Below are 57,671 nucleotides of genomic sequence, written 5' to 3'. Positions count from 1 at the left end.
AAGATAGCTCCAGGTCCGTTCTATTTTCTTATAAATATAAATAATCTGTAAAATAAGATTTCCATTTCTGGCAATCTATATTATAATTATGGTAAATGATATTTTAGGAGGTATATTTTGGGAAAATTTAAAAAGTTAGGTATCATACTAACGTCTACTGCATTTTCGGTGGGTGTACTTTCACCAATGGCACAAGCTTCAGCAGATGTGAAAGAATCGCAAGAGAGAGTGGCGATCCAAGTTGCTTCAACAGAAACAAAGGTATCAAAAAGTGTGCTTATTAAGCAATTGAATACATTATTCCCTAACAAGTTCAAATTTGTAACAGAGAAAGATTTCTCAATGGGGGAAGTGCATTACTTTAATGATGACAAAACAATACGCTATGGATTAAGCTTCCACAAGACAATCGATGGCAAAGACGTTTATGGTGATTTTACTTTTAAAGGCGAAGATTTAGAATTAGAATATTTCCACTATCAGCCTGCTAATATAGCGGATGCATTGTATCCAGTGAAGTATTCAGAGACTGAGGCAAAGAAAATTGCCCAAGACTTCCTAAAGAAATTGCCGAATACTGCGAACTACAAGCTTCGTGAAGACAATTGGTATGGTGATTTTGGTTTTAGTTTTAGTAGACCTTTATCTGAACCAATTACGTATTCATTCACTTATTCGCCAACACATGATGGTGTACCACTAATTAATGAGAATCTCAATATTACAGTTCTAGCAAATGGTGAAGTTACAGATATGTATCGTAGTACTGAGTCAACTAGTAAGGCAACATTTGATAACTTAGATCAGAAAAAGAATGAATCAGATATACTTACACAGGTTCGAGAAAATTTATCAGTTGATTTACGTTATGTCATTGACACTAACTACCAAACAGGTGAATCTATTGCTAAGCTTGCGTATATGCCCCCATCAAGTTTCGCTGGTGTACATGCATTAAATGGGCAGTGGAAGACAATGAATGGTTTCACTTCCGAAGTACCAAAGGAAAAAGAAGTAGAAAAACTGGCATCCCAACCACTTGAACCTAGAAAGAAGAACGTTACAGTAGAAGAAGTTGAAGAGTTAGCTAAGTCTTTCTTAAAAGATGATTCAGGCAAATCGGAGCTGAAAATTGATTCGATTAATGAAAGAGAAAATGAAAATGGTGAGACAATTTATTCAGTAAATTATATGTATCATATAAAAACTGGTGGTTATGGTACATCATTTGAAGTAAACAAAGCAACAGGTGAGATTACAGAATACTGGGATATACGTAGAGATTTCATAGAGACAGATGTTAAAGTACAACCAATTGCAAAAGATGCTGCTTTAGCAAAAGCGATAGGCTACTTAAAAGAGTGGGCTCCGTCTTATATTCATAACTATTCGAAGCCACTAGAAGATGTAATATATGATAAAGATAGCGAACGCTATTACTTCTCCTTCCCGCGTGTTGTCAATGGCATTGCCGTAGTAGGGGATGCAATTTCTGTTGGTATTAGTGCAGATGGTAGATTAAGTTCTTTAAATATTAATAATCACAAGATTGATAACTGGCCGTCTGTAAACAAAGCTATTCCTGCTGATAAAGCAAAAGCAACGTTCAATGAAGGGTTAAAATTGGAGCTACAGTATGCGAAACAAGATGGCGAGGATAAGCACCACTATGATTTAGTATATTCTCCGGTTTATAATGGAAGTATATTCAATGGTATTGATGCAACAACTGGTAAGTGGCTTCATGCTGCTGATGATGCTAAAGGAAAACCAGCTATTTCTCATTCAAAAGCTGGAGAAGAATTAACTTATTTACTACAACAAAATGTATTGGAAGTTAAAGACCCAGCAAACTTTAATGCTGATACAGCTGTAAACAAGGGAGAAGCTTTGAAAATCTTAGTTAAATCATTATCATACGGACATTATGATTTTAGTCCTTATGGAAGAGGCGACGAGAAGCAATCCTTTAATAATATTGACAAAAAGCATCCATTATACGGAGTTGTTGAACAAGCTGTAAGAATGGGTATTATACAACCGGGTAATCAATTTGCATTAGATACAGAATTGACTCGTCAAGAGCTTGCAGAATGGTTAGTACGTGTATTGAATTTAGAAAATGCTGCTAAGCATAGTGACATTTTCAAATTAAACTATGCTGATGCAAGCTCAATTAAACCGGAATACGCAGGTTATATTGCTTTAGCAAGTGCGATGGGACTAATGGATGGTCAGCAAAATAAATTCAATGCTACTGGGAAAGTGACGTATGCAGATTTGGCAATATCTACAGTTCGTCTAGCAAAGGCTGTTTATGAGGAAAACAACGGCCGCCATTACTATTATTAATCAGTAATCGATATATGAAAGGGTATCTCCTAATTTTAGGGGATGCCCTTTTAACTTCTTTGAATGAAGCTAAAATAGCTCTATGTCCATTCTATTTTATGGTAAAAATAAACAATCCAAAATATCATTTCTATTCATGGTAATATATACTATAATAATGATAAATGATAATCTAGGAGGGATATTTTGGTAAAATTCAAAAAGTTAGGTATCATACTAACATCTACTGCATTTTCTGTTAGTGTACTTTCGCCAATGGCACAAGCTTCAGCAAATGTAAAAGAATCGCAAGAAAGAGTTGCGATACAAGTTGCTTCAACAGAAACAAAAGTAACGAAAAATATACTTATTAAGCAATTGAATACACTATTCCCAGGCAAGTTTAATTTTGTAACAGATAAAGATTTTTCAATGGGGCAAGGGCATTATTATAATGATGATAAAGCGATACGCTATGATTTAGGCTTCCATAAGAGAATTAATGGCAAAGACGTTTTTGGCAATTTTACTTTTAAAGGCGAAGATTTAGAATTAGAAAATTTCTACTACCAACCTGCCAATATAGCGGATGCATTGTACCCAGTGAAGTATTCAGAGGTGGAGGCAAAGAAAATTGCCCAAGACTTCCTAAAGAAATTGCCGAATACTACGAATTACAAGCTTCGTGAAGACAGTATTTTTGGTGATTTTGATTTAAGTTATAGTAGACCTTTAACTGAACCAATTAGGTATTCATTCACTTATTCACCAACACATAATGGTGTACTAATTAGTGATGAGTCTATCAATATTGTAGTTCTAGCGAATGGTGAAGTTACAAGTATGTATCGTGATACTGAGTTAACTAGTAAGGCTACATTTGATAACTTAGAACAGAAAAAGAATGAGTCAGATATACTTGCACAAGTTCGCGAAAATTTGTCAGTAGATTTACGTTATATGGCTGACTATAATTACCAAACAGGTGAAGCTAGTGCTAAGCTTGTGTATATGCCGTCAACAGGCTTCAATGGTGTACATGCAATAAATGGGCAGTGGCAAACAATGAATGGTTTCACTTCTCAAGTACCGAAGGAAAAAGGTGTAGAAAAACTGGCATCGCAACCACTGGAACCTAGAAAGAAGGACATTACAGTAGCAGAAGTTGAAGAGTTAGCTAAATCTCTCTTAAAAGTTGATTCAGACAAAGTAAAGCTACAAATTGATTCGGTTGATGAAAGAGAAAACGAAAATGGTGAAACAATTTACGAAGTGAATTATATGTATTATTTTGGAAATGAAGGCTCGGGCACATCATTTGAAGTGAACAAGGCAACAGGTGAGATTACAAACTACTGGGATATACGTAGAGATTTCATGGAGACAGATGATAAAGTAGAGCCAATTTCAAAAGATGCTGCATTAGCAAAAGCGATCGACTACTTAAAAGAGTGGGCTCCGTCCTATATTCATAACTATTCAAAACCAATAGAAGATACAGCATATGCCAAATACAGCAAACAGTATTACTTCTCCTTCCCACGTATTGTCAATGGCATTGCCGTAGTAGGGGATGAAATTTCTGTTGGTATTAGTGCAGATGGGAAATTAAATGCTTTACATGTTAATAATCGTAAAATCGATAATTGGCCGTCTGTAAACAAAGCTATTCCTGCTGATAAGGCAAAAGCAACGTTCAGTGAGGGGTTAAAATTAGAGCTCCAGTATGCAAAACAGGATGGTGAGGATAATCACCACTATGATTTAGTGTACTCTCCAGTTTATAATGGAAGCATGTTTAATGGTATTGATGCAACAACTGGTAAATGGCTTCAAAATGTTGATGTTGCCAAAGAAAAACCAGCTATTTCACATCCGAAAGCTGGGGGAGAATTAACTTATTTACTACACCAAAATGTATTAGAGGTTAAAGACCCAGCAAACTTTAATGCTGATGCAGCTGTAACCAAGGGAGAAGCTTTGAAAATTTTAGTTAAATCCTTATCATACGGATATGATTTCGGTCCGAATGGAAGAGACAATGATAAGCAATCCTTTAATAATATTGACAAAAAGCATCCATTATACGGAACCGTTGAACAAGCTGTAAAAATCGGTATTATACAACCGGCGGATCAATTTGCAGTAGATAAAGAATTGACTCGTCAAGAGCTTGCAGAATGGTTAGTACGTGTACTAAATTTAGAGAGTGCTGCTAAGCATAGTGACATTTACAAATTAAACTATACTGATGCAAGCTCTATTGACTCAGCGTACGCAGGTTATGTTGCTTTAGCGAGTGCAATGGGGCTAATGGATGGACAGCAAAATAAATTTAATGCTACTGGGAAAGTGACGTATGCAGATTTGGCTGTATCTACAGTTCGTCTAGCAAAGGCTGCTTATGAGGAAAACAGAGGTCGCGATTTCTATTATTAATCGATAATTTATACATGAAAGGGTATCTCCTATTTTAGGGGATGCTCTTTTTAACTTCTTTCAGCAGTTGTTTTATGTACCGAAAGTGAAACGGCAGTTACAAATATGACGAGGCATAATTGATGATTACAGTAAAACAAAAGGATTGCTGTTAATTATTTTATATGTTATTATTATCTCGAATTAAAGATAAATGAATTCGAAGTAAACGAGAAGAGGGAGTCGTATGAAGGAAAACAATCGTAATTTAAAAGCTTTTACGGTCTTGTTCCGGGCGTATCAAACGATTCAGGATGCAACAAAGAGAGATTTGCTTCAATATGATTTAAATCCAACCGAATTTTCAGTACTTGAGTTTTTATATCACCATGGTGAGCAACCAATTCAAGTGATTGGAAAGAAAATTTTAATTGCTAGCAGTAGTATTACGTACGTTATTGATAAGCTCGAACAAAAAGGTTTTGTGTATCGACATGCTTGCCCAAAGGATCGTCGTGTCACATATGTTTTATTAACAACTGAAGGACAAACGTTGATGGAAGAAATATTTCCAAAGCATGAACAAAAAATTAATGAGATTTTTGAAGTATTAGATCAACAGGAGATGGACACAATGATCCTGTCTCTAAAAAAGGTTGGTTTAAACGCAGTTGAAAAATAAAAAATTTTACATATTTATCTCGAAATCGAGATAAAAAGGAGGAATATAAAATGAATCATTTAAAAGGAATTCACCACGTTACTGCTATTACAAGTAGTGCGGAAGAGAATTATAAATTCTTTACTTATGTGTTAGGGATGCGATTAGTGAAAAAAACAGTTAATCAGGATGATATCCAAACATATCATTTATTCTTTGCAGATGATAAAGGTAGCGCTGGTACTGATATGACATTTTTTGATTTTCCAAACATTCCAAAAGGTGTGCATGGAACAAATGAAATTTCCAAAACTTCATTCCGTGTGCCTACCGATGCGGCATTGGACTATTGGGTAAAACGTTTTGATCGATTAAATGTTAAACATACAGGTATACAAGAGCAGTTTGGCAAGAAAACTTTATCATTCATTGATTTTGATGATCAACAATATCAACTTATTTCTGATGAAAACAATACAGGCGTTGCATCAGGCACTCCATGGCAAGATGGACCGATTCCTCTTGAATATGCAATTACAGGCCTAGGTCCAGTTTTTATAAGAGTTGCTAATTTTAAATATTTCAAAGAAATGCTAGAAAAAGTGATGCTCTTTACAGAAATTGCGGAAGAAGGGGATTTCCATCTATTTGAGGTGGGTGAAGGTGGAAACGGTGCACAAATTATTGTAGAACTTAATACAGTTTTACCAGTAGCTCGTCAAGGCTTCGGTACAGTACATCATGCTGCATTTCGCGTAGAGGATCGCGCTGTATTAAATGAATGGACTGAACGATTTGAAAGCTTTGGCTTCCATACTTCTGGTTATGTAAACCGTCACTTCTTTGAATCCCTTTATGCACGAGTTGCACCACAAATTTTATTTGAGCTAGCTACTGATGGCCCAGGATTTATGGGGGATGAGCCTTATGAAACTTTAGGTGAAAAATTGTCGTTACCACCGTTCTTAGAACCAAAGCGTGCACAAATTGAAGAGCTTGTTCGTCCTATTGACACTGTAAGAAGTACGATTACGTTCGATAAAGAATAGGAGTAATGCTTTTCATTCAATTCAGTAGAGAAACACAAGCCTCTACTGAATTGGATTACATACTCTTAACAATAATACGATTTCTAAAAAATGATTGGAGGTCAGTTGGATGGAATTTGCAAAGGTAATAGATAAGCGTCGTTCTGCGAATAATTTTATAGAGGGCATCAAGATGAGCGAAGAAGATATACGTCCCATTTTGGAGGATGTTAAGCTTGCTCCATCTGCCTTTAATTTACAGCATGCCAATTACATTGTTGTCTTAGATGAAGCAAAAAAAGAAAAAGTAAGAGAAGCAGCATACGGGCAATATAAAGTGCACTCAGCCTCAGCGGTTATACTTGTTTTAGGAGATAAAGAAGCCTATAAAAATACTGCTAACCTTAATCAAGGGATGGTAGACTTAGGCATTATTAATGCTTGTGAATTAGAAAATATCGTGAATGAAAACGCTAAATTTTATGAAGAACGTGGCGAGGAATTTATGAAGGAAGAAGCCATTCGTAACGCTTCACTTTCAGCTATGTTATTTATGCTAGCAGCCAAAAATCGTGGATGGGATACATGTCCAATGATCGGCTTTGATCAGCAACAAATGAGAGGCCTTTTCAATGTGCCAGAAACACAAGAAATTGCACTAATGATTACAATAGGTAAGGAAAAAGAAGATAGTCGCCGTTTACGTGGTTATCGTAAACCAGTTGAGGAATTTGCAACCTATTATTAGGTCGGTATAAAATAAAAGTGCTTTACAAAAAATAAATTTAATGCACATTTAGGAGGAAATATTGTGAAAGTAGTAGCAATCGTAGGTAGTATCCGTAATGAATCTTATAATTTGCAATTAGCGAAATTTATTCAAAAGCGTTATGCGGAGAAATTAGATCTTGAAGTATTAAGCTTAAAAGACCTACCAATGTATAACCAAGATATCGAAAATGAAGCACCGCAAACAGTATTAGATTTTAAAGCAAAAGTAAAAGAGGCAAATGCAGTTCTTTGGTTGACTCCAGAATATAATGGTACAGTGCCAGGTGTTATGGTTAACGCCATCGATTGGTTATCTCGCGTTGATAAAGTAATGATTGGCAAGCCATCATTCATGATGGGGGCATCAATGGGTAACTTAGGTACTGTTAAAGCACAATTACATTTACGAGATATTTTATTCTCACCTGGAGTAAATTCACCATTACTTAGTGGTAATGATGTTTATATTGGCGCAGTACACACTAAATTTGATACAGAAGGCAATTTAACAGATGAAGGTACTATCAAATTCCTAGATGTAGTTATTGATAACTTCTTAAACTGGGTGAAAAAATACGTTTAAAAATTAAAAAATGTCCCATAAGTATAACAATATACTTATGGGACATTTTTGGGTTTATTGGATTTAAGATAGAGGTTAATGGAGCGTAAGAGAAGCGGCTCATCGGAAGCCCCCAGGAAGCTTTGCTCTGCGTGACAGCGACAATGTTTTATCTGTGCGAAAGCGAAGCGACAGCAACAATGTTTTATCTGTGCGAAAGCGAAGCGACAGCAACAATGTTTTATCTGTGCGAAAGCGAAGCGACAGCAACAAATGTTTTCTGTAGCGAAAGCAAAGCGGCAGCTACAAATGTTTTATCTGTGCGAAAGCGAAGCGACAGCAACAAAGCGCCCAGCCGGAACGGAAATCAACCCCTCGTAATGGTGATAGGCTTTTATTTAATCGGAATTATTTTTAAAACCTTTTGGAGACGGTATGCAAAAATACCTGCAAATATAGCTAAAATAATATCCTTTGGCAAAGGAGGCATCATCCAAAACCACGCTACTTTATAAGTGAAAGCATCAGGAGCGCTAGCCCATAGCTTATAGGCAAAGTACATCCAATTTGTCCCTAGTAAGTAATTAATAGCTGTTGCAACTAATGCAGCGACTACATAGCTTTTCTTCGTTCCAATACGTTCTACAATAAGCCCCGCGACAAATGCAGCTAATATGAAAGAAACAATGAAACCAAAAGTAGGGCTTAAAATTTGTCCAAAGCCTCCGTTGAAACGAGCAAATACAGGTGCACCTGCTAAACCTATGCACATATAAACCGTACAAGCGAGTGCCCCTTTTCTACTTCCAAGAATAAGTCCTGCTAAAATAGCAAAAAATGTTTGCAATGTGATAGGTACGCCACCAACAACCATGAAAGGTACAATGGACGTGATATTAGCTCCTATCATCATCAATGTTGAAAATAGTCCAATGTATGCAAGATCGACTGTTCTTAATTTATGATGTGTGTGTTCCACAACTGTTGTCATTATTTCACCCCTAAAAGTAATGTTGATAACAATAGTGTAAAAAAATAAACATTTTGTGTCAACTACACAAAAATAAATAGTTAACACAAAATGTTTATCCTGTTTAATCTGATCACTGATTGTTAGTTATAGACTATCGATTAAAATATATGATAGAAACGTCATAATTAAAAACAGATGCTGATGGTATGATATCTTGTATGATGTGTCCTTTAAAAGGGAAGTCGATGCAAAGCCGACGCTGTCTCGAACTGTAACGAGGAGTATGATGATTTAGCCATCGTTCTGAAACACCTCCAAGGAAAGCACCCAGTCGGTATGGAGATCAACCTCTCGCTTTGCCAAAGATCCATACTAGGCTTCTAGCACGAATTAAAATAGAATAAATTAAGATACTGCTTTTAAGCCTGCCACACCAATGATAATGGCGATGATACTAATAATTCGAGTCAGGTTTTTAGATTCACCGAAGAATATAATATTCACGAGAACAGCCCCAACTGTACCAATCCCAACCCAAACGACATAGGCGATGCTTAACTGTAAATAGTTAAAGGATGCATATAAAAGTGCAAAGGACATTCCGAACCCGCCTACATATATTAATAAATTACGTATAGTTTTTTTCTGGCTATAAAAACGTAAGCCTACAACCCCGATAATTTCCGAAATTGCAGCTAATAAAACAAGTAACCAACCCATTATGCATTAGCACCTTTCTTTTCATCATAATCTTTTGAAGGGTTATCGGCTAAATTAAGACCAATAACACCAAGTACTAAAATAAACATGAAAATTCCTTTAATAGCATTAAACTCACCATCAAAAATAAAAATGTCCATTAACGTAGTACCAATTGTACCGACCCCTGCAAAAGTCGCATAAACTGTGCCTGTAGGTAGGTTTTCACAAGCCTTCGATAAGAAATGAAAATCCAACGCAATTAAGGACACAATAATAATCCAATGCCACCAAGCACTTGCAACATTAAAACCAAATATCCAAAACAATTCAAACAAACTAGTTAATCCAACATAAATCCAATCTTTTTGCATAATTAATTTCCTTTCATTCATCCATGATTATGACTGACATTCAGTCATTTTTGGTGTAAAAGAGAACGTCACTTAGGCGTGACGTAAACCGAGTGCATGATGTAAAAAGTCGAGGAGCTCAAGCTTTTGAAGTCTAATTGTTTCTTCTTCACTGTCATCATACAAATAAATTTGTTCAGCAGCAGATTCTACTAGACCGATGATCAGTTTAGAAGAACGTGTAGTGTTTAGAGATTCGCGTATCGTTCCTTCATATTGAGCCTCATCTAAGAAATTATTCATCCACTCGTAATAGGGAGCATATATATTTTCCCATTCTTTCATATGTTCAGTTTGTGTAATACCGGCATAGATAAGTGCAAATACATCTCGATATTCCTCTGTTAGTGAAAAAACAATATCTACTAATTTTTCAAGCTGCTTTGCAAAAGGCTCCTGTTTTGAAATACCATCGTTTATAGCAGCAATAATTTTCTCAACCATAACTTTTGCAATGGCTGGCATAACTGAAAGCCGTGATGGGAAATAAAGATAAAATGTCCCTTGCGCTATACCTGCAGCTTTTACGATATCTGAAACCTTTGTCTTTTCAATTCCTTTTTCACGAAAAACTTCAATTGCAGCTTGAATAATTTTCTCTTCTTTTGACATGGAATCCCTCGCTTTTAGCCTGCTTATTTATTATGTTACAAAATAGCTGAAATAAAGTCAATGAAAAATGACTGACAGTCAGTCATTTTGTTTTTGCGTATATATGTTTGTTATTTGGGGAACTTTATGCGTGAAAGGATTTGATGAAAATGGAAGAGATAAAGATTGCACAACTAGATCCGCAACAGCTTGAAAAAATTAATGACTTAGAAAAGAACATTGGAGTGACATTAGTGGCATATGATTCTTCGACAATGCCATCACAGGGCTCGGGTGCCTTTGAGTCAAATAATAGTACTCATAATCATCCATCATAATTAAGAATAAAATACCTTGCAGCAATGTGAGGTTTTTTTATCTAAAAATAGGGGGTTACAATGATGCAGGATTTCTATGGAGATTTACATATTCATATTGGACGTACCTCAAGTGGACGTGCAGTTAAAATTACTGGCAGCAAAACGTTAACATTAGCAAGAATTTTAGAGACTTCAAGCGCAAGAAAGGGACTAGAGATTATTGGGATTATTGATTGTCAGTCACCAGAAGTAATGGATGAAATGACAAAGATGATCGAACAGGGCGAACTGAAGGAGTTGGAACAGGGAGGGCTTCGTTTTCAAGAAACTACACTTATACCAGGTTCTGAAATTGAGATTTATGATCAGCATTGCCTAGGACCAATCCATGTGCTTGCCTATTTTCCAACACTTTCGCTTATGAGGGAATTTTCAAATTGGATGTCTAAACATATGAAAAATATCCATTTAAGCTCTCAGCGAATTTATTGTGATGGGCGAACATTGCAGCTAAAGGTTCATGAATTAGGTGGGCTTTTTATTCCTGCCCATGTTTTTACACCATTTAAAAGTCTCTTTGGTAAAGGTGTGTATCGTAGTTTAACAGAAGTTTTTGACCCTCAGCTTATAGATGCGATAGAGCTTGGTTTAAGTTCCGATACGGATATGGTGAGTAACATTAGAGAGCTGCAGGCGTATACATTTGTCAGCAATTCTGATGCACATTCACTTGGGAAAATTGCACGTGAGTATCAAAAATTGAGACTATCTAATGCAAATTTTACAGAATTAAAGATGGCGCTTCATGAGCAACAAGGTCGAGCTGTAACAGCTAATTATGGCTTAAATCCTTTGCTTGGTAAATATCATAAGACTGTCTGTGCAAAATGTGGTGAGCAGCTTAGCGATTTGGCAACAATTTGTACAAACTGTGAAAGCACGCAAATTATTAAAGGTGTTGTAACACGTATAAAGGAGCTTTCAGAGCAAGTTACAGATAAACGTGCACGACCACCATATATTCACCAAGTACCACTAGACTTTATTCCAGGATTAGGGCCGAAAATGATGGAAAGATTAGTACAAGCATTTGGTACAGAGATGAACATCTTGCATCGAGTTACGCTAGAGCAACTCGAACAAATCGTGCCTCACAAAATTGCCAAGATGATCGATTTAGCAAGAACGGGACAATTAGCAATCGAAGTAGGGGGTGGCGGCATTTATGGGAAGGTTCAGCTGGAATAGAAAAGGTTCATCACCATAGGCGCATTTCACTGATCCCCAAGGAGTCGCCCAGCCGGAACGAAGACATGGCGTAGATTTTAACAAACGTCATCATAACTTTTGGTGATGAACATTAAAAATAATTACGCTTTTTTAGCCCATTTCCATCTCCTGTATATTAAAATAGTAATTAGTAAAAATTGGAGGGATGGGTGTATGCAATTATCAAAGAAATTTCGATTTTTAGCGGCTAGCATTCTGGCATGTCAATTAGTAGTACCAATAGGTGTAAATGCAGAAGAACAAAAAGATTACATAGCGCCAAGTTGGGTAGTTCAAGCAGATTATGTAGCACTGGGCGATTCCTTAGCACACGGTATGAATGAGGTTGGTATGATTGGGTTAGGTTACACAGATTTTGTTGCACAAACTTTACAGCAAGATGGTTTCATCACTTCTTATAATAAGGGATTTGCTTATTCAGGCTATACAACGAAAGATGTATTAGAGGATCTACAAAATAATGTGGAAAAGCCAGTGGTAGGATTCGGTTATCAAAGTGAGAAGGTAAAGCTTCACACATCCATTAAAGAGGCTGAAATTATTACTTTAACCGCTGGCGCCAATGATTTAATACCTATTTTAAAAGAGTCACAGACAACTGGCATTAATGCAACAGAGATGTTAAAAGCGTCCCAAGTGGCAATAAAAAATATTGCTGCTATTTTAGAAGAATTGAAGAAACTTAATCCAAACGCTCAAGTATATGTAATGGGTTATTATAATTCATTTCCGTACTATAGTGAGGATTTACAGAACCAATTTAAAATGCTATTAAAAGTTATGAATGCAACGATAAAAACAACTGTTGAAAAAGCGGGTGCCGTTTTTGTACCGACATACGATATTGTAGCAAAAGATGTTCCAAGCTATTTACCAAACCCTGATAATATTCATTTAAGTGAAGCAGGCTATTTAGCAGTAGCGAACGAGGCGTTTTTACCAGCGATTAAAACAAGTACGTTATGGGATGTATCAAAAACGATCCAAGCAAACATGATGGATAGTACAACGGTAAAAATAAGCTGGCAGGAAGCAAAGGATAATGTAGGTGTCACTAGTTACAAAGTATATGTAAACGGTAAGCTAACATTTACACAAGATGCTGCAATAAACGCTATAACTTTGGATAATTTAATAGCGAATACAGCATATACGGTAGCAATTAAAGCGGTTGATGCGGCTGGGAATGAAAGTGTACAAAGTCCAACAGTTACTTTTACTACTGGAAGAACTTTAAGCTTTCCTGATATAGAAAAGCATTGGGCAAAGGAGTTTATATTGAATGCAGCTGAAGCGGGTATTATGAACGGTTATCCAGATGGTACGTTTAAGCCTGAGCAATTTTTAACTCGTGCAGAGGCCGTTTCGATGCTTGTTAGAAGTCTCGGTTTAACGCCGAAGGAACAGGCACCATTTACAGACATTGCAAGCTATGATGTCGGAACTCAGTCAGAAATTGCAGCAGCTTATGCATATGGGTTAACTAAGGGGATGGATGGGACGTTTAACGTAGGGCTGCCAGTTACTCGCGCTCAACTAGCAGTAATGATTAATCGTGCTTACGAATATCAACAAAAGAAACCTTATGTGGTGAAAGGGAAAGCTCCATTCTCAGATATTTCCTCTTACGATGAAGAAACAAAACATGCAATCACTATGTTGTATGAACAAGGTATTATTATAGGTAGTGAAGGGGGATTTTCACCCGAGGCTCCTACAAAACGTGGCCATGCAGCGAAAATATTTATAAATTTTAATAGTCTATTAAAGAAATGAAATCATTCAAGGTAGAGGTTGTGAATAGAAACCTCTACCTTTAGACTTATACATATGTTATTTTTAATGCGATGGATATCTAGTACAGTTTAGGCACTGATCATGCCAAGTTACAATTGTAATAATGCTGAAGTGAAAATTGATCAAAAGGAGAAATGTGATGCTGTCATTTATTTTATCTGCGAAAAGATTGTTAGTAGGCATGTGGAAATCATTCAAGCGTCCACAGTTTCTATCTTTGTTCACAACATTATTTTTTATCGTTCTTTCAGGGACAATGTTTTATAAAGGGACGGAAGGCTGGTATTGGCTTGATGCCATGTATTTTGCAGTAGTGAGTTTAATTCCCACAGGTGTTGAGACGGGACTGTATCCTACTAATGATTTTTCAAAGATATTTACGATGATTTATTTAATTGTTGGAACAGGCGTCATGTTTATTACGCTATTAATGCTCGGCCGATCAATAGTCGATTTTACAATTGAGGAAGAAAAGAAAGAACAAGCAAAAAAACGTCTTACAAAATAAAAAAGGCTGGGGCAAAACCCTCCCCTGAAAACTAATAAGCCGTTGAAACAGAGAAAATGATCTCGTTAGATTCTTTAAGACCATTGAAACTTTCTTAACGTTGTTAAAAATGGGGGAATCATCTTGAAAATGGGCTTAGCGTTGTAAATTCGCATTTTCCTGACGCTACCTCCTATATGAAAACTTCACTTTCCACATTAAGAGAATATGAGCATTCATAAAGCATACCTTTCAATATTCTTATACGAATGGTGGATTAGAAGGGAAAAACAATTTAATTAAAGTGATAAAAGGGATTGCATTTGGGTATCGATCATTCTATCATTTTAAGATAAGAATTATGATCATCAGCAATGATCTAAGTCTGAAGAAGAAAGCAGGAGAGTTTATATTCTCTCCTGCAACGTAACTTCTATTCGTCGGAATTAAGTTCACCCACACTAGATGTGAAAGAACCCAATAAAAAAGCAATGACCTTTTTTTATAGTTATGATGTAATCACTACAAAAACATAATCACCAACCAAAAGATCATTGCAATGGATAACATTATTTGCTTACAACTAAAGGTTTATAAACTTTCTTGTCAAACAAATACATAATATGGCTAAGTACCAAGAAAAATAATATAAGGCCACCGATGTAGACAACGGATTTTGCTCCTATTCTGTCATAGTCAAAGAAAAAGTAAGCATAATGTACTGGTTTCCCATCAATTGACGATATACTGTACACATATCCCATTAGACCTGCGATAGAAGCAAATGCCACATATGAGAGCGGGTATATCAAAACATAATATACATCTCGGTATTTTAAATGATTAGATTCTGTAAATAGAAAATAATCCACAAGGCAAAGAATAGGTGTAATCAAATGTACTGCAAGATTATCAAATTTCCAAAGATAAAAACTTCCACCCATTGTAAAGGTAGTAGGAGCAAGAAGCACCCAATAAACGATAAGTGTTAAAAGTAAATCAATTACACATATCATTTCAAAGCGTGGAAAATAGCTAGCACTTCCCGTCTTACCATCATTTATCAATCCCTTAACTGTACGTATAGTAAGTATACTAAACAAGATCAGTGCTAAAAAATTACTTTGGATAGTATAGTACATAAATGTCTTAAAATTCATATTGCCCGATAGGATGCCCAGACGTGATAATAGACCATATAATACAAAAATAAGGCTACCAATTCTAAATAATAATGCTATAACTCTATTACGTATCATACGATTCCTCCTAATTTATATTACTATTATTTCATCTTAAATTTTTTAATTATATCTTTTTATCAAAGTTTTGTCAAATATTTACCATTACCTTCGTTTGGATTTATTTGGATTTTTAGATTAATTGTTACTATTCAGCCTTAATGATTAAATAAAAACTATAAATAGACCAGTCTATAGTTGGGGTCATGCACCAGTTTCCCTGCATATTTATTAAGAACATCCACTTCTTTCAGTCTATCAATATCCTTCTTCTTCATAGCCATATACATTACTGCATCTTCTGTACTTTGATTTCTTATGTATGCATTCTTTCCGTCGTTTCTTACTACTATGGCATCTGTATAAAGAACCTGTGAATTCAATAGTTCTTTACTTATGGATGCTATGTATGTCTCTGCTTTTCTACCAAAATCCTGTAAAAAGCTATATACGCTTCCTGTAGATACATTTATACCTTTACTAATTCGATTTAAGAAACTACTTATGCCTTGGATAGACATTGAACCCTCTCCATATAAATCTACAACATAGGATATGCTCGTGTTTCAACAGACATTCAAAATCTTGATTTACAATTAGATGCTCTACAGATAAGGATATTCAAAAAGGCATCCATGATGGAGTTTTTAAACATAAAAACATTACTTCACCAAATTTAGTTGGAACTCAAAATGTAGATGATCCACCTCTTTATGGTACAACTTTCGCTCTTAATGGTTCTTCGCTCTATTTTAATGTCACAATCAATATTGGTAACCTGAAAATTGTAAGTAATGCTACTATCCGTAGAAGTACAGCAGGCCATGAATTAGGACATGGTCTTGGTCTCAGTCATGAAAAGCCACCAGTTAATGCGGTTATGAACTCATCCAGAGACAGAACAATAACTTATATTCTACAAACAGATGATATTAAAGGAATAAATACTAAATATCCATTTTAGGAGGATTATTATTGGGTTAAAAAATCAACAGGTAAATTAATACCAATCTTAACGTCATGTATTGCTCTCAGTGTCATCTTTTTAATTCTTTCAAAGTCACAGTTTATAACAGAAAGAAAGTTCAATCAGCTAATTCCAAGACTTACGAGGTTGAATTTTCTCCTGATTATGAAGTAAATGGCGATATCAAAGCTCTTGTTTCCAATTCTGATTATATCGTTACTTGTCATTACGAGAAATTTGTGGAGAATTGGGATATGGGAGAAAACATAGTTAGTTTATAATACAACCTTTCCATGCACGCTTGCCAATAAAAATAAAAGCCGATGATCCCTAAAGTGTACCCTTTACAAAGGATACACTTTAAAAAACATCGGCTTTTTTAAATTTAAATCATCCTCAAAATTAACACATAACACATTCTATTTATTTTTTGTTTATCTTTGCCTCTAATGATAATTTTATATCGTTTTCCACCAATTTTACTTTGAATTTCCTTTGAACTCAGGAATTCATTGATAATCACTTCTATAGGGGGTCCTACCAACAAAAAGCGAAAAACATACGCTAAGCAAATTTCGACATAAAGAAAGCCGATTTTTTTCTCGGTATTGCTGTTGTCCTACTTAGTAATTCAGATTTATTAATTTTAGATGAGCTAACTAATGGATTAGACCCTTCTAGTATCCAAGAAATCAGAGAGTTGATTAAAGAATTACCTAAGTCTGGTATGAGTGTCCTTGTATCCAGTCATTTGTTAAGTGAAATAGATCAAATGGCCACACAAATAGGGATCATTAATAATGGAAAAAGGATTTTCCAAGATTCGATTGAAGAGGAAGTTTACCAGGCATAGACTCATCCATAAATTTATTTTTAAAGGCGTCAGTATATGTAATAGCTCTTTCGCAAACACGTTGTACATTAGGATTCTTTTGAAGAATTTTTATCTCTTTCGTTGAAAATGTTATCTTACTCATATTGTTCCCTTATCCCTGTATCTTGAATTTCAAGTATATAAAAAAATACCTGTAGATAAAACACTCCTTTTCAAGTGTCCTAACTACAGGTACCATATTAATTGAGCGCACTCAATTTCACTTTTTTTGTTTGAAGCTAGTTATGTCCCAGCCTCATTCTTTACTTATTTACGATAGTCTAGCAATAATGCCTTCTTCATCATCTAGGACGAGTTCGATGCCTGTTGAAAATGGATCACCATGTAGGACATCTTTAATCCATACACGTAGTGCGCCAATCATTGCTGCTGTATCGAATATCTCGATTTGACCATTAGTTTCAACTTCTGCACCGAAGCCTGTGTCATCATCGTATGTTAGTTCTACAAGTACATCCTCAGGGCGAATGTTTTTATAGTAGGCCTGAGATAAGCAAATTGCATTAATAATATCTTGCTCATTAATTATTTGTGCCATTGTGCTTCCTCTTTACGTTTTTTATCTTTAAACATATTAACAATTTTTACAACTAGCATTATGATAACCATGATGGCTGCAACGTTAATTAATAAGCCTAAAATATTACCAAGCATACCCATACCACCGAAAAGACCTCCGAATAATAAACCAGCTAAGCCACCAAGCATTAAGCCTTTCATAAGGCCGCCTGAGAAGAAGCCGCCTTTCTTAGCTGTTGAATCCGTTTTGTTTGTGCTTTTATTTGTTGTTGTATTATTTTGGTCTTTAGATTTATCCTGAGATTTTTGGAAATTTGAGCTATTATTATTATTGTTCGAGAAGCCTTTTTTACCGGACTTATAGGATTTAGCTTCTGCAGTTGGTGTATCTGAGATGAACAATGTTGCACCTACAGATGCAAACATAAGTGTCGCTGCAAAAAGAGCGGCAAGAATTTTTTTCATTACTTACATTCCTCCAATATAATTTTTAGTTTTGTCATAAACTAATCTTAATAGTAATTTTACATGAACCATCACGAAAAATAAAATAAACGCTTCCATCAATTTAGGTATATCCACAAATTTGAACAAGTAGTGACAGTGCTAACCTACCAAATGTTGGACAAGCATTACTTATAACGCATGCCACGTATATCGTTAATTGTAATAGAGTTGGACGCCGCACCCAGTCGGAACGGAAATCAACCCCGCGTTAAGAGGATAAGCCTTAAAAAGGGTATATAAAAAGAAAGGAGTGAAACGATGATTTCAACATTATTACTATTAACTTTAATTTTTTTAATGCTTTATATAACAGAAAAAAGACGTTTTTTCAATGCAGTAGTTCTTGGTCTTTTAGGGCTGTTTATTTTAAGCACAATACTTAGTCATCCTGTATTTCTCCCGAATGAGCAAGGGATCATGTCGAAGATGGGGATAGTCATAATACTTGGAAGTTTCCCGAGTATTATGTTTATTTTATCGATAGCTACGTTTTTTAATAGTAAAGTTTTACTTGAAAAAGAAGGACGTAAAGTACGAAATTTATTGTTGGCTGTTTTTGGTTTGAGTTTTTTTATCATGATGATTTGGTATGTATTTGTGATTTTTATGAATATCGAAAATGATATTTGGCATATTCTTTTCTTCTATGGGTTCTTGGTTTTTGGTTATACAATGTTTTTATATACAAGTATAATGGCCTACGCTACTCTATATCATTTTACGCCTATCCTTTATGAGCCTAGCTATATTATTGTGTTAGGGTCAGGGCTAATCGGAGATAAAGTACCACCGCTTTTAGCTAGCCGTTTAGATGAGGCAGTAAAGCAGTTTCAAAAATATGATGAACGACCTTACATTATCGTCTCAGGTGGACAGGGAAGTGATGAAGAAGTATCAGAAGCATATGCCATGAAAAAATATATAGTTGATGAACATCAAATACCGTCTCAAAAAGTATTTATGGAAGATCAATCGACGAATACTGAACAGAATATGGCATTCTCTAAAGAAATTATGGATAAGCATGCTCAAGGGAAAAAATATCGCTCCTTATTCGTAACGAATAATTTTCACGTTTTTCGTGCAAGTATTTATGCCAAAAAGGCGAAGCTTGATGCACAAGGTGTTGGTTCAAAGACAGCCTTTTATTATGTACCTAATGCGTTTACTCGTGAATTTATTGGTTTATTAGAAATGTATAAATGGATTCATGTCACTGTCTTTTTGTTTATTACATTGTTTATTGGATTAATATTGAGAGCATATGTGTAACCAATTTAGAACTGTCTTCCATATAATAGTGGCAAGGCGCATTTGACGCAATTACGCCAAGGCGAATTGATAGTAGTGTGCGAGGAGGGAAACGAATGTATGGGCAATTTTTAGCAAAAAAAAATAAAGAGCGAATAGGATCCCTACAAAAGCTCGCGCAAACACAAGATACATGTTTTGCGCAAAACATTGATTTGATAACAGTCAAAGAAGTACAGTTAGCAGCCTTGCACAAAATAGTATATCAAGTTGTGCAGGGACTATTGAAAAAAAAACAACAACGACATTTACAAATTATACATCCAGAACAGACACAGTCAGTACAGGAGAATGTGCTAACGCTTTTAGCTGAATATGATGATTTATTGCGTGAAGCAATTCCACTCCCTATCTATATTTTCATTTGGCAAATTTCTTCACTGGAGAAGTTAGCTAATTGCGTTGAAGTTGTTGATGATGTACTTGATATATTGGAATGGTATTTTATTCATCAAAATGAGCAGGTTGAAGCATTTGACGAAGAAGATCTAGATCATGAGGTAATCATTGATTTATACAAAGATGCCATCGAGGAACAGGACGCGGATGCACAATTTCAACTTGGTGAATATTATAGTGCAATTGACGGCTCATACTTCCAACCAGAAAAGTCAGTGAAGTGGTTTGAGTTAGCAGCATCACAAGGTAATGCCGATGCACAATATGCACTTGGTAATTTTTATTTTGAAGGTATAGGCGTACAAGAAAGCTATAATAAGGCTTTTTCGTTGTATGAGGCTGCAGCAAAGCAAGGGCATCCAGATGCCGCGAATAATTTGGCGGATATGTATTTTAACGGAGAGGGAGTACCAGAAAATTTGGTACTTGCGAAGAAGTGGTTCGACTTTGCCGCACAACAAGGTGTGGCTGAGGCCATGTTTACACTCGGAATAATTTACGAGCAGGGACTAGGAGTCGACAAAGACGAGGAGCAAGCATGTAGCTATTATAAAAAATCTGCTGAAGTAGGCTATGTTGAGGCACAGTATAGGCTTGGAGGGATCTATCTAGAGGGTCGGTTAGGGCAACCTAAAGATGTGAACCGTGGATTATATTGGTATGAAAGAGCAGCAAAGCAATATCATGTCGATGCCTTTTATGATTTGGGCTTTATTTGGAGTCAAGGGTTAACGGGTATACGGAATATTGAAAAAGGAATTCATTGGTTTAAACAGGCCGCCCTTCAAGGTGATTCGGAAGCAAAATTACAACTAGGGCACATATACAATAAAGGGGAAGGAATAACTAGAAATATTAAAGAGGCTATAAAATGGTATGGACTTGCAGCAGATGCTGGAGTGGAAGAGGCTGCAATTTTACTGGAACAATTGAAAGGAATCTAAGTATTTTTTATTAAAAAATAATAGGTTTTTAGATTCAATTATCACCTTTTTGTATATAGGTATTAAGTTTTGTTTTGGGGTATTTATTAGGTATATCTTATCAGGTGTAACTAGTTGTAAAAATATCAATATAATAAAGTGGTATTACCTCAAACTAAAACAAGGAAAAAATAAGCAAAAAAAAACAGAGATGATGACAATTGGCTACCCAAAAGTATTGTGGTAGCTTTTTTTCTGCTTTGATTAATAAGAAAGGTAATAGGTACTTTTCGTTCAATTTATGGTAAAAAATGCATATGTGAAAATTGACAGCTATTTATAAAATGTATAATGTATATGAGGGATTTTGAAAGGTAGTTAGTAGCAATAGCTAATTATAAGGTTACCATTTTCAGTTGATTATAACCCGTAACAGAAGAAAGAGTCATAAGTAATGTATATGGATTTAATATCCTGAGGGGGTTCTCACTAAAAGTTAGGGATGACAATTCTTCAGGATGCGTCCAGAGGGAATGGAAATCAACTCTACGTTATGGTGATGCTTTTTTTATATTATTGGTGAATGGAATTAAATTTTTCTCAGCTTTTAAAAGTACACGGCATGAAAGAGGGTAAATGTGTGATTTTTCAAAAACAGAGAAAGACAACGGCGTTAGATTTAGAGCAATACATTGTAAAAATGGATATAACGAATCGCCATTTAATAAAAAAGCAAATTGATTTGCTTAAATTGACAAAACGGGATTTACAATATTTAAAAGCCTTTCAACCTTTTGTAGAAGGCAATATTGATAACATAGTTAATCGATTTTATGAAATGATTGTAACTGAACGTACTCTAGTAGATATTATTAATAAACATAGTTCTGTAGAGAGGCTGAAAATTACTTTACGACGTCATATTATTGAAATGTTTAATGGTACGATTGATGATGATTTTTATCAAAGGCGCGTTAAAATTGCTAAAGTACATGTCCATATCGGGCTTAAAACACAATGGTATATTTGTGCTTTTCAAGATTTAACAGCATCATTTATTGACTTAGTTGAAGAACATGTTCATCATCCAATGGATCAACTCAATACAATTAGGGCTATCTCAAAAATATCTAATTTTGAGCAACAGTTAGTTTTAGAGGCGTTTGAACATACCATTGATCAACTTCATGAAAAAATAGAACGTAGAAAAGAAGTAATAGAGAAAAAGATTGTAGAGTCTTCGGAATGTCTTGCCACAATATCACAAGAAACGAACAACTCGTTTCATCGCTTAAGTGAACAATCAGATGAAATTAAACAACTAGCAAAAAAATCACTTCAAGTGTCGACTATGGCTGAGAGTCAGGCATTAGAAGGTCGTGAACAATTAAAGAACCAATCGCAAAATATGAGTAATATTATTTACTCACTTGACGATATAGCGGAAAATATTACACAGTTGGCAGATATGTCAAAAGAAATGGAATCGATTATGAATGTTGTGACAAATATTGCTAATCAAACGAACTTGTTGGCTTTAAATGCGGCAATAGAAGCGGCTCGTGCTGGAGAAGCGGGTAAAGGCTTTAGTGTTGTTGCAGATGAAGTGAGAAAACTATCGATTCAAACAAAGGAATCTGTCACATCGGTTGCCACGTTACTACATAAAACGAATGAGCGGACAGTTAATCTTGTTCATTCGCTAAGTAATATTCAAGAAGAGGTAGCTTCCGGTGAGGAAAATATGGTTCAAACGGAAGGACAATTTACTAACATATTGGAAGCTATGACCGAAGCCAAAGAACAAAATGGTCAGATGGAAAAAGAAGTACAAGCAATAGTAGAAGTACTAAGTGAATTAGGTATTGCCTTTAATGAAGTAAAAAATTCTGCTGAAGAACTAGCTAGCTTTGCACAAAATTTAAATTAGTGAAGTGAGAAGCAAGAGACAAAGACAATAAGGTGCTTCACATTGTAGTGTATAAATAACACTATATCAACTCTTAATATATAATATCAGCTAGGTATCGAATATGTGCTGTTAAATTTAATATATGCTAACTGAACATAGAAAAAAATGGAGCTATCCAATGCCTGGATAGCTCCATTTTTGCTAAATTTGTAAAGGGTTTAACGTAATTTTTGATAAAAAAAGTTTATACTGAAATAAAGAACTAAAAATAGGGGCGGTTAATATGAAAACAGTTGTTGTATTAGGTGGCGGAATTACGGGATTGTGTACGATGCATTATCTACAACGCCAAGTTCAGGAGAAAAACTTAAATGTAAAGCTTGTACTCGTTGAAAAGAATACATACCTTGGTGGCAAGCTTCACTCTGCATATGAACAAGGCTTCATTATGGAAACAGGAGCAGATTCTATTGTAGCGCGTCATAAAGGTGTCATGGAGTTAGTAAAAGAACTTAATTTTGAACAAAATCTTGTGTATAACGAAACGGGTATTTCGTATATATACATGAATAATGAGTTACATGCCATCCCTGCAGACTCAACGTTCGGTATTCCTATGAGCTTACAATCTCTTGAGGAAAGCACGCTTGTATCAGCGAAAGGTAAAAAAGAAGCATTAAAAGATTTAACCATGCCAAATGAAGTGTTTACAAAAGAAAGCTCTATCGGGGAATTTTTAACATACTATTTAGGTGAGGAGCTTGTTCAAAACCAAATAGCGCCCGTACTTGCAGGTGTATATTCAGGAGATTTAAATCAGCTTTCCATTGCTTCCACTTTACCGTATTTAATCGATTACAAAAACGATTACGGTAGTATTATTAAAGGTTTCGATGCAAACAGGGAACAATTTGTGAAAGCCGCCAATAAGAAATTTATTTCATTTAGAAATGGGTTATCTTCACTAATAGATCGACTTGAAGAAACATTAACGGATGTAGAAATTATAAAAGGGATTGCCACTACAAGTGTTAAAAAGCAGGAGAATCAATACACTGTTACATTAGCAAACGGAAAAATGATTGAAGCAAATCATGTTGTAATGGCACTGCCAAATGAAGCGGTACAAAGTTTATTGCAGGATGAATCTTTGAACTGCTATTTTGAACGATTCAATACTGCATCCGCCATTACGATTTACTTAGGATTTGATGTACCCGATAATAGATTACCAGCAGATGGAACAGGCTATATTGTGTCACATAATTCGGATGTTATTTGTAATGCAGCAACGTGGACAAGTCGCAAGTGGAAACACACCTCAGCAGAAGGAAAATTACTTGTACGACTTTTTTATAAGAGCATTAACCCTGAGTATGAGAGATTACGTGTGATGACAGATGAAGAGTTAGCAACTGTTGCCCTAGAGGATGTAAGAAAAAGCTTGGGGATTGAGGAAACGCCAACTATTGTTGACGTGACAAAATGGATTGACCAAATGCCGAAGTACGACTTGGCACATCGTGAAGCGTTGCAAGGTCTTGTACAAGAGCTTGAGGAAAACTATCCAAATTTATCAATAGCGGGATGCTCTTATTTTGGAGTAGGCATAGGTGCATGTATTCAAAATGGTAAAAAAATTGGTGAGGAACTTGCTGGAAAACTATCGTAATTGTCTGAATTAAATCAAAATACAATGTTTTTCGTAAAAATTATCCTCTGTTCTGTGAAATAGTCTTGACTCAATCGTTCGTAAACGATATGATTCTTTTAATTATTTAAAAAATTCATACTACATTCTTATCAAGAGAAGCTGAGGGACTGGCCCTATGAAGCTTCAGCAACCAACTTATTGTCAGGTGCTAAATCCAGAAGACCGTTGTGTCGAAGATGAGAAGGAAAAACAATTACGAAACGACGTAAAAGCCTTCTTTTTTTATGAAAGAAGGCTTTTTTTATTTTAAAGAAAAGGGAAGAGAGGCTAGTTTTATGGGATTGCTTGAAAGGTTAAAAACGCATGTTCTTACAGCAGATGGTGCAATTGGTACAGTTTTATATGGCTATGGCTTGGAGTACTGCCATGAGGAAATGAATGTACAGAGACCTGAATTAATTGAAAAGATTCATAGAGAATATATAGCAGCTGGTGCAGATATTATTCAAACGAACACTTACGGAGCTAATGCCATAAAATTAGCCCGTTATGGATTAGAATCTCGTGTGCAGCAGTTTAATGAAGCTGCTATAACGATTGCAAAACGAGCAGCGGCAGATGGTGGACAATTTGTCTTAGGTACTATTGGGGGAATCCGTGGTATTCGTAAAAGTGACGCAACGTTAGAGGGAATTTTAGCAACAGTTGATGAGCAGGCAACTGTTTTACTTGCTGGAAATCCAGATGGTCTTTTACTTGAAACGTATTATGATTTTGAAGAGCTAACAGCGACTTTAACAATGCTACGAGCTAAAACGAAATTACCGATTATTGCTCAAGTTTCTATGCACGAACCCGGAATTTTGCAAAATGGAATGAGCTTAAATAACGCCTTACATAAACTTGAAGCGCTAGGTGCTGATATCGTTGGTGTTAACTGTCGCTTAGGTCCTCACCATACTATACAAGCATTCGAAGGAGTAGAGCTTCCTAAAAAGGCATTTATGTCAGCATATCCGAACGCCTCTCTCCTTGATTTGGAGGATGGCCGTGTCGTATATGAGTCGGAGGCAGATTATTTTGGTCGAGCAGCTGTAGAGCTTCGTGATCAGGGGGTACGTTTAATTGGTGGCTGCTGTGGTACGACACCAAAGCATATTGCTGCAGCGAAAAAATACTTAGAGGAGCTATCCCCGGTCGAGAAAAAGTATGCAAAGCCAGAAAAAGTAGAGGTTGTCCGTGAGGCAGAGCCAGCAAATTATGAGCCATTACATGTAAAAGTAAAGCGTGAACGCTCGATTATTGTAGAGTTAGATACACCAAGACATTTAGAAATCGAAGGCTTTATTGAAGGGGCAAAAAAATTATATGAGGCTGGCGCGGATGTAGTCATGATGGCAGATAATTCACTTGCTTCACCAAGGATTAGTAATGTCGCAATGGGAGCCTTACTGAAAGAAACGCATGGGGTACGCCCGTTAACCCATATAACATGCCGAGATCGTAATTTAATTGGTCTTCAATCACATTTAATGGGATTAAATGCACTAGGAATTCATGATATTTTAGCAGTGACTGGAGATCCGACAAAGGTAGGTGATTTCCCAGGGGCTACTAGCGTTTATGACGTCTCTTCAATGGAGCTCATTCAATTAATAAAACAGTTAAATGAAGGTGTATCGTTTTCAGGGAAACCACTTCGTAAAAAGGCGAATTTCTCTGTGGCGGCTGCCTTTAATCCTAACGTACGTGTGCTCGATCGCGCTGTCTCTCGATTAGAAAAGAAAATTGAATATGGGGCAGATTATTTTATTTCACAGCCTGTTTATTCAAAGGAAAAAATCGTGGAAATTTACGAGGCGACAAAGCATTTAGAAACACCAATTTATATAGGCATTATGCCAGTAACGAGCTATAAAAGTGCGGAGTTCTTACATCATGAAGTGCCAGGTATCAAACTATCGGATGAAGCGTTAGCCCGTATGAAGGCTTGTGGCGATGATAAGGAACGCGCAACACTAGAAGGAATTGCAATTGCCAAGGAATTAGTAGAAGTAGCAACGGAATATTTCAATGGTATTTACCTCATCACACCATTTTTACGCTACGATATGACACTAGAATTAATGAAATTTATTGAGCAATTGGATGAACAGAAAAAAGGGGTAAGTATAAATGGCTAAGCACTTGATTGAAGAACAACTAGAGAAACGAATTTTAATTCTTGATGGCGCAATGGGAACAATGCTACAAAATGAAAATTTATCGGCAGAGGATTTTGGCGGCGAGGAATATGATGGCTGTAATGAAAATCTCGTGCTAACTAGACCAGATGTGCTGGAAAAAATTCATGGAAAATATTTAGAGGCTGGAGCAGATATTATTTGTACAAATACATTTGGAAGTACTCCACTTGTATTAAATGAATATGATCTTGGTGCGAAAGCAGAAGAGATTAATAAACGCGCTGTAGAAATTGCACGCAAAGTAGTGGATGAGTTTTCAACATCCGATTGGCCACGTTTTGTAGCGGGGGCTATGGGACCAACTACAAAAACCTTGTCGGTTACAGGTGGTATTACATTTGATGAGTTAGAGGAAAACTTCTATGTTCAGGCAAAGGCATTAATCGAAGCCGGGGCGGACGTTCTGTTGCTAGAAACTAGTCAGGATATGCTAAATGTTAAGGCAGGAACATTGGGGGTATCTCGTGCCTTTGAAGCAACGGGAAAAGAGCTACCTGTGATGATATCGGGAACAATTGAACCCATGGGAACGACACTGGCTGGTCAAACAATTGATGCTTTTTACATTTCTATTGAGCATATTAAACCATTGTCAGTGGGCTTAAACTGTGCGACTGGACCAGAGTTTATGACTGATCATATCCGTTCACTAGCAGAGCTTTCAACAGGCTATATTAGCTGTTATCCGAATGCAGGCTTACCTGACGAGGAAGGCTGCTATCATGAGTCACCTGAATCGCTGTCACAGAAGCTAAAAGGCTTTGCAGAAAAGGGTTGGCTGAATATAGTTGGAGGATGCTGTGGTACAACGCCAGCACATATTGCTGCTATTCGAGAGGTGCTAAAGTACGAAAAGCCTCGCCAATTACCAGATGCAACACATGGTCATGTAGTATCAGGCATAGAGCCATTAGTGTATGACGATTCTATGCGTCCATTATTTATTGGAGAACGGACAAATGTCATCGGCTCTCGTAAGTTTAAAAATTTAATTATTGATGGGAAGTTTGAGGAAGCAGCAGAAATCGCACGTGCCCAGGTGAAAAATGGAGCACATGTTATTGATATTTGTTTAGCAAATCCTGATCGCGATGAACTAGCGGATATTCGTGGCTTTATGCAGGAAGTTGTAAAAAAAGTAAAAGTACCTCTTGTGATTGACTCGACAGATGAAAAAGTAATTGAGGAAGCACTTAAGTTTTCTCAAGGGAAAGCCATCATTAATTCTATTAACTTAGAGGATGGCGAGGAGCGTTTTGACGCAGTTTTACCGCTAGTGAAAAAATATGGGGCCTCTTTAGTAGTGGGGACAATTGATGAGCAAGGCATGGCGGTTGATCGACATCGCAAGCTAGAGATTGCTGAGCGTTCTTATAAATTGTTAACAGAAAAATGGGGTATTGCTCCCGAAGATATTATCTTTGACCCATTAATGTTCCCAGTAGGTACAGGAGATGAGCAATATATTGGCTCGGCACTTGAAACAGTAGAAGGTATTCGCCTTATTAAGGAGAAAATGCCACGTTCATTAACGGTGCTTGGTGTAAGTAATATTTCATTCGGATTACCACCAGTAGGTCGTGAAGTATTGAATGCCGTGTATTTATATCACTGTACACAGGCTGGTTTAGATTATGCAATTGTGAATACGGAGAAGCTAGAACGTTATGCATCTATTCATGAGGCAGAGATTAAGCTAGCAAATGATTTACTCTTTCATACAAATGATGAGACATTAGCCGTCTTCACGGATTTCTATCGCGATAAAAAGAAGGAAAAAACAGAGGAAGATATTCCGAAAACAGTAGAAGGTCGCTTAGCTTACTATATTTTAGAAGGTACAAAGGAAGGGCTTATTGAGGATTTAGAGGCTGCTCGTGAAATTTTTGAAACACCGCTTGCTATTATTAATGGACCTTTAATGGATGGAATGGCAGAGGTTGGCCGCTTATTTAACGATAATCAGCTCATCGTAGCGGAGGTATTACAATCAGCAGGGGTTATGAAAGCAGCAGTAGCACATTTAGAGCAATTTATGGAGAAAGATGAAGAGAGTGCTGGCAAGGGGAAGATGGTTCTTGCAACTGTAAAAGGCGATGTGCATGATATTGGGAAAAACCTTGTTGATATTATTTTAAGTAATAATGGCTATAGGGTGATTGATCTTGGCATCAAAGTAACACCTTCCCAATTAATAGAAGCGATTCGCAAGGAAAAGCCAGATTTCATCGGGCTTTCAGGCTTACTTGTAAAGTCAGCACAACAAATGGTTATTACAGCTCAAGATTTCAAGGAAGCAGGTATTGACGTACCTATTTTAGTAGGGGGAGCGGCATTATCCCGTCGCTTTACGGAAACAAAAATCGCCGGCGAATATAATGGACCTGTCATTTATTCAAAGGATGCGATGCAAGGATTAGAGCAGGCAAATCGATTAATGGGGACAGATACACGTGCAGATTTCTTAGCTGAAATTAAGGAATCTCGTGAAAAACGCTTAGAGGCAGACGAAAAAAGAGCGGCTCGCCCTATTAAAGAAGTAACAATAAAGCCTGTACGTACAATAAAGGAAGCGTCTGTCTTTCTACCAGCAGATGTGCGACGCCATGTAAAGAGAGAATATGCTGTTTCGCATTTATATCCATATGTTAATATGCGGACATTACTAGGACATCACCTAGGCTTAAAAGGTCAAGTACAGCAATTACTTGATGCTGGCGATGCAAGAGCAACGGAGTTAAAGGATTTAGTCGACGATTATTTACAAAGGGACCTATTGAAACCATCAGGTATGTATCAGTTTTTCCCTGCACAAGCCGATGGGGATGATGTAGTCGTTTATGATCCAGCAGATAGCAAAACAGAAATTGAACGATTTACCTTCCCACGTCAACAAGTTGAACCGTTTTTATGTCTTGCAGATTTCCTGAAAACAGTTGAAAGCGGTGAAATGGACTATATTGCCTTAATGGTGGTAACAGCTGGCCAAGGGGTTATGACGAAGGCTCGTCAGCTAAAAGAGGAAGGGAAATTCCTTGAAAGTCATGCATTACAATCTACAGCCCTTGAGCTTGCAGAAGGCTTTGCAGAGCGTATGCACCAAGAAATTCGTGATCAATGGGGCTTCCCAGATGCAACAGATTTTACAATGCGTGATCGTTTCGCAGCAAAATATCAAGGACAGCGCTTCTCATTCGGCTATCCAGCATGTCCGAACTTGGAGGATCAAGAGAAATTGTTTGGCTTATTAAAACCAGAGGACATTGGTGTTCAATTAACGGAAGGCTTTATGATGGAGCCGGAAGCTTCTGTTTCAGCAATTGTCTTTGCACATCCAGATGCTCGATATTTTAATGTGTAATGCTAGAAAAAAGTGGTATAACTTTATGTAATGAGGTTAAAGCCTTGGCATAATTGAAGTAGGACGTGAGCATGATGATTCGATTGATGGAAGAGAAAGATTTACCTGGTGTTTTAGATATTTACAATGACATTATTTTAACGAGCAAAGCCGTTTATCGATATGAAACACAATCGTTAGAAGAAAAAAGACAATGGTTCACGGAGCAGCAAACAATCGGAAATCCACTGCTAGTCTTTGATGTAAATGACACAGTAGCCGGCTTTGCAACATATAGTCAGTTCCGTCCATATCCAGGCTATAAGCACACAATGGAGCATTCTGTATATGTGCATAAGGATCATTATCAAAAGGGCATCGCTATACAATTAATGCATGAGCTTATTCAAATTGCTAAAGAGCGAGATGTGAAAACACTCGTAGCGGGCATTGATGATGAAAACATCGGAAGCATTAAAGTACATGAAAAACTAGGCTTTGAATACGTGGGTACAATAAAGAATGCAGGATATAAATTTGGACAGTGGCTAGATCTTGTATTTTATCAGCTACAGTTAACCGGACCAAAAGAATAGAAAGGATATGACATGTCATATTCTTTCATACTGAGGGCAAACTCTAGTTTATTTGCATAAAGCTGAATAATAATTGACCCCGACATGCAGCATTTTGAGAGGAGTATCGAAAAGTATTATTTTCCTCTATAGTGGATTTTTATGATATTTTAATAAATAGTTATATGGATTAGCTTGTCTACTTATGTTAATGATGAGGAGTTGTTGATTTTTCACGGAGAGTGGCGACTCCTGCGGGATTAGCTTGCGCTGAAAGCCCCGCAGGAACAAGTGACGAGGAGATTGAAGCCAAGCCCGCGGAAAGCGCCAACTCGGAGTGAAAATCAACCTTTGTTTATTGATTCTTTTGACGAAAAGATAAAAGGGTATGACAAATGTCATACCCTTTTTATGATGTTTGCTTCTGTTGCATGATTGTACTCTTGTTTTATGATGAGGTCATAAGAAAAAATGAAACGAGGGAGTAAAAATAATGGCAACAGATAAAGAAAAAACAAAAAAACTGCGCCAAGACGTAGCACCATTTGCAAAGTCTGACACAGCTAAAAGTATTTTTCAAATGGTGAATACGATTATACCTTTAATAGCTCTATGGGTAGCTGGCTATATGTTAGTGGATGTTTCACCATGGTTAACAGCTGGGTTAAGTGTAATTTCTGCTGGATTTGTCGTACGAACTTTTATTATTTTCCATGATTGTACACACGGTTCATTTTTCAAAAGTAAAAAAGCAAACGACTGGGTTGGTTTTGTAACTGGGGTGTTAACATCATTCCCATATGAAAAATGGAAACGTGAACATACAATTCACCACGCAACTAGCTCGAACTTAGATAAGCGTGGTATCGGTGATATTGATATGATGACAGTGGAAGAATTTATACAAGCATCTAAAGGACAACGTTTATGGTATCGTTTTTACCGTAATCCATTCGTCATGTTTGGCTTAGGACCACTGTTTATGGTGTTAATTTTAAACCGTCGTAATCGAAATGACGCTAAACAGAAAGAACGTTTTAACACTTATTTAACAAATGTAGTCATCGCGGGAATCTGTGTTGCCTTAATTTACTTTATGGGGTGGCAAGCATTTTTATTAGTGCATGTAGTAACATTGTTTGTTGCTGCTTCTCTAGGCATTTGGTTATTTTTTATCCAACATACGTATGAAGATTCTTATTTTGAGCATGACTCAGAGTGGGATTTTGTAAAGGCTGCTGTTGAAGGTAGCTCGTATTATAAATTACCAAAGCTATTACAATGGGTTACAGGCAATATTGGTTTCCACCATGTACATCATTTAGCCCCACGTGTACCGAACTATAATCTTGAAAAGGCGCATAATGACATACCGCCATTACACACTGCAACGACTATTACGTTACGTACAAGCCTAGAATCATTACGCTACAAGTTATATGATGAAGATCAAGGCAAGTTTATAACCTTTAAAGAAGTTAATGAAATCATCAAACGAAAAGCAAGAGGCAGTTTAGCTGCTTAGTAGAATTTTTTCAGCCATCTCTTCTATGGGATGGCTGTTTTACGTAAACATTGTACAACAAGCGCAGTAAAAACCATGTGCAGGCATAAAATAAATTTTCTTGTTATAATGAGGGAAAAGTAGGAAAGAGCGTGAGATTATGTTGAGGAAATGGCAAAGTATTATTCCAAATAGTCCAATGCTCAGTGTATATTTGTGGATTATTTTCTGTTTCCTACCGTTTTTCTTCATTTTTAGAAAATCATCTTATATAGAAATATCAATGGGTATTACATTTTTAATGCTATATTTTATTTTCTATCGGTTTTCCATGAATTCGAAAAACGGTCTTGTTTATATGTGGATTAGCTTTGAAATGGTCATTAATATCGTTATGACCATATTATATGGCTATGTGTATTTATCAATTTTCACAGCTTTCTTCATTGGGAATATTCGTAAACCGGTTGGCTTCTATATTATATATGGTCTACATATTGGTTTTACGGTTATTTCTACAGGTGTTGGCTTCTTCGTTGAGCTAAACTTATTTTTATCACAATTACCATTTGTTGTTTTAACGATTTTAGCGGTTGTACTTCTCCCGCTAACGATTTATTCAAAAAATAAACGTGAAAATTTAGAAGGTCAGCTTGAGACGGCTAATGAACGAATAGCGGAGTTAATTGTTTTTGAAGAACGCCAACGTATTGCTCGGGATTTACATGATACTCTCGGTCAAAAGTTGTCGATGATCGGCTTAAAAAGTGACTTAGCTTCAAGATTAATTGAACGTGATCCACAGCAGGCTCTAACAGAAATTAAGGATATTCGTCAAACGGCGAGTATCGCATTAAAAGAGGTGCGAGAATTAGTATCGGGTATGAGAACGGCTAGGTTTGAGGACGAACTTATGCGTATTGCTCAAATATTAAAGGCCGCTGAAATGGAGTTTGTATTTGATGGTGATAAAGATACATTACAAGTTCCGCCGCTTGTAGAAAATGTATTATCCATGTGCTTAAAAGAGGCAGTCAATAATGTCGTTAAGCATAGTGGTGCTACAAAATGCGAAATCGCCTTCCATCAAAATTTTAAGGAAGTATATTTAATCGTTCGTGATAATGGGCAAGGAATCACCAAAAAGCAAGCTTTGAAAACCGGAAACGGATTAAAGGGAATGCGAGAACGGTTAGAGTTTATAAACGGTTCTTTTAAAATCGAAAGTGAAGAGGGCACTACATTAACAGTGTCGATTCCAGTTGCGATTACGCATCAGAAGGTCAAAGAAAATCTGAAGAACATATAGAAATGAGGACTGTGACATGATACGAATTGTAATTGCTGAAGATCAGGGTATGCTATTAGGCGCACTCCGTTCATTACTTAGTATGGAGGATGATATGGAGGTCGTCGGCTTAGCAAAAAATGGTGAGGAAGCATTGGCGCTTGTTGAAGAGCATCAGCCTGATATTTGTATTATGGATATTGAAATGCCAGTAAAAACTGGATTGGATGCTGCCGAGGAACTGCATGGCACAGGTTCTAATTGTAAAGTAATTATATTAACGACATTTGCAAGGCCAGGTTATTTTGAGCGTGCAAGAAAGGCTAGCGTTCGTGGCTATTTACTAAAGGATAGTCCGATAGAAGAATTGGCCAGTGCCATTCGCACAATTATGGACGGCAAAAGAATATATGCGCCTGAGCTCGTTGATTTTGTCTATGAGGATGATAGTGAAAATCCTTTAACTGACCGTGAGAGCCAGGTACTGACGCTTGTTGCAGAGGGGAAGACGACAAAAGAAATTGCTGCAGAATTATTTTTATCGGCAGGGACTGTCCGCAACTATATCTCCACTATTTTAGAAAAATTAAATGTTGGGAATCGTATTGAAGCCATTGCACGTTTTAAGGAAAAAGGGTGGAATAAGTAATAATACACTTATACCTAAGAAAAAAATAAGAAAAAAATAGACAAAAGGCATTGAATAATTTGAATTCAGTGCCTTTTGTCATTATAAAAGATTAATTGGTATTGTATATTTTGACTACTAATGATAATATTTAGTAAATGTAAAACGTTTTAATGGGAAGGATGGAAATAATTATGAATAAAATAACGAAAATTACTTCAATAGCTTTTTTAGCTACAACATTTGTCGTGACAAGCGCAAATCCTTCAGCAGTTTTGGCTGCAAGCAACGAGATAGTTGAGACAGAGTCATCTATCCCATTAGAAAGTAGTATGGATAAAGCTGTTCAGGCAGCATTAGTTGGACCTGAAATCAAAAAACTAAATGTACTAGGTCATGAATTTAATATAAAACCTGTTTCTATTACAAAAATGGATCATCTAACAGTTGTAAATGGGCAAATCTCCCACCACTTAAGCTGGCGTCCAGATGATCAATTATACTACCGCATTGAAAAAGAAAATGGAGAAGTAAAACAAGTGGAGATCAAAATTGATCGAGGAGGATGGACAAGTTTATCTGCTCCATTTATTGCTACATTAGCGCAAAAAAATGATATCCCGATTACGCTAGAAATGATCCAAGAGCTTGGGCAAAAATTAGGTAGTCTTATTGATGGTAAATGGGAGTATGCAGCAGAATCCATTGTTTCAACCATTGCTTTACATGTTGAATAATATAAATCTTTAATCAGTGGGGCTTTTTATTACCCTCACTGATTATTTTATTACACGCTTTTAATGGACTTCTAATAAATGGAATTGCTCTTGCGGGAATAACAGTTAAACTGAGAATCTGAAATAAAGCATAGAGTGAGGGAAGCAGTTTAGTGTTTGCCTGTGGAAGGTACGTTCTTGAAAGACTAAAGCCAGAAGCTTATTCAATTAAGCTTCTGGCTTCTTTATGTTAGACCTTATTTTTTACGTTTTGTTAAACGTCCAAGAACGAATGCACCTGCTGCTACAGCTAGGACTGTGTTCGTTTTTTTCGTAAATACTTGTTTTGTAACAAGATTAAGATTTTGAGGACGCTCCGCTAAACGGCGCATAAAGTAGCCGTACCAATCTTCGCCGAATGGTACATATACACAGAAGTTATAGCCTTCTTTTGCAAGCTCTTTTTGCAGATCTGTACGGAAGCCGTAAAGCATTTGGAATTCGAATTTATCAAGTGGAATATTATTGTCCGCTACAAAGCGTTTTACGTGTGCAATAACATTATGGTCATGTGTTGCGATGGACGTAAATTTACCATGTAGTAAATGATATTCAATTAACTCGATGAAATTTAAATCAATATCTAATTTATCTTGGAAAGCAACTTCTACAGGCTCCTTATAAGCACCTTTTACGATACGAAGGCGATAGTCTTGGAATTTTTCGATATCGTCCTTAGCACGGTAAAAGTAAGATTGGATAACAGTGCCCACATTATTAAACGTTTTAGATAGCTCTTCAACCATATCAAAGGATGTTTGTAAACGATTGTAGTCTTCCATGTCAAAGTTTACGAATATATTATATGCTGCTGCTTTTTCTACAATCTCATATAAATTATCGTAGCAAAAATCAACATCAATATCTAAACCTAATTGAGATGGCTTTAACGAAATATGCGCATCAACGCTATTTTCGTGAATAGCCTCAATAGCAGCAAGGATTTGTTCTTTAGCTTTTGTTGCTTCTTCTTCAGTTGAAACAAATTCCCCTAAATTATCTACTGTACAAGAGATTTTATGCGCGTTTAGCTCTTTGATACTAGCAATCGTTTCTTCAATATTTGTACCAGCTACTACACTTTGTGCTCCTAATTTTAGGCCGTATTTTTTTGCAGTACTATTTAATAGTTGGTTTTCAGATAAATGGATGAAAAAATCGCGTAATAACATGGGTCATTCTCCTCACTGCATTTTCTTTTTATTATAACATAATTTAGAAAATATATATTGTTTTTAATATAACGATTATTTCGTTTCAAGGATTTGCATGCGTTCATTAAAAAGTGCAGGATAACTTAAAAAACCAATCATTATGCTTGATAATGTCGCTGCTGTTAGCAGGGCGAAAATGATTAATAGTTGGAATTGCACCGCTTGAATAGGATCTGCTCCGCCAATTATTTGACCACTCATCATACCTGGTAATTGAACAAGACCAATTGTTTTTTGGCTTTCGATTGTAGGAATCATACTTGCTTTTATCGCATTCATTAGCTGTCGATGAATAGCCTGTTTTGGTGTGCCACCAAGCGATAATATTAACTCAATTTCGTTCTGATGACTTGCGATTTCTGATGTGAAACGATTTAAAAATAGAACTGATAATACCATTGAATTACCAATCATCATGCCGCTAATTGGAATAATATACTGCGCTGTTGATGGTACAATATTAAAACCAAGCAATACCCCTTGTGTAACACATTCAACTACAATGAGTGTTAGTGCTATTTTCCATGTAATGCCTTTAATGCCCTTCCCTTTTTTACGAGCATTGAGTGTTGCTACTAAAATCATTAATGCAATCATGAGGAAGATATAACTATAGCTTTGAGCATCAAAGACAAATTTCAAAATGTAACCGACGGCAAGTAATTGAATAATAGAACGAATAGTAGCTATGAGCGTATCTTTTTCAAGTCCTAGCTTTAAGGTTTTTGACAGTAGAAGAGGAATTAACACAAAAATTAACGTTAAGGAAAGCGAAGTATACGTCATTCATTCACCCCCTGTACAAATTCAGCGACACGTGGATTTTTAGGTGCGTTAAGTAAGGAGCTTTGTCCAGTTTCAATTAGTTCCCCATCCATCATGACCCATGTATAGTGGCCGATTGTCAGTGCTTGCTGTAAATTATGAGTAATCCAAATGATTGTGACATTAAACTTTTTGTTGATTGTAGCGATAAGCGTCTCAATTTCCTGCACGGATTGACGGTCTAATGCAGATGTGATTTCATCTAACAATAAAATGGAGGATTGATTAATAAGTGTTCTTGCAATTGAGACTTTTTGTCGTTGTCCACCTGATAATTTATTCGTAGGGCGTTGTAAAAAGCTTTGATCAAGTCCGACATCTTGTAAATATTGGATGGCTTCTTGCTCTGTAAGCTTTTCTCCTTGTAACGTAAGAGGAAGCGCAAGATTTTCAAATACAGTCCCTTCTATCATAGGGGCCGCTTGAAGAGCCATGCTCACGTGTTTTCTTAAAGCGGTTGGCTCGTAGGTAGAAATGTTTTGATTATCAATTAATATTTGACCATCTGTAGGTGATAATAGTCCATTGCACAATTTAAGTAGAGTTGTTTTACCAGCACCTGAAGGGCCGACTAATGTAGTGATTTTTCCTTTAGGGAATGACCCAGTAATCGATTGTAAGATCGTCTTGTCATTCGCTGAAAAGCTGACCTGTTGAAAGTGAATGGCAGGCTCATATGACGTATTCATAAAGTTAAAACTCCTTTATACTAATAGGTAAAATAACTGTAGCATGAAACAAAGGGAAGCTAAAGACATTTAACATTTTACAGACAGTGGGAAATAATTAAGTTAAGGGGGAATAGAGAATGGATATATTATATGTAGATACATTAACATATGCACAAGGCACAATGTATATCGTTGCCTCAGATGATGGACTAGTATATATCGGAACACCAAATGCATCATTTGAAGAGGTGGAAGTGTGGGCAAAAAAGCCATTTAAAGGCTATCGCTTTGAAGAGAATAAAGAAAAGTTGCAGCAATATGTTAAGCAATTGTCGGCTTATTTTAATAAGGAACTTACTAAGTTTGATTTACCAATTCATGTTAAAGGGACACCATTTCAATTAGCAGTATGGAATGAGTTGAAGGCGCTACCATATGGTACAACTACAACATACTCAGATATTGCACACCGTATCGGCAATCCGAAAGCAGTAAGAGCTGTAGGCAGTGCAATTGGTGCCAATCCAATATTGGCGATTATTCCCTGTCATCGTGTGATTGGCAAAGATGGTAAACTAACAGGCTTCCGTAGTGGGCTTGCTATGAAAGAATTTTTACTAGAGATAGAGAGAGCATAAAAAGAATCCACATAACCTTTGAGGAAACACTTTCACCAAAGATTATGTGGATTCGTGTTTTTTGTATGAAAGAAACGAAAGCTAAAAAAATACTATATATGTGGTGTTAAAAGAAGTGAAAGCAGAAGGATGTAATACGCAAGAATTTGGGTATATAGTGTATACTAGGACTAATTATCAAAGCGGAAGAAGGGGTTTCTTGTGAGATCAAACTATGCAGATGATAGCTTAGCGCTACACACGGACTTGTACCAAATCAATATGGCAGAATCGTATTGGGCTGATGGTATACATAATAGAAAAGCAGTTTTCGAATTATATTTTAGAAAGTTACCGTTTGGCAATGGTTATGCAATTTTTGCGGGATTAGAGAGAATTCTTGAATATTTACGTGATTTCCGTTTCAGTGATTCGGACATAGCGTATTTGCGTGAAGAGGTTGGTTATAAAGAGGATTTTATCGAGTATTTAAAAAATATTCGCTTTACGGGGGATATGTATTCGATGGCGGAAGGGGAAACGGTTTTCGCTAATGAACCAATTGTCCGCATCGAAGCACCTTTAGTGGAAGCGCAGTTAATCGAAACCGCATTACTTAACATTGTGAATTACCAAACATTAATTGCAACGAAGGCTAGTCGTATTAAACAAATTATAAAAAATGAAGTGGCAATGGAGTTCGGCACACGACGCGCGCATGAGATGGATGCAGCAATTTGGGGAACACGTGCAGCGTTTATAGGCGGTTTTGCTTCGACTAGTAATGTGCGAGCAGGAAAACTTTTTAATATACCAGTATCTGGTACACATGCGCATGCACTTGTACAGGCCTATAAAAATGATTATGATGCATTTCATTCCTATGCAAAACGTCATCGTGATTGCGTATTCCTTGTAGATACTTATAATACGTTGAAATCGGGTGTGCCAACAGCAATCAAAGTGGCTAAAGAGCTTGGTGACAACATTAATTTTATTGGAATTCGTTTAGACAGTGGGGATATTGCATTCTTGTCAAAAGAAGCACGTCGTATGTTAGATGAAGCAGGTTTCCCGAACGCTAAAATTATCGTATCTAATGACTTAGATGAATATACGATATTAAACTTAAAGGCTCAAGGTGCAAAAGTTGATGTCTGGGGAATTGGTACGAAGCTCATTACCGCTTATGACCAACCTGCTTTAGGGGCTGTTTATAAAATGGTTGCTATTGAAAATAACGATGGACAATTAGAAGATACGATTAAAATTTCAGCGAATACTGAAAAGGTAACGACGCCAGGTCTTAAAAATGTATACCGCATTATTGATAGAAAGAATGGCAAGGCAGAGGGAGACTACATTACGATGCACGATGAAAATCCTCAATCAGAGGAACGCATTAAAATGTTCCATCCTGTTCATACATTCGTATCAAAATTTGTTACAAACTTTGAAGCTAAGAATTTACATCATCATGTGATTAAAAATGGCGAAATACAATATCAAAATCCTACTTTGGAAGAAATGCGCGATTATGCAGCAGATAATTTAGAGTTGTTATGGGATGAATATAAACGTGCCATGAATCCAGAGGAATACCCAGTCGATTTAAGCCAAAAATGCTGGAATAATAAAATGCGCAATATTGAAGAAGTAAGTGAAATGGTCAATCGATTGTAAAGCGTAAGGAGTGAAGGACAAATGACATTACAACAAGAAATCATTAAGGAATTACGTGTATTACCTACTATTGATGCGCAGGAAGAGATTCGCAAATCCATTGATTTTTTAAAGGAATATGCGCGTCGCTATAGCTTTGTAAAGGGGTTTGTTCTCGGAATATCAGGTGGTCAAGACTCCACGTTAACTGGAAAATTAACGCAGCTTGCGGTTGATGAATTAAATGCCGAGGTGGGAGAAACAAAGTACACATTTTGGGCTGTTCGTTTACCATATGGTGTGCAAGCAGATGAAAAGGACTGTCAGGATGCGATTGACTATATAAAACCTACGAAAACTTTTACAGTAAACATTAAAGATGCAGTCGATGCAAGTGTTAGAGCATTAACGAATGCAGGTATTGAACTAAGCGATTTTGCCAAAGGGAATGAAAAGGCACGTGAGCGAATGAAGGTGCAATATTCTACTGCTGCTATGAATAATGCTGTTGTGCTAGGGACAGATCATGCTGCGGAGGCAATTACAGGTTTTTACACAAAATTTGGGGATGGCGGTGCAGATTTAATGCCAATCTTCCGTCTCAACAAGCGTCAGGGTAAGCAGTTGTTAGCAGCACTTGATTGCCCGGAGCACTTATATTTGAAGATACCAACTGCTGACTTAGAGGAAGATCGTCCTTCATTACCGGATGAAGTAGCCCTTGGTTTAACGTATGACCAAATTGATGATTATTTAGAGGGCAAGGCTATCTCTGAAGAAGCTCGTAAAACATTAGAAGGGCATTATTTACGTTCACAGCACAAACGTCATATGCCAATTACAATATTTGATGATTTTTGGAAATGATATTTATAAGGTTCATCACTTAAAGATAAATGATATTTATTGAAAAATATCCCATTGTATATAAGTTGATTGGAGTGGAGGCTGGGCGACTCCTTGGGGATCAGCAATAGAGGAACGAAGGCTAAAACCATCACATCCTGTGATAACGCCTTCGTGACCAACATCGGTGCTGCTGCCGCTTCGTTAGCACTACGCTTTCGCGCAGAAAACATCTGTTGGCCCGAGACCCTGGAGCGAGCAACTAGGGGAACGAAGGCTAAGAGCATCACATCCTGTGATAACGCCTTCGTGACCAACATCGTGTTGGCCCAAGCGGCTCATCGGACGCCCCCCAGGAAGCTCTGCTCTGCGCGAAAGCGAAGCGGCAGCAACAAAGCGCCCAGCCGGAACGGAAATCAACCCCACGCTATGAGTAATATTTGGGAAAAGAGTTATAACGAAAAAGTGAAAAACACTTTTTCTTATAGCTCTTTTCTCTCTTTTTTAAGCAATTTGGTTCTGTATTATTAAGTTCAAGCATATAATGTCGATATATATACCTACAAAGTTGATAAAAAGTAAAGGAGGGTAATTATTTATGAGGACTTCTAGAGTGAGTTCGACGACTAGTAGTATATTTCGTAATGAACAACAGTATCTACATGCTGGGGATTTAAGCCATAATTTCGGACAAAATCCGAAGAAACAGTTTAAAAACAGTTTGCTAAAGAATAAAGATAAAAAACATATAAGTAACACTAGACAAATTCAGCAGCAACGTCCAGATAAAGTAGCGGCTAGTTATGTGGACAGTGCTTACGATTTGCAAATACGCAATGAATTAAATGAAACTGCCGTTAAGCTTAGTCTGGTCAGCAAGCAAAAGAAGCTTCTCAATAGTTACCGTTCTTCCATATAATATCGTAAATCAAACTCTCTACATCATTCTGGATGTAGGGAGTTTTTTAATGTGTTGAAAAACAAAATGGTGTCAATGCAATTTTTGCAAATGTTGTGGCATTTAACAGGAGGGTAATTTCAGGTTAGACCATGAAATCATTTGTTGCTGTCGCACAGATAAAGCATATTGTTGCTGCCGCTTCACTTTCTCAAAGAAATGGTACTGAAGTTTTGATTTATTACTATAAATAAGAATGACATGCGAGAAGATACATAATTGGCAAATAGTTGATTGGAGTGGAGGCTGGGCGACTCCTCGGGGATTAGCGATAGAGGAACGAAGGCTAAAACCATCACATCCTGTGATAACGCCTTCGTGACCAACATCGTGTTGGCCCAAGCGGCTCATCGGACGCCCCCAGGAAGCTTTGCTCTGTGCGAAAGCGAAGCGTCAGCAACAAAGCACCCGGTCGGAACGGAGATCAACCCCTCGCTTTGCGGAAGAGCCATAAATATGGCACCTTAATCACATTGACCTGTAACCTAAATTATCCGAAAAATAGAATTGATATATGTTTTATTCAAAATATTTGAAGTCGAGATGTTCAATGAATATTCAAGGTAATTTTTCCAATACTTCACAGTGATTTTTAACTTATTTCACAACTTACCTGTAAAGTAGTTATTAGTAATAGAAAAAAGAAATTGGAGGAAGCAATTGTGAAAAAAATATGGTTACCTGTACTAGCAGTATTACTTTTACTCGCGGCTTGTGGTACAGAAAAAACAGAAGTTAAGAAAGAAGAAACGAAGCAAGATGTTGCAGCAAATGAAGCAGAAGAAAAGGATAAAACTAAACAAGTCGCTTCGTTAGTGGATCCACGTTTAGAAGAGCCAAAAGAAGATACAATGTGTGAAATGTGTAATATGAAAGTATATATGAAGGATGAAGATATGGGTGAATTCTCTACCCAAGCAATAAAAGAGGATGGAACTACTGCCTTTTATGATGACATAGGCTGTTTAGTAAATGCCGAGGTTGCAAATAATGAAACGAACGAAAAATTTGTACGTGATTTTATCACAAAAGATTGGGTAAAGGTGGACGATGCAACTATCGTCAAAACAGACCTAAAATCTCCAATGAACTGGGGATATATTTATTTCACCAATAAAGCTGATGCAGACAAATATATCGCTGACAATCCAACTGCACATGTAGAGGAATTACAAAAAATTAAAGACGATGCATTAGAGCGTCGTAAAAAGAAAATGAAAGAAAAAGCTGAAAAAGAAGCCAAAGGTGAATCTGATTCTATGCATATGGAAGAAAAGAAACCTGATGGTCATGGCCATTAATCGAATGGACTAGGGGAAATTCCTCTAGTCTTTTCGTGCTGAACTGGGAGGTAAGGATTTGTGAAAAAAATAGGGTTGGCCTTATTATTTTTTCTATTCATGAGTCAGACAGTGTACGCCGATTTTGATGTACAGGAGGCGATTGATGTCGCAAAGCCAGGGGAGGTCGTTCATATTCCTGCTGGTCGTTACCGAGGTAATTTCATTGTGACAAAACCGATAACGCTACAAGGCGAAGAGGGAACTGAACTAATTGGTGAAAGTGACAAACCAGCACTCCGAGTTGAAAACACTGCTAATGTCAGTGTGGAAAATATGACGTTATCAGGAAAAAGTAAAGCGATCGTTGTTAGTACTGTAGACGGACTTGAGCTACGTAAGTTACAAATTAAAGATGTCCATACAGGCGTTCATATACAACGCTCCAAAAATGTACGCATACATGAAATCAATGTGACCGGTATTGAAGGTCATTATTCCAAAAAAGGTAATGGGGTGGCTGTCTTTAAGAGTGAGGACCTCACCATCGAAGGCAATACTATTGAGCAAGTGCAGGACGGAATTTATATAGAAGAGGTCAAGCATATTGTTGTTCAACATAATAAGGTGACAAGCAGTCGTTATGGTACGCATTTTATGTATACAAGTGATGCCGAAGCACTTTTTAATACATATGTTCACAATGTGACTGGCCTTATGATTATGATGACAACAAACATACTCCTTGAAAATAATACAATAGCTAATCATTTTGATTTTAATGGCTACGGTATGCTGCTGTATGATGTGCAGCAAGCAAAAATTAAACATAACACAATCAAAAATAATCGGACTGGTGTTGCCATGCAGAAAAGTTCAACTATCCAAATTGAAACAAATGATTTTCAGATGAACCAAACTGCCCTTGAAGGTACAAAGGTAAGTAACGACACATTGGCTAGTAGTAATAACTTTACAGGTAATATTTTAACGGCGCGCTCCGATCAGCAAGGCTTTCAACTAATAAATAATTATTATGATGACTACTCAGGGATTGATTTAAAAGACAATGGTATCGGTGATATTCCATATGTGGCTGTGTCAAGCTTTGGTCAATGGATGGTACGCCAGCCTGTTTACCAATATTTCGTGGCATCTCCGAGCGTCCTTTTACTGACATCGCTGGATCAGCAAATTAATAAAACTGAAAAGAACATGCTTGTTGATCATAAGCCAAAATTGACGATGAAGCATGTGCAAAAGAAGAACAAGATGAATGTGTTGCAAATGCTATTAGGTTTATTCTTGGCATTAAGTAGTTTATGGCTATGGAAAAGAGGAATAACAGAATGAAAAAATGGATGATGTGTGTATTGCTAAGTTGTGGTGTATTGGTGGGCTGTAGTGAAAAAACATATGAACCTCGTGAAATAGTTAGTGAAACTGATGTTTGTAAAATTTGCAATATGAGTATAGTCCATAATGCATATGCTGGCCAGATTGCATTGAAGAATGGTGATTATGAAATTTTTGATGACATTGGCTGTCTTATGGAATATATGAAAGCGAATGGGGAAGATGAGGTTGGAGCAGCCTATATTAAAGATGCGGCAAAAAATGAATGGATTGACGTTTTTAACGCTGTTTATGTGTACAACAAGGATTATTGGACGCCGATGAATTATGGGGTAGTTGCATTCGATGCGAAGGAAGCAGCGCAGGAATGGATGACTAAAGAGGGAGAAGGTCAGCTACTTGCCTATAAGGATTTACACGATTTTAAATGGGGGATCCATAAGTGATGAATAGTATGCTTATTAAACTAGAATTAAAGCAAATGCTCAGAAGTCGGTGGATGCAACTTGTAGGCATACTTTTCACATTCGTTTTTACAGCTATCATTGTCATTCAGCAAATGGCGTTACCAGATGTTGCAGGTTTTACACGACAGACAGCCTCTTTTTTAAATGTATTGTTGTTTTTATTGCCACTGTTTATATTAACTATCGGTAGTATGAGTGTAGCTGGTGATGTGGAATCAGGATGGTTTTCATTATTAAAAACATATCCGATGACACGTAGGCAATATATTGCAGGAAAGTATATTGCCTCTGTACTTGCTTTTTTATTGGTCGTTGCCGTAGCGTTTGGCGTAATATTAGCGCTTGGTGGATTTCTTGGTGGAGTGCGTTTACCATTTATCTTCATTATTCTAACTTTGTTATGCATCTTCATTTTTGTGTCATTGGCCATTGCAGTGGGAGCCTTTGCGAAAACAAGATTATTTGCACTGTCGTTATCACTTGTTTTTTGGTCCGTTTTTTTATTGCTAATCTCTTACGCTTTAATGGCTATTGGAACTGTCGTGGCGGGGCATATTCTTCAAAAACTGACGATTATAGCGATACATATTAATCCTGTGGAGTGGCTACGCTTTGGTTACTTTATTTTTACAGATCAGGCGAGTGTTCTTGGACCAGCATTTTATAAAGTAACGCAGTTTTATTCGTCGCCACTAGGTTATGCAGTATACGTAGCTGTGACATTGCTTTGGATAGTATGTCCGTTAGCTTACACTAGCTTACTATTAAAGAAAGGGGATAGAAGATGATGCTATTAGAAACAAAGAAGTTATCGAATATCTATGATAATAATAGAGGTCTTCATGAAGCCTCCTTTTCTTTACAGACGGGGCGTATTTTAGCGCTTGTAGGGGGAAATGGTGCTGGAAAGAGTACTTTAATTCGCCTGCTAACTGGGCAGGAAAAGCAAAAATCAGGAGAAATAATATGGCATAAACCACAAGCCATTCGATACATGCCAGATGATGTGGATTTTCCGTCTATGTTAACAGCAGCAGAAATTGTGCAGCTACTTGCCTCTTTGAAGAAGATTGGTAAAAAGGAACAGGAGGAGGTACTGAGGCGCGTTGCTTTATGGGATGTTCGAAAGCAAAAAGTGAAGCATTTCTCAAAGGGGATGCGTCAACGACTTAATCTCGCTCAAAGTTTACTCGGTGAAGGCTCTTTGCTTATTTTAGATGAGCCGACTAATGGTCTTGATCCTTACTGGATTGCAGAACTGAAAAAAATGATGCTAGCGGAAAAAACAAGGGGCTGTACTGTCATATTTTCTACGCATTTGCTTGCTTTTGCGGAGGAAGTAGCGGACGATGTGTTAATTTTACATGAAGGAAACATACTTATTTCTGGTGAATTAGAGGAAATACTTTTACAAGAAAATTCATCTTCGTTAGAGAATTTATGGTTAAAAAAATTAAATCTGTAACATTCTGATAGGTAATGACGTTATACTAAAAGATAGGTTTGCTTTGATTGTTCAGGCAAGCCTTCTTTTTCATGCTGAAGTATTATTACTTTTCTCGCTAAGTGCTCAGATTACAGGGTTAAAGCAATAGATGAGCGTCTCATATAATTGTGTTACTAAACATATTTCGTTATTCTTAAAGAAGTTATCATTCAATTCAAACAATTTTTGGGTGAAATAGGAGGTTTTTGATTGGTGAATTCACAAATACAAGATGTATTAGAAAATATAGAAAAAGTAATGATCGGTAAAAGAGAGGTTGCAGAGCTCAGCATTGTCGCCCTGTTGGCAAAGGGACATATCTTGCTTGAGGACGTACCGGGTGTCGGTAAAACAATGATGGTACGAGCATTGGCAAAATCCTTTGATGCACAATTTAAAAGGATTCAATTTACACCGGATTTATTACCGTCAGATGTAGTTGGAGTGTCAATCTATAATCCGAAAACGCTGGAGTTCGAATTTCGACCTGGTCCGATCATGGGAGATGTAATTTTAGCGGATGAAATTAACCGCACATCTCCAAAAACGCAATCTGCTTTACTTGAGGGGATGGAGGAAGCATCTGTCACGATTGATGGTAAAACCTTAACGATCAATCAGCCATTTTTCGTTATGGCCACTCAGAACCCAATTGAGCACGAAGGGACATATCCGTTACCAGAAGCACAGCTGGATCGTTTCTTACTAAAAATAAAAATGGGCTATCCTTCAAGGGGACAAGAAGTGGAGATTCTTCGTCGTGCTGAGCATGGTAAACCGATTGAAAAAATTGAAGCAGTGCTAAAAGTTGAGCAATTAATTGAATTGCAGGAGCTTGCACAGGGTGTGTATGTTGCAGATTCAGTCAAAAACTATATGGTCGAATTAGCGACTCAAACAAGGGAAAATAGCTATGTACATTTAGGCGTAAGTCCTCGCGCAACGATTGCTTTAATGAAAGCTTCACAAGCTTATGCATTTATAAAAGGGCGTAGTTATGTTACTCCTGATGATGTTCAATATTTAGTACCATTTGTCTTTAGCCATCGTTTAGTATTAAAGCCAGATGCTCGCTATGATAACGTAACGGCAGAGGAAATTATTGAGCGAATTATTGCGAAAATACCTGTACCAACAAAGAGGATTGCAGAGCAATGAAGAAATGGCAAGCTTTAATAGAGAAAAGTAAACATTTCTTATTAGTTTCTTTGTTAATGATCATAACGTTTTGTTATGCCATGTTCCAAGGTGGATTTGTCAGTTGGTTTGTATTTTTTACAGTTAGTCCGTTTTTGTTATACGCAATTATTTTCTTACTAGTGAAAGAAGATATTTTACTGGTGGAACGCAAAATTGAGCCCTCCCGCGTTGAGAGTGGTCAATCTGCAAAGGTAACAATTACGGTAGAACGAAAAACACGCTTTCCGTTTGCTTATATGATGATGGAGGAACTTGTGAACAGTGAAGTCCTTATTCAATCGAGGGTACAAGGAACGAATACCATTATGTTCGTTGGCTTTAGGAAAAAATTTAGCTGGAATTATGTGCTGGAAAATATGTCCCGTGGCGAGCATCGTTACTTAGGTGTTAATATTGTTTTCTGTGATTTTTTTGGCTGGGCAAAAAAGCGAGTTGCGGCAGAAAAGGAACAAGTCATTTTAGTTTACCCGAGAGTACGCGAGATGAGATATGCCGCGCTTCGAACAAAATTTGATGTTGGTACAATGATGTCACCTTATTCAATTGTTAAGGATACATCCATGGCTGTTGGTTTACGTGAGTATGTTCCAGGTGACCGTTTTTCGTGGATTCACTGGAAATCATTTGCGAAAACACAAACGTTGCAATCTAAGGAATTTGAAGATCGTCAATCACAAGAGTTAATGTTGGTACTCCATGCAGGAAAGTCTCCCTTATTTGAAGAAAAAATTGAGCTTGTAGCATCGATGCTACAAACCATTGTCGAAGAACATGGAGATATTTCATTTGTTTCAGCTGGTTCTAAAACGAAGGTCTTTCCGATTATCCAAGGTAATAAGCAGCTAGACCAAGTAATGCATCATTTAGCTGCTATAAAACCTGCTGAAACTGTCAAATTTCAATTACGAGATCAGCAAGTGTTTAAGCATGTTGCAACATTACTATATGTTACGAATGAAGTATCGGATGAATTACTTCATTCTCTAGCCAATATGGTGAAAAGCTGTATTTGTTTTGTAGTAGCGGAGCAGCCACCTATGCAAACAGAGCTGGCGAAGCGTTATAAGCAAATCCAAGTTGTACATGTAAATCCAACAGATTATTACCATCTGTTCACGGAGGTGATGAAGCCGTGAAAAAATCACTAGGAAATTTTATAGAATTAGCAATAGCATACGTAATAATTTTTCTAATTTTACGTGAATGGCTTATTCCCGTAATGCAGCTAACAAATACAGGCTTGGTTCATTTATTTTTAGTGTTTATCGGTTTATCATTGGTACTCAGTTTATTTCAAGTGCATCCAATATTGTCAGGATTAGTTAAATTTGGTTATATTACTTGGTTTATAGTGTTTGTTTATAGTGAAAAGCCCTTTTTTTCTGGACAGACAATACCATTTTTACTGCATGAGTTGAAATGGAATATGTCTACTATTCTTTCGGGCGATTTTGGACAAGTATCGGATTCATTTAGAACGGTGCTATTCGTTGCGCTTATTTGGATGTTAATATACCTAATTCATCACTGGATAACTGTGCGGAAAAATATATTCTATTTCTTCGCGTTAACAGTATTCTTTATTGCCACACTTGATACATTTAGTGACTATGATGGGAAGATGGCAATTGTTAAAGTTATAGTGCTTGGATTAATAATGACAGGCTTGCTTTTTGTTAAGCGTTTATGGCTTCAAACAGATGCACCGAGCAATGTCATAGGAAAGTGGAAACTGGTTATTCCAATGATCGTTTCGGTAATGCTTGTTAGTGTAGTGGCATTTTTTTTACCTAAGACAGGACCGACTTGGGCTGATCCAGTACCTTTTATTAAAGAGGTTACGGGGCAAGGGAACTTTGGAACAGGCGAAAAAACAGTTGGTTACAGCGAGGATGATAGCCGATTAGGAGGACCGTTTCAAGGTGATAACACACTAATTTTTACTGCAGCTTCCCCTGATCGTCATTATTGGCGTATAGATACAAAGGATACTTATACTTCGAAGGGCTGGATTCTTTCGGAGGGGAACTTTGGCAAAAATGTCTACCAGACCGATACCCCTATCCAAACTTCGTTACAAGTTGGAGCTCCTGAAACCGAGCGGCAGGTTCAAATGGATATTGCTGTTCCAATGCCTTTTTTAATTCAAACATATGGCATGATATCTGTTTCTACCCAAGATTCACCGCTATTTATTCAAGATGGACAAACTGAAAAAATAGCAATAGAACAACAGAATGGCGGGTCAAAATTATTATCTAACTATACGATATCTTATAGTGAGCCAGTATATAGCATGGAACAGCTCCAAATGTCTAAACCATCCACACTAAAAACAGTTGATTCGTCCTTTGACCGTTTTTTACAATTGCCAAATACACTTCCACAACGTGTAGGGAATTTAGCGAAAGAAATCACACAGGATAAAGCTTCGGTTTATGATCAAATAAAAGCAGTTGAAAAATACTTTTCATCTCATGGCTTTAGATACGATAAAAAAGAAGTAGCCATCCCGGCTGAGGGTCAAGATTATGTTGACCAGTTTTTATTCGATACTAAAGTGGGCTACTGTGATAATTTCTCAACATCAATGGTCGTGCTCCTACGTTCGGCAGGGATACCTGCACGCTGGGTGAAAGGCTTTGCACCTGGTAATCCTGGTCGAATATCAGATGGTTTACAGGAGTATCGAATTACAAATGATAATGCACACTCGTGGGTGGAGGCATATGTACCTGGAACAGGCTGGATGGAATTTGAACCGACAATCGGATTTTCAGGAAATGTGAATATCGATTATGATATTGAGCAAGACACTCCTCAGCAGGATCAAGTACTGGAGTCAGAAAAAGAACAAGAGCAAGAGCAACCAAAGAAGGATGAGCAAGAGCCGAAGAAAGAAACTTCTAGCTCAACATCGTTTAGCTTTGAGTCTGTATGGACATGGGTGAAAAAACTTACTTATGTATGGATTGCTCTAGTCATTTTAATGATCATCGCTGGTATCGCTTTGTTTATGCAACGTAAAACGTGGATACCTAAAATGCAAGTACGCGCATTTCGTAAAAAAGAAGCGGACTGGACAAATTTCGATGCTTCGTACCATGTTTTAACGAAGCAATTATCTCGTATTGGATTACGCCGGAAAGATGGCGAAACATTACGAGCATTTGCTACAAGAGTAGATGAGTCGCTAGAGACAGAAGAGATGCAAAAACTGACTGCTGTATATGAGCAACATATTTATGGCAAAGATAAACAAGAAGTTGATTTTATGAAACTGAAAGAAAGTTGGGAAAATTTAATCAATCGCACTATCGGTTGATTTTGATGGGTACAAAGAGTAAAATGAAAAAAATTATATATGATGAGGATTGCTTTCATATAAGTTCGATAATAAGGTTCGGATGTTTCTACGAAATCACCGTAAATGATTTCTCTATGAAGGTGAATGTTTTGGTTAGGTGAGAAGGTTAGTAAATCACTTTTCTTTGTTACGCATTCACCTTTATAAATTTAGAGCTTATGAACGCGTAGGAAGTTTTTACTTTCATACGCGTTTTTCTTTGAACATATGAAAAGTCCTTTAAAAATAGTAGAAGAGGTGGAAATATTGTCAGCAAGCTTATTAGAGCAAGAAAAAATCGTCGTTCTTGATTTCGGTAGCCAATTTAACCAATTGATTACGCGTCGTATCCGTGAATTTGGTGTTTTCAGTGAGTTACATCCTCATACGATTACAGCAGAAGAAATTAAAGGTATGAACGCAACAGGTATTATCTTTTCAGGTGGTCCAAACTCAGTTTATGACGAAAATGCCTTCCATGTAGACCCAGCTATTTTCGAATTAGGCTTACCAATCCTAGGTATTTGCTATGGTATGCAATTAATGGCACATACGCAAGGCGGTAAAGTTGAAGGTGCTGAAACACGTGAATACGGTAAAGCAGAAATTAAAGTAACAGCTTCAAACAAGTTATTCGGTAACTTACCAACTGAACAAATCGTATGGATGAGCCACGGTGACCATGTAACAGAAGTACCTGCTGGTTTTGAAGTAATCGCAACAAGTGCTGCTTGCCCTATCTCAGCAATGGCAAATGTAGAGCGTAAACTATATGCAGTACAATTCCACCCAGAAGTACGTCACTCTGTATATGGTAACGACTTATTACGTCAATTCGTATTCGATATTTGTGGAGCAAAAGGTGATTGGTCAATGGCAAACTTCATTGAACTTGAAATCGCAAAAATCCGCGAATTAGTAGGCGATAAAAAAGTATTATGTGCTCTTTCTGGTGGTGTAGACTCATCAGTTGTTGCTGTTCTAATTCATAAAGCAATTGGTGATCAACTAACTTGTATGTTCGTTGACCACAACTTAAACCGTAAAGGTGAAGTTGAACAAGTTATGAAAACATTCACTGAAGACTTTGACATGAATCTTATTAAAATTGATGCACGTCAACGTTTCATGGATAAACTTGCAGGCGTTTCTGATCCAGAGCAAAAACGTAAAATTATCGGTAACGAATTTATTTACGTATTCGATGAAGAAGCGGATAAACTTGAAGGAATGGACTTCCTAGCACAAGGTACACTGTACACAGATATCATTGAATCTGGAACATCAACTGCACAAACAATTAAATCACACCATAACGTTGGTGGTCTTCCAGAAGACATGCAATTCAAATTAATTGAGCCACTTAACACGTTATTTAAAGACGAAGTGCGCGCATTAGGATTAGAGCTTGGCCTTGACGAAAAAATCGTTTGGCGTCAACCATTCCCAGGCCCAGGTCTAGGTATCCGTGTACTTGGTGAAGTAACAGAAGAAAAACTAGAAATCGTACGCGAATCCGATTTCATCTTACGTGAAGAAATCGCAAAAGCTGGTCTTGATCGCGACATCTGGCAATACTTCACGGTATTACCTGACATCCGTTCAGTTGGCGTAATGGGCGATGCACGTACGTATGACTATGCAATCGGTATCCGTGCGGTAACATCTATCGACGGTATGACTTCTGACTGGGCACGCATTCCTTGGGATGTACTAGAGAAAATCTCTGTCCGCTTAGTAAACGAAGTAAAACACGTTAACCGCGTACTGTATGATATTACATCTAAGCCACCTGCAACTATCGAGTGGGAATAATCCCCTTCATTTGATTTCGAACAAAAAGCTAGTCTGATTTTTTCAGACTAGCTTTTTATTTCCTTTTTTAGCATTAAAAATAAGAAAAGTACACCCATTTCTACGATAAGCGGAACAAAAATAATATTTAAATTGAATAAAATTATACTTATCGAAATAGCTATACAAATAAATATTGAACTATATCGATAACTTTTTGATTGATAAAAGAATGAGTATGGTAACAAATGTGCACCGTAAATAATTGCATATACAGGTAAGACCCACATTGGTGCTTTAATCAATAGAAGAATACAAATAATTAAATATAAAATTTGATTGTTTGTTGCAATCAATAGTCCATTAATCAATGGGTTTTCTTTATAAAATAAATCAACATTTAATATTTTGGCACAAAGAATCGAAACAGGAAACAGCAATGCACCACAAGATAAAATACCAATATTTTTCATCATTAAATCTAAAGGCAGCAACGTGATTGTTGTGATAACTCCCCAAATAAATATTGAGGCCATTATAAAAGGAAGCCCCTTCTTTTGTTTCTGAGCAATATCTTTTAATAGTACTTGTAAGCTAGTATTGAGGTTCATTTCAGTCTCCTTAATTTTCAAGTGATCTATTCAAACTATCCGCTATTTTTTTATTTTCATATTTTGAGAAAAAGTAAAATCCTATGATATGACCAATCAACGTTATCACTAAAATTAGCAATAAATAAGGTTTGATAATTGCAAATACTTTCAGTGAAAAAAGATATACACTTCCTATACCACAGAAAAAATTCAAAAAAGTACTAATAGTAATTTTAGATGTTACTTTTAATGTTGAGTAGTTCCACAAATATGGATAAGCTATACCAAAAACAATCCCCATCAGAACACTAATACCAATTAAATTCCAAATATAAAGAAAGTTGACTATTTCTTCGTGAAGATTAAAAATAGTAATTAAAAAAACAATCCAAATCAACCCCAAAAATGAAACGTAAAAAAAGCTATTTTTTAAGTCTTTTATCATATCAATTTCTCCTTAATAGATTTTGCATAATGTCTACTGACAATATACTTATTTTGTTGTTTTGTAATAACTTCCAATCTAGCATGACTTCCCGAAGCAAATGAGCGTATTTGATTCAAATTCAAAATCATCGAATTGATTCTAACCAATCCGAATGATTCCAAGTAAGATAATTCTTTTAAAATCTTATTCAACAATAGCTCTGTACCATCTATTAAAAGGATTTTGGTAAAATGACCGGATGCTTCAACTGCTTCGATGTCATTGAGTTCAATCATAACCTGACGATTTGTTTTGAAATCTGTTGCGCTTAATGTTATAGATTGAAAAAAATGCTGTTCAATTGTCGAAAGCAATTCTTTATTCGATGGATTACTGATAATCTCAATTTCAGAAGATGATTGATTGTTTTTCCAAATATAGTTGAATTTCATGTTGATCTCCTTTCTGTTTTAATCGTAGCAACACTTCTCAGAACTTACGATGATTTTTCGTTTTGTTGCAAAAAAAATAGGCTTTGTTACAACGCTGATTCAGTAAATTTAAAGCTACTGTTTTCACACCATCAAAAAACTTAAAGATTTTCAATTGGTGTTTAACTTCTTTCAGCAAATGTTTTTTGTAGCGAAAGCGAAGCGTCAGCTACAATTTTTCTCTGTAGCGAAAGCAAAGCGTCAGCTACAAATGTCTTATGTACTGAAAACGAAGCGACAGGTACAGAAGTCTCCCACCTCTATAGCTGGTGAAATGAAAGCGGGTTTAAGTTGCTTTTCAGCGGATGTGTGGGCACCCGCTGAAAGAAGTTAAAGTGACTGTATGTTTTGATGGAATGAGGAGTTGAGAAAGTAGAGGATATTAAGCCGCAATATATTACAGTTCTTGAAATTCTTTCTTTAAGGATAATACTTTCGAAGCGTTAGGTATAGTAAACTAATGAATATAAATAAGACTCTATGTCGTTGTTTAGTTTAGGGGGATGGAAATGGAAAACAATATTGCGATGATTCATACACTTGCTATTGGTATGCCGAAAGAATTGCATTATAGTAATGGGCGCTCAATGATTACAGGGATTGAAAAACGAAAAGTACAAGAAGTTTATTTGTCCGCTCGTGGATTTGAGGGGGACGATGTAGCAGATAAAAAACATCATGGTGGTCCTGACCGTGCCATTTGTTTATATCCTGAGGAGCATTACATACAATGGGAACAGGAACTTGGTAAACCGTTGCCGACTGCAGCATTCGGTGAAAACTTAACAGTAACGAATATGTTGGAAGCTGATATTTGTATTGGCGATATTTATAAAATAGGTGATGCTGTCATCCAAATTACCCAAGGACGTGTACCGTGTAGTACGATTGATAAATATACTGAGGCGAACATTTTACTCAAACGTTTAATTGAAACAGGTTATACGGGCTTCCTTGCACGTGTACTGGTAGAAGGGACAATCTGTGCAGATTCAAAAATTGAGTTAGTGGAAAAGCACCCTGCACGTGTTTCGGTTTTGCATTGCAACGAAGTGTACTTTAAAAACAAAGACGCACTTGCGATGAAACGTATACAAGCGGTTGATGCATTAGCAGAAGATTGGAAACAAAAATTAGAAAAAAGGATTCAGCTCTTGCAAAGTAAAGTGATGAATTAAACATATGTTGATCAAAGGAGCTCCCTGTAATCACTATATTAAAATCCTCTAGAATTCGAATGGATCCTAGGGGATTTTTTATTTTATAACTAACAATAAAACGTTCAGTCCTAACCTATTTATGCAACGATTTCTTAAAATGTGAACAATAAAAAAGAATTTTACACGAACTTTCGTATAACTTTTGTGAGAAATGTTCGGAAATAGGGTTGAAATCTGAAAAGTGAAATGATATATTACGATTGTAAATTAAATATGTCGTCGTATAATGTCGGGGATAAGGCCCGTGAGTTTCTACCAAGTTACCGTAAATAACTTGACTACGATTTTAGTTATATATACCAATGTATAGACACTAATTAATTTCTCACAATAACTGTGATGAAATGTATCGTAGACATGCGACTAGTAGAGTAGTCAGTGTGTCTTTTTTGTTTTCGATATTGAAGACGACCATACGGAGGATTTCTTTAAAATGAAAAAGTATTTCATGTTCGATGAACTAGGAACTAATTATCGCCGCGAAATAATAGGTGGTTTTACTACATTCCTTGCCATGGCTTACATTTTAGCTGTTAACCCTGGTATGTTAGAAAATGCAGGAATGGATAAAGGTGCTGTATTCGTTGCTACAGCATTAGCAGCTACAGTCGGTTCTCTGATTATGGGTATATTCGCCAAATTCCCGATTTCACTTGCTCCTGGTATGGGCTTAAACGCATTCTTTGCCTTCACTGTTGTCGGAGCTTACGGTATTCCTTGGCAGACTGGTTTAACAGGTGTTTTCTTCTCAGGGATTATCTTTATCATTCTTTCGTTAACGGGTATTCGTGAAACAGTAATTAATGCAATTCCAGTACAACTTAAATATGCAGTTTCAGCAGGTATTGGTTTATTTATAACTTTTGTAGGTTTACAAGGAGCAGGCATTATAGTTGCTAGCCCAGCTACATTGGTGACTTTAGGAACATTCACTGGTGCAACTTTACTAGCTGTATTCGGGATTGTCCTTTCAATTATTCTTATTATTAAACTACGTAGTATTGGTATTTTCCTAGGGATGGTTGTAACAGCAATTGTTGGTATGATTACAGGTGTTATTGATCCTCCTACAGCAGTTGTTTCAGCAATTCCAAGTGTGGACTCTACGTTTATGGTAGCTTTAGATCCAATTTTCCATGACTTCGGTTCATTATTAAACGTTAAATTTTTAGTAGTTGTCTTAACATTCTTGTTTGTAGATTTCTTTGATACAGCAGGAACTTTAATGGCAGTTGCGACACAAGCAGGATTAGTAAAAGATAATAAATTGCCACGTGCAAGCCGTGCATTGATGGCGGATGCTCTTGCAACAACGATTGGTTCTTTATTTGGTACATCAACAACTACAGCTTATGTTGAGTCAACTTCTGGTGTAGCAGCAGGTGCTCGTTCAGGTTTCTCTGCTGTTGTAACGGCGATGCTATTCTTGGTAGCATTATTCTTCTCACCGTTACTTGCTGTGGTTACTCCAGCAGTAACAGCGCCTGCTCTAGTTATAGTAGGTGTTCTGATGGTATCTTCATTACGTTTAATTGATTGGGATAAATTCGAAATAGCAGTACCGGCTTTCTTTACAGTAGTAATGATGCCTCTTGGTTACTCAATTGCTACAGGTATTGCAATAGGTTTTGTATTCTATCCAATAACAATGCTTTTAGCAGGTCGCAAAAAAGAAATTCACCCTATGATGTACGGATTATTCTTTGTCTTCCTTGCATACTTTATATGGGTACGCTAAGTATAAATACACAATAGAAATATAAAAAGCACCTACAATTGTTAGAAATGAAACTAACAATTGTAGGTGCTTTTCTTATAAAAACTATAAAAATATAAAACAATTTTATTGATAAAAAATCTTCATCAATTTCTGCAGTAGAAAAGGGAAGTCGCTAATATGAGAAATCAGGAGGAATTTAAATAAGCGTTTATAGTGTAAATGTAGAACTTATAACATTCATGTGTAGTAGATTTATATACTATAGAAGAAACTCGCTTTAGCTCCTTTCAGTGGGTGTTTGTACACCCGCTGAAATAGAGGAACTCAGTCTAAGAACGCCGCGTACTGAGGCAATTTAACTGTGCGAAGCGACAACAACAACAACAACAACAACAACAACAACAACAACAACAACAACAACAACAACAACAACAACAACAACAACAACAACAACAACAACAACAACAACTAC

The 57,671-nt window shown here is 36.7% G+C and carries 57 protein-coding genes, 1 pseudogene and 3 riboswitches; of the genes and pseudogenes, 40 read left to right on the top strand and 18 right to left on the bottom strand.

The genetic code is table 11. From position 1 onward, the window contains the following. Positions 1-117 precede the first annotated feature (117 nt). From ACFCYJ_RS18140 to ACFCYJ_RS18115, 6 genes are all read left to right on the top strand, one after another. Positions 118-2,352 (top strand): YcdB/YcdC domain-containing protein, encoded by a 2,235-nt coding sequence (locus ACFCYJ_RS18140; protein WP_376075579.1) that lies wholly within the window; start codon positions 118-120, stop codon positions 2,350-2,352. A 186-nt stretch (positions 2,353-2,538) separates the two neighbouring features. Beyond that, entirely contained in the window at positions 2,539-4,770 is a 2,232-nt protein-coding gene (locus ACFCYJ_RS18135; protein ID WP_376075578.1) for a YcdB/YcdC domain-containing protein, read from the top strand. A gap of 226 nt (positions 4,771-4,996) precedes the next feature. Further along, positions 4,997-5,431, top strand: a complete 435-nt coding sequence (locus tag ACFCYJ_RS18130) for a MarR family winged helix-turn-helix transcriptional regulator (RefSeq protein WP_376075576.1) — start codon at positions 4,997-4,999, stop codon at positions 5,429-5,431. A 50-nt stretch (positions 5,432-5,481) separates the two neighbouring features. Next, complete coding sequence (locus ACFCYJ_RS18125; RefSeq protein WP_376075574.1) at positions 5,482-6,459, top strand: ring-cleaving dioxygenase; 978 nt, start codon at positions 5,482-5,484, stop codon at positions 6,457-6,459. 109 nt (positions 6,460-6,568) lie between these two features. Further along, positions 6,569-7,186 (top strand): nitroreductase family protein, encoded by a 618-nt coding sequence (locus ACFCYJ_RS18120; RefSeq protein ID WP_376075573.1) that lies wholly within the window; start codon positions 6,569-6,571, stop codon positions 7,184-7,186. A gap of 63 nt (positions 7,187-7,249) precedes the next feature. Continuing rightward, positions 7,250-7,792, top strand: coding sequence for an NADPH-dependent FMN reductase (locus ACFCYJ_RS18115; protein ID WP_376075572.1), 543 nt, complete (start codon positions 7,250-7,252; stop codon positions 7,790-7,792). A gap of 373 nt (positions 7,793-8,165) precedes the next feature. On the opposite strand, the gene ACFCYJ_RS18110 is transcribed toward ACFCYJ_RS18115, so the two are convergent. The 4 genes from ACFCYJ_RS18110 to ACFCYJ_RS18095 all read right to left on the bottom strand — a co-directional run bounded on the left by ACFCYJ_RS18110 (position 8,166) and on the right by ACFCYJ_RS18095 (position 10,468). Then, positions 8,166-8,762: a biotin transporter BioY gene (locus ACFCYJ_RS18110; protein ID WP_376075571.1), complete on the bottom strand. Its 597-nt coding sequence runs from the start codon at positions 8,760-8,762 to the stop codon at positions 8,166-8,168. A gap of 387 nt (positions 8,763-9,149) precedes the next feature. After that, the gene (locus ACFCYJ_RS18105) at positions 9,150-9,464 is read right to left on the bottom strand and encodes a DMT family transporter (protein WP_376075569.1); all 315 of its coding nucleotides are present in this window, start codon (positions 9,462-9,464) and stop codon (positions 9,150-9,152) included. Further along, a complete protein-coding gene (locus ACFCYJ_RS18100) occupies positions 9,464-9,817 on the bottom strand; it encodes a DMT family transporter (protein WP_376075629.1) in 354 nt (117 codons plus the stop codon). The genes ACFCYJ_RS18105 and ACFCYJ_RS18100 overlap by 1 nt, the downstream gene beginning before the upstream one ends. A gap of 72 nt (positions 9,818-9,889) precedes the next feature. Continuing rightward, the gene (locus ACFCYJ_RS18095) at positions 9,890-10,468 is read right to left on the bottom strand and encodes a TetR/AcrR family transcriptional regulator (protein WP_376075568.1); all 579 of its coding nucleotides are present in this window, start codon (positions 10,466-10,468) and stop codon (positions 9,890-9,892) included. A 149-nt stretch (positions 10,469-10,617) separates the two neighbouring features. Here ACFCYJ_RS18095 and ACFCYJ_RS18090 point away from each other — a divergent pair, with 149 nt between their 5' ends. The 5 genes from ACFCYJ_RS18090 (at position 10,618) to ACFCYJ_RS18070 (ending at position 14,771) form a co-directional block, all read left to right on the top strand. Continuing rightward, positions 10,618-10,785: a hypothetical protein gene (locus tag ACFCYJ_RS18090; protein ID WP_376075566.1), complete on the top strand. Its 168-nt coding sequence runs from the start codon at positions 10,618-10,620 to the stop codon at positions 10,783-10,785. A 63-nt stretch (positions 10,786-10,848) separates the two neighbouring features. Further along, positions 10,849-12,015, top strand: coding sequence for an endonuclease Q family protein (locus tag ACFCYJ_RS18085; protein WP_376075628.1), 1,167 nt, complete (start codon positions 10,849-10,851; stop codon positions 12,013-12,015). Positions 12,016-12,210: 195 nt separating this feature from the next. Next, positions 12,211-13,833, top strand: a complete 1,623-nt coding sequence (locus ACFCYJ_RS18080; protein WP_376075565.1) for an S-layer homology domain-containing protein — start codon at positions 12,211-12,213, stop codon at positions 13,831-13,833. A 160-nt stretch (positions 13,834-13,993) separates the two neighbouring features. Further along, the gene (locus tag ACFCYJ_RS18075) at positions 13,994-14,362 is read left to right on the top strand and encodes an ion channel (protein ID WP_376075564.1); all 369 of its coding nucleotides are present in this window, start codon (positions 13,994-13,996) and stop codon (positions 14,360-14,362) included. 217 nt (positions 14,363-14,579) lie between these two features. Then, entirely contained in the window at positions 14,580-14,771 is a 192-nt protein-coding gene (locus ACFCYJ_RS18070) for a transposase (protein ID WP_376075626.1), read from the top strand. 139 nt (positions 14,772-14,910) lie between these two features. On the opposite strand, the gene ACFCYJ_RS18065 is transcribed toward ACFCYJ_RS18070, so the two are convergent. Together ACFCYJ_RS18065 and ACFCYJ_RS18060 are read right to left on the bottom strand one after the other, a co-directional pair. Beyond that, the gene (locus tag ACFCYJ_RS18065) at positions 14,911-15,600 is read right to left on the bottom strand and encodes a Pr6Pr family membrane protein (protein WP_376075562.1); all 690 of its coding nucleotides are present in this window, start codon (positions 15,598-15,600) and stop codon (positions 14,911-14,913) included. A 158-nt stretch (positions 15,601-15,758) separates the two neighbouring features. After that, entirely contained in the window at positions 15,759-16,103 is a 345-nt protein-coding gene (locus tag ACFCYJ_RS18060) for a hypothetical protein (protein WP_376075560.1), read from the bottom strand. A gap of 74 nt (positions 16,104-16,177) precedes the next feature. Here ACFCYJ_RS18060 and ACFCYJ_RS18055 point away from each other — a divergent pair, with 74 nt between their 5' ends. After that, positions 16,178-16,546, top strand: coding sequence for a matrixin family metalloprotease (locus ACFCYJ_RS18055; protein WP_376075624.1), 369 nt, complete (start codon positions 16,178-16,180; stop codon positions 16,544-16,546). Between the two features lie 604 nt (positions 16,547-17,150). Next, positions 17,151-17,378 (top strand): annotated as a pseudogene (locus tag ACFCYJ_RS18050) (AAA family ATPase); the annotation flags it as partial. Here ACFCYJ_RS18050 and ACFCYJ_RS18045 read toward each other — a convergent pair. The 3 genes from ACFCYJ_RS18045 to ACFCYJ_RS18035 form a co-directional block, all read right to left on the bottom strand. After that, positions 17,344-17,526, bottom strand: a complete 183-nt coding sequence (locus tag ACFCYJ_RS18045; protein WP_376075558.1) for a hypothetical protein — start codon at positions 17,524-17,526, stop codon at positions 17,344-17,346. The pseudogene ACFCYJ_RS18050 and the gene ACFCYJ_RS18045 overlap by 35 nt on opposite strands. Before the next feature lie 168 nt (positions 17,527-17,694). Next, entirely contained in the window at positions 17,695-17,982 is a 288-nt protein-coding gene (locus tag ACFCYJ_RS18040) for a DUF2653 family protein (RefSeq protein WP_370082988.1), read from the bottom strand. Then, positions 17,970-18,428: a hypothetical protein gene (locus tag ACFCYJ_RS18035; protein ID WP_376075556.1), complete on the bottom strand. Its 459-nt coding sequence runs from the start codon at positions 18,426-18,428 to the stop codon at positions 17,970-17,972. Before ACFCYJ_RS18035 ends, ACFCYJ_RS18040 begins: the two co-directional genes overlap by 13 nt. Before the next feature lie 300 nt (positions 18,429-18,728). Here ACFCYJ_RS18035 and ACFCYJ_RS18030 point away from each other — a divergent pair, with 300 nt between their 5' ends. The 11 genes from ACFCYJ_RS18030 to ACFCYJ_RS17980 all read left to right on the top strand — a co-directional run bounded on the left by ACFCYJ_RS18030 (position 18,729) and on the right by ACFCYJ_RS17980 (position 34,987). Continuing rightward, positions 18,729-19,742: a YdcF family protein gene (locus ACFCYJ_RS18030; RefSeq protein WP_376075555.1), complete on the top strand. Its 1,014-nt coding sequence runs from the start codon at positions 18,729-18,731 to the stop codon at positions 19,740-19,742. 95 nt (positions 19,743-19,837) lie between these two features. Next, positions 19,838-21,124 carry an SEL1-like repeat protein gene (locus ACFCYJ_RS18025; protein WP_376075553.1) on the top strand — a complete coding sequence of 429 codons (1,287 nt, stop codon included), beginning with the start codon at positions 19,838-19,840 and terminating at the stop codon, positions 21,122-21,124. 619 nt (positions 21,125-21,743) lie between these two features. After that, complete coding sequence (locus ACFCYJ_RS18020) at positions 21,744-23,033, top strand: protoglobin domain-containing protein (protein WP_376075551.1); 1,290 nt, start codon at positions 21,744-21,746, stop codon at positions 23,031-23,033. 265 nt (positions 23,034-23,298) lie between these two features. Next, positions 23,299-24,687, top strand: coding sequence for a protoporphyrinogen oxidase (locus ACFCYJ_RS18015; protein WP_376075549.1), 1,389 nt, complete (start codon positions 23,299-23,301; stop codon positions 24,685-24,687). Between the two features lie 125 nt (positions 24,688-24,812). Next, positions 24,813-24,912, top strand: a riboswitch (SAM riboswitch). A gap of 92 nt (positions 24,913-25,004) precedes the next feature. Continuing rightward, the gene (locus tag ACFCYJ_RS18010) at positions 25,005-26,852 is read left to right on the top strand and encodes a bifunctional homocysteine S-methyltransferase/methylenetetrahydrofolate reductase (RefSeq protein WP_376075622.1); all 1,848 of its coding nucleotides are present in this window, start codon (positions 25,005-25,007) and stop codon (positions 26,850-26,852) included. Then, positions 26,845-30,276, top strand: coding sequence for a methionine synthase (metH, locus tag ACFCYJ_RS18005; RefSeq protein WP_376075548.1), 3,432 nt, complete (start codon positions 26,845-26,847; stop codon positions 30,274-30,276). The genes ACFCYJ_RS18010 and metH overlap by 8 nt, the downstream gene beginning before the upstream one ends. 74 nt (positions 30,277-30,350) lie before the next feature. Beyond that, entirely contained in the window at positions 30,351-30,851 is a 501-nt protein-coding gene (locus tag ACFCYJ_RS18000; RefSeq protein ID WP_376075620.1) for a GNAT family N-acetyltransferase, read from the top strand. Positions 30,852-31,323: 472 nt separating this feature from the next. After that, positions 31,324-32,355: a Delta(5) desaturase DesA gene (desA, locus tag ACFCYJ_RS17995; protein ID WP_376075546.1), complete on the top strand. Its 1,032-nt coding sequence runs from the start codon at positions 31,324-31,326 to the stop codon at positions 32,353-32,355. Between the two features lie 139 nt (positions 32,356-32,494). Next, the gene (locus ACFCYJ_RS17990; RefSeq protein WP_483869460.1) at positions 32,495-33,643 is read left to right on the top strand and encodes a sensor histidine kinase; all 1,149 of its coding nucleotides are present in this window, start codon (positions 32,495-32,497) and stop codon (positions 33,641-33,643) included. Positions 33,644-33,659: 16 nt separating this feature from the next. After that, positions 33,660-34,271 carry a response regulator transcription factor gene (locus tag ACFCYJ_RS17985; RefSeq protein ID WP_323651140.1) on the top strand — a complete coding sequence of 204 codons (612 nt, stop codon included), beginning with the start codon at positions 33,660-33,662 and terminating at the stop codon, positions 34,269-34,271. Positions 34,272-34,444: 173 nt separating this feature from the next. Next, positions 34,445-34,987 carry a methyltransferase gene (locus ACFCYJ_RS17980; protein ID WP_376075544.1) on the top strand — a complete coding sequence of 181 codons (543 nt, stop codon included), beginning with the start codon at positions 34,445-34,447 and terminating at the stop codon, positions 34,985-34,987. 236 nt (positions 34,988-35,223) lie between these two features. Here the strand turns inward: ACFCYJ_RS17980 and ACFCYJ_RS17975 are convergent, their stop codons facing one another. The 3 genes from ACFCYJ_RS17975 to ACFCYJ_RS17965 all read right to left on the bottom strand — a co-directional run bounded on the left by ACFCYJ_RS17975 (position 35,224) and on the right by ACFCYJ_RS17965 (position 37,754). Next, positions 35,224-36,198: a proline dehydrogenase family protein gene (locus tag ACFCYJ_RS17975; protein ID WP_376075542.1), complete on the bottom strand. Its 975-nt coding sequence runs from the start codon at positions 36,196-36,198 to the stop codon at positions 35,224-35,226. A gap of 75 nt (positions 36,199-36,273) precedes the next feature. Then, the gene (locus tag ACFCYJ_RS17970) at positions 36,274-37,026 is read right to left on the bottom strand and encodes an ABC transporter permease (RefSeq protein WP_376075540.1); all 753 of its coding nucleotides are present in this window, start codon (positions 37,024-37,026) and stop codon (positions 36,274-36,276) included. Then, positions 37,023-37,754, bottom strand: a complete 732-nt coding sequence (locus ACFCYJ_RS17965) for an ABC transporter ATP-binding protein (protein WP_376075538.1) — start codon at positions 37,752-37,754, stop codon at positions 37,023-37,025. The genes ACFCYJ_RS17970 and ACFCYJ_RS17965 overlap by 4 nt, the downstream gene beginning before the upstream one ends. 119 nt (positions 37,755-37,873) lie before the next feature. Here ACFCYJ_RS17965 and ACFCYJ_RS17960 point away from each other — a divergent pair, with 119 nt between their 5' ends. The 3 genes from ACFCYJ_RS17960 to nadE all read left to right on the top strand — a co-directional run bounded on the left by ACFCYJ_RS17960 (position 37,874) and on the right by nadE (position 40,882). Continuing rightward, entirely contained in the window at positions 37,874-38,374 is a 501-nt protein-coding gene (locus ACFCYJ_RS17960; RefSeq protein ID WP_376075537.1) for a methylated-DNA--[protein]-cysteine S-methyltransferase, read from the top strand. Between the two features lie 201 nt (positions 38,375-38,575). After that, entirely contained in the window at positions 38,576-40,036 is a 1,461-nt protein-coding gene (locus ACFCYJ_RS17955; RefSeq protein WP_376075535.1) for a nicotinate phosphoribosyltransferase, read from the top strand. A 21-nt stretch (positions 40,037-40,057) separates the two neighbouring features. Next, positions 40,058-40,882, top strand: a complete 825-nt coding sequence (nadE, locus tag ACFCYJ_RS17950) for an ammonia-dependent NAD(+) synthetase (protein WP_376075533.1) — start codon at positions 40,058-40,060, stop codon at positions 40,880-40,882. On the opposite strand, the gene ACFCYJ_RS17945 is transcribed toward nadE, so the two are convergent. Then, a complete protein-coding gene (locus ACFCYJ_RS17945; protein WP_376075532.1) occupies positions 40,843-41,094 on the bottom strand; it encodes a hypothetical protein in 252 nt (83 codons plus the stop codon). The two genes, nadE and ACFCYJ_RS17945, sit on opposite strands and share 40 nt — an antisense overlap. Next, positions 41,072-41,203, bottom strand: a complete 132-nt coding sequence (locus tag ACFCYJ_RS17940) for a hypothetical protein (protein WP_376075530.1) — start codon at positions 41,201-41,203, stop codon at positions 41,072-41,074. The genes ACFCYJ_RS17945 and ACFCYJ_RS17940 overlap by 23 nt, the downstream gene beginning before the upstream one ends. 256 nt (positions 41,204-41,459) lie before the next feature. Between ACFCYJ_RS17940 and ACFCYJ_RS17935 the strand changes: the two genes are divergently transcribed. After that, positions 41,460-41,780, top strand: a complete 321-nt coding sequence (locus ACFCYJ_RS17935) for an NAD synthetase (protein ID WP_376075528.1) — start codon at positions 41,460-41,462, stop codon at positions 41,778-41,780. Between the two features lie 102 nt (positions 41,781-41,882). On the opposite strand, the gene ACFCYJ_RS17930 is transcribed toward ACFCYJ_RS17935, so the two are convergent. Next, positions 41,883-42,170 (bottom strand): hypothetical protein, encoded by a 288-nt coding sequence (locus ACFCYJ_RS17930; RefSeq protein WP_376075527.1) that lies wholly within the window; start codon positions 42,168-42,170, stop codon positions 41,883-41,885. 311 nt (positions 42,171-42,481) lie between these two features. Here ACFCYJ_RS17930 and ACFCYJ_RS17925 point away from each other — a divergent pair, with 311 nt between their 5' ends. The 9 genes from ACFCYJ_RS17925 (at position 42,482) to guaA (ending at position 52,769) form a co-directional block, all read left to right on the top strand. Next, the gene (locus tag ACFCYJ_RS17925) at positions 42,482-43,120 is read left to right on the top strand and encodes a nitrous oxide reductase accessory protein NosL (protein ID WP_376075525.1); all 639 of its coding nucleotides are present in this window, start codon (positions 42,482-42,484) and stop codon (positions 43,118-43,120) included. Between the two features lie 60 nt (positions 43,121-43,180). Then, positions 43,181-44,452, top strand: a complete 1,272-nt coding sequence (locus ACFCYJ_RS17920) for a right-handed parallel beta-helix repeat-containing protein (RefSeq protein ID WP_376075523.1) — start codon at positions 43,181-43,183, stop codon at positions 44,450-44,452. Next, positions 44,449-44,901, top strand: coding sequence for a nitrous oxide reductase accessory protein NosL (locus ACFCYJ_RS17915; RefSeq protein ID WP_376075521.1), 453 nt, complete (start codon positions 44,449-44,451; stop codon positions 44,899-44,901). Before ACFCYJ_RS17920 ends, ACFCYJ_RS17915 begins: the two co-directional genes overlap by 4 nt. Next, positions 44,901-45,710 carry an ABC transporter permease gene (locus ACFCYJ_RS17910; protein ID WP_376075616.1) on the top strand — a complete coding sequence of 270 codons (810 nt, stop codon included), beginning with the start codon at positions 44,901-44,903 and terminating at the stop codon, positions 45,708-45,710. Before ACFCYJ_RS17915 ends, ACFCYJ_RS17910 begins: the two co-directional genes overlap by 1 nt. Continuing rightward, positions 45,707-46,387, top strand: coding sequence for an ABC transporter ATP-binding protein (locus ACFCYJ_RS17905; protein ID WP_376075520.1), 681 nt, complete (start codon positions 45,707-45,709; stop codon positions 46,385-46,387). The genes ACFCYJ_RS17910 and ACFCYJ_RS17905 overlap by 4 nt, the downstream gene beginning before the upstream one ends. Before the next feature lie 234 nt (positions 46,388-46,621). Then, positions 46,622-47,566, top strand: coding sequence for an AAA family ATPase (locus tag ACFCYJ_RS17900; protein ID WP_376075615.1), 945 nt, complete (start codon positions 46,622-46,624; stop codon positions 47,564-47,566). Further along, a complete protein-coding gene (locus tag ACFCYJ_RS17895; RefSeq protein WP_376075519.1) occupies positions 47,563-48,744 on the top strand; it encodes a DUF58 domain-containing protein in 1,182 nt (393 codons plus the stop codon). The genes ACFCYJ_RS17900 and ACFCYJ_RS17895 overlap by 4 nt, the downstream gene beginning before the upstream one ends. Beyond that, positions 48,741-50,933, top strand: coding sequence for a transglutaminase TgpA family protein (locus ACFCYJ_RS17890; RefSeq protein WP_376075518.1), 2,193 nt, complete (start codon positions 48,741-48,743; stop codon positions 50,931-50,933). The genes ACFCYJ_RS17895 and ACFCYJ_RS17890 overlap by 4 nt, the downstream gene beginning before the upstream one ends. Before the next feature lie 35 nt (positions 50,934-50,968). After that, positions 50,969-51,070, top strand: a riboswitch (purine riboswitch). Between the two features lie 151 nt (positions 51,071-51,221). Then, a complete protein-coding gene (gene guaA, locus ACFCYJ_RS17885) occupies positions 51,222-52,769 on the top strand; it encodes a glutamine-hydrolyzing GMP synthase (RefSeq protein WP_376075516.1) in 1,548 nt (515 codons plus the stop codon). 47 nt (positions 52,770-52,816) lie between these two features. Here guaA and ACFCYJ_RS17880 read toward each other — a convergent pair whose 3' ends face one another. Genes ACFCYJ_RS17880 through ACFCYJ_RS17870 form a run of 3 tightly spaced genes read right to left on the bottom strand, consistent with a single transcriptional unit; the run spans position 52,817 to position 54,220 of the window. Then, on the bottom strand, positions 52,817-53,359 hold the full coding sequence (locus tag ACFCYJ_RS17880; RefSeq protein WP_376075514.1) for a DUF7010 family protein: 543 nt from the start codon (positions 53,357-53,359) through the stop codon (positions 52,817-52,819). 10 nt (positions 53,360-53,369) lie between these two features. Further along, positions 53,370-53,786 carry a hypothetical protein gene (locus tag ACFCYJ_RS17875; protein WP_376075513.1) on the bottom strand — a complete coding sequence of 139 codons (417 nt, stop codon included), beginning with the start codon at positions 53,784-53,786 and terminating at the stop codon, positions 53,370-53,372. Beyond that, entirely contained in the window at positions 53,783-54,220 is a 438-nt protein-coding gene (locus ACFCYJ_RS17870; RefSeq protein ID WP_376075511.1) for a LytTR family DNA-binding domain-containing protein, read from the bottom strand. Before ACFCYJ_RS17870 ends, ACFCYJ_RS17875 begins: the two co-directional genes overlap by 4 nt. 157 nt (positions 54,221-54,377) lie before the next feature. Here ACFCYJ_RS17870 and ACFCYJ_RS17865 point away from each other — a divergent pair, with 157 nt between their 5' ends. From ACFCYJ_RS17865 to ACFCYJ_RS17855, 3 genes are all read left to right on the top strand, one after another. Continuing rightward, on the top strand, positions 54,378-54,593 hold the full coding sequence (locus ACFCYJ_RS17865) for a hypothetical protein (RefSeq protein ID WP_376075510.1): 216 nt from the start codon (positions 54,378-54,380) through the stop codon (positions 54,591-54,593). 175 nt (positions 54,594-54,768) lie between these two features. After that, complete coding sequence (locus ACFCYJ_RS17860; protein WP_376075508.1) at positions 54,769-55,437, top strand: MOSC domain-containing protein; 669 nt, start codon at positions 54,769-54,771, stop codon at positions 55,435-55,437. A 241-nt stretch (positions 55,438-55,678) separates the two neighbouring features. After that, a riboswitch (purine riboswitch) is annotated at positions 55,679-55,780 on the top strand. Between the two features lie 132 nt (positions 55,781-55,912). Next, positions 55,913-57,217 carry an NCS2 family permease gene (locus ACFCYJ_RS17855; RefSeq protein ID WP_376075507.1) on the top strand — a complete coding sequence of 435 codons (1,305 nt, stop codon included), beginning with the start codon at positions 55,913-55,915 and terminating at the stop codon, positions 57,215-57,217. Positions 57,218-57,671: the final 454 nt, after the last annotated feature.

Origin of the sequence: Lysinibacillus sp. NPDC056232 (assembly GCF_042267565.1) — a bacterium.
Taxonomy (GTDB): Bacteria; Bacillota; Bacilli; order Bacillales_A; family Planococcaceae; genus Lysinibacillus.
Note: the sequence above shows the minus strand (reverse complement) of the source record. Positions and strands in the feature narration are given on the sequence as shown.

What these genes read in the sequence shown, in the direction of transcription:
- ACFCYJ_RS18120 (WP_376075573.1), top strand. Translation starts at nt 6,569, where the DNA reads ATGGAATTTGCAAAGGTAATAGATAAGCGTCGTTCTGCGAATAATTTT.
- ACFCYJ_RS17960 (WP_376075537.1), top strand. Translation starts at nt 37,874, where the DNA reads ATGGATATATTATATGTAGATACATTAACATATGCACAAGGCACAATG.
- ACFCYJ_RS18130 (WP_376075576.1), top strand. Translation starts at nt 4,997, where the DNA reads ATGAAGGAAAACAATCGTAATTTAAAAGCTTTTACGGTCTTGTTCCGG.
- ACFCYJ_RS17980 (WP_376075544.1), top strand. Translation starts at nt 34,445, where the DNA reads ATGAATAAAATAACGAAAATTACTTCAATAGCTTTTTTAGCTACAACA.
- ACFCYJ_RS17895 (WP_376075519.1), top strand. Translation starts at nt 47,563, where the DNA reads ATGAAGAAATGGCAAGCTTTAATAGAGAAAAGTAAACATTTCTTATTA.
- ACFCYJ_RS18025 (WP_376075553.1), top strand. Translation starts at nt 19,838, where the DNA reads ATGTATGGGCAATTTTTAGCAAAAAAAAATAAAGAGCGAATAGGATCC.
- ACFCYJ_RS18040 (WP_370082988.1), bottom strand. Translation starts at nt 17,982, where the DNA reads ATGGCACAAATAATTAATGAGCAAGATATTATTAATGCAATTTGCTTA.
- ACFCYJ_RS18030 (WP_376075555.1), top strand. Translation starts at nt 18,729, where the DNA reads ATGATTTCAACATTATTACTATTAACTTTAATTTTTTTAATGCTTTAT.
- ACFCYJ_RS17880 (WP_376075514.1), bottom strand. Translation starts at nt 53,359, where the DNA reads ATGAACCTCAATACTAGCTTACAAGTACTATTAAAAGATATTGCTCAG.
- ACFCYJ_RS17970 (WP_376075540.1), bottom strand. Translation starts at nt 37,026, where the DNA reads ATGACGTATACTTCGCTTTCCTTAACGTTAATTTTTGTGTTAATTCCT.
- ACFCYJ_RS18000 (WP_376075620.1), top strand. Translation starts at nt 30,351, where the DNA reads ATGATTCGATTGATGGAAGAGAAAGATTTACCTGGTGTTTTAGATATT.
- ACFCYJ_RS17855 (WP_376075507.1), top strand. Translation starts at nt 55,913, where the DNA reads ATGAAAAAGTATTTCATGTTCGATGAACTAGGAACTAATTATCGCCGC.
- ACFCYJ_RS18015 (WP_376075549.1), top strand. Translation starts at nt 23,299, where the DNA reads ATGAAAACAGTTGTTGTATTAGGTGGCGGAATTACGGGATTGTGTACG.
- ACFCYJ_RS17915 (WP_376075521.1), top strand. Translation starts at nt 44,449, where the DNA reads ATGAAAAAATGGATGATGTGTGTATTGCTAAGTTGTGGTGTATTGGTG.
- ACFCYJ_RS18110 (WP_376075571.1), bottom strand. Translation starts at nt 8,762, where the DNA reads ATGACAACAGTTGTGGAACACACACATCATAAATTAAGAACAGTCGAT.
- ACFCYJ_RS17965 (WP_376075538.1), bottom strand. Translation starts at nt 37,754, where the DNA reads ATGAATACGTCATATGAGCCTGCCATTCACTTTCAACAGGTCAGCTTT.
- ACFCYJ_RS18035 (WP_376075556.1), bottom strand. Translation starts at nt 18,428, where the DNA reads ATGAAAAAAATTCTTGCCGCTCTTTTTGCAGCGACACTTATGTTTGCA.
- metH (WP_376075548.1), top strand. Translation starts at nt 26,845, where the DNA reads ATGGCTAAGCACTTGATTGAAGAACAACTAGAGAAACGAATTTTAATT.
- ACFCYJ_RS17930 (WP_376075527.1), bottom strand. Translation starts at nt 42,170, where the DNA reads ATGAGCCGCTTGGGCCAACACGATGTTGGTCACGAAGGCGTTATCACA.
- ACFCYJ_RS17910 (WP_376075616.1), top strand. Translation starts at nt 44,901, where the DNA reads ATGAATAGTATGCTTATTAAACTAGAATTAAAGCAAATGCTCAGAAGT.
- ACFCYJ_RS17945 (WP_376075532.1), bottom strand. Translation starts at nt 41,094, where the DNA reads ATGTTTTCTGCGCGAAAGCGTAGTGCTAACGAAGCGGCAGCAGCACCG.
- ACFCYJ_RS17975 (WP_376075542.1), bottom strand. Translation starts at nt 36,198, where the DNA reads ATGTTATTACGCGATTTTTTCATCCATTTATCTGAAAACCAACTATTA.
- ACFCYJ_RS18105 (WP_376075569.1), bottom strand. Translation starts at nt 9,464, where the DNA reads ATGGGTTGGTTACTTGTTTTATTAGCTGCAATTTCGGAAATTATCGGG.
- ACFCYJ_RS18125 (WP_376075574.1), top strand. Translation starts at nt 5,482, where the DNA reads ATGAATCATTTAAAAGGAATTCACCACGTTACTGCTATTACAAGTAGT.
- ACFCYJ_RS17935 (WP_376075528.1), top strand. Translation starts at nt 41,460, where the DNA reads ATGAGGACTTCTAGAGTGAGTTCGACGACTAGTAGTATATTTCGTAAT.
- nadE (WP_376075533.1), top strand. Translation starts at nt 40,058, where the DNA reads ATGACATTACAACAAGAAATCATTAAGGAATTACGTGTATTACCTACT.
- ACFCYJ_RS18100 (WP_376075629.1), bottom strand. Translation starts at nt 9,817, where the DNA reads ATGCAAAAAGATTGGATTTATGTTGGATTAACTAGTTTGTTTGAATTG.
- ACFCYJ_RS17870 (WP_376075511.1), bottom strand. Translation starts at nt 54,220, where the DNA reads ATGAAATTCAACTATATTTGGAAAAACAATCAATCATCTTCTGAAATT.
- desA (WP_376075546.1), top strand. Translation starts at nt 31,324, where the DNA reads ATGGCAACAGATAAAGAAAAAACAAAAAAACTGCGCCAAGACGTAGCA.
- ACFCYJ_RS17940 (WP_376075530.1), bottom strand. Translation starts at nt 41,203, where the DNA reads ATGAGCCGCTTGGGCCAACACGATGTTGGTCACGAAGGCGTTATCACA.
- ACFCYJ_RS18045 (WP_376075558.1), bottom strand. Translation starts at nt 17,526, where the DNA reads ATGAGTAAGATAACATTTTCAACGAAAGAGATAAAAATTCTTCAAAAG.
- ACFCYJ_RS18085 (WP_376075628.1), top strand. Translation starts at nt 10,849, where the DNA reads ATGCAGGATTTCTATGGAGATTTACATATTCATATTGGACGTACCTCA.
- ACFCYJ_RS18080 (WP_376075565.1), top strand. Translation starts at nt 12,211, where the DNA reads ATGCAATTATCAAAGAAATTTCGATTTTTAGCGGCTAGCATTCTGGCA.
- ACFCYJ_RS17990 (WP_483869460.1), top strand. Translation starts at nt 32,495, where the DNA reads ATGTTGAGGAAATGGCAAAGTATTATTCCAAATAGTCCAATGCTCAGT.
- ACFCYJ_RS18075 (WP_376075564.1), top strand. Translation starts at nt 13,994, where the DNA reads ATGCTGTCATTTATTTTATCTGCGAAAAGATTGTTAGTAGGCATGTGG.
- ACFCYJ_RS17985 (WP_323651140.1), top strand. Translation starts at nt 33,660, where the DNA reads ATGATACGAATTGTAATTGCTGAAGATCAGGGTATGCTATTAGGCGCA.
- ACFCYJ_RS17905 (WP_376075520.1), top strand. Translation starts at nt 45,707, where the DNA reads ATGATGCTATTAGAAACAAAGAAGTTATCGAATATCTATGATAATAAT.
- ACFCYJ_RS18095 (WP_376075568.1), bottom strand. Translation starts at nt 10,468, where the DNA reads ATGTCAAAAGAAGAGAAAATTATTCAAGCTGCAATTGAAGTTTTTCGT.
- ACFCYJ_RS18060 (WP_376075560.1), bottom strand. Translation starts at nt 16,103, where the DNA reads ATGTCTATCCAAGGCATAAGTAGTTTCTTAAATCGAATTAGTAAAGGT.
- ACFCYJ_RS18010 (WP_376075622.1), top strand. Translation starts at nt 25,005, where the DNA reads ATGGGATTGCTTGAAAGGTTAAAAACGCATGTTCTTACAGCAGATGGT.
- ACFCYJ_RS18065 (WP_376075562.1), bottom strand. Translation starts at nt 15,600, where the DNA reads ATGATACGTAATAGAGTTATAGCATTATTATTTAGAATTGGTAGCCTT.
- ACFCYJ_RS18090 (WP_376075566.1), top strand. Translation starts at nt 10,618, where the DNA reads ATGGAAGAGATAAAGATTGCACAACTAGATCCGCAACAGCTTGAAAAA.
- ACFCYJ_RS17860 (WP_376075508.1), top strand. Translation starts at nt 54,769, where the DNA reads ATGGAAAACAATATTGCGATGATTCATACACTTGCTATTGGTATGCCG.
- ACFCYJ_RS17875 (WP_376075513.1), bottom strand. Translation starts at nt 53,786, where the DNA reads ATGATAAAAGACTTAAAAAATAGCTTTTTTTACGTTTCATTTTTGGGG.